The organism is Microbacterium terrisoli, from assembly GCF_030866805.1.
GTDB classification, from domain to species: Bacteria; Actinomycetota; Actinomycetes; order Actinomycetales; family Microbacteriaceae; genus Microbacterium; species Microbacterium terrisoli.
The window spans coordinates 1,718,523-1,776,193 of the sequence record NZ_CP133019.1 but is presented as its reverse complement, the minus strand read 5'-3'; the positions used below and the strand labels follow the sequence as shown (position 1 = coordinate 1,776,193).

The 57,671-nt window shown below is 69.8% G+C and carries 39 protein-coding genes, 3 tRNA genes and 1 other RNA gene (2 of these 43 cut by a window edge); 18 read left to right on the top strand and 25 right to left on the bottom strand.

Annotated features, from left to right (window positions below):
• Positions 1-908, top strand: the 3' portion of a protein-coding gene (gene sucB, locus QU603_RS07585; RefSeq protein WP_308493870.1) for a 2-oxoglutarate dehydrogenase, E2 component, dihydrolipoamide succinyltransferase. 892 nt of this gene lie to the left of the window's left edge; 908 of the gene's 1,800 nt are visible here — the last part of the coding sequence; its start codon lies beyond the left edge, outside the window; the stop codon is at positions 906-908.
• A gap of 27 nt (positions 909-935) precedes the next feature.
• On the opposite strand, the gene QU603_RS07580 is transcribed toward sucB, so the two are convergent.
• Positions 936-2,294 (bottom strand): hypothetical protein, encoded by a 1,359-nt coding sequence (locus QU603_RS07580; RefSeq protein WP_308493869.1) that lies wholly within the window; start codon positions 2,292-2,294, stop codon positions 936-938.
• 115 nt (positions 2,295-2,409) lie between these two features.
• On the opposite strand from QU603_RS07580, the gene QU603_RS07575 reads away from it, so the two are divergent.
• Positions 2,410-3,120 carry a DUF4191 family protein gene (locus QU603_RS07575; RefSeq protein WP_308493868.1) on the top strand — a complete coding sequence of 237 codons (711 nt, stop codon included), beginning with the start codon at positions 2,410-2,412 and terminating at the stop codon, positions 3,118-3,120.
• Between the two features lie 27 nt (positions 3,121-3,147).
• Here QU603_RS07575 and QU603_RS07570 read toward each other — a convergent pair whose 3' ends face one another.
• Positions 3,148-3,576: an RDD family protein gene (locus QU603_RS07570; protein ID WP_308493867.1), complete on the bottom strand. Its 429-nt coding sequence runs from the start codon at positions 3,574-3,576 to the stop codon at positions 3,148-3,150.
• Between the two features lie 121 nt (positions 3,577-3,697).
• Here QU603_RS07570 and glnA (QU603_RS07565) point away from each other — a divergent pair, with 121 nt between their 5' ends.
• Positions 3,698-5,122: a type I glutamate--ammonia ligase gene (gene glnA / locus QU603_RS07565; protein WP_308493866.1), complete on the top strand. Its 1,425-nt coding sequence runs from the start codon at positions 3,698-3,700 to the stop codon at positions 5,120-5,122.
• 64 nt (positions 5,123-5,186) lie between these two features.
• Here glnA (QU603_RS07565) and QU603_RS07560 read toward each other — a convergent pair whose 3' ends face one another.
• From QU603_RS07560 to QU603_RS07550, 3 genes are read right to left on the bottom strand one after another with little or no spacing between them, the layout of a single operon-like run.
• Positions 5,187-8,195: a bifunctional [glutamine synthetase] adenylyltransferase/[glutamine synthetase]-adenylyl-L-tyrosine phosphorylase gene (locus QU603_RS07560; protein ID WP_308493865.1), complete on the bottom strand. Its 3,009-nt coding sequence runs from the start codon at positions 8,193-8,195 to the stop codon at positions 5,187-5,189.
• Between the two features lie 7 nt (positions 8,196-8,202).
• Positions 8,203-9,540: a type I glutamate--ammonia ligase gene (gene glnA, locus QU603_RS07555; RefSeq protein ID WP_308493864.1), complete on the bottom strand. Its 1,338-nt coding sequence runs from the start codon at positions 9,538-9,540 to the stop codon at positions 8,203-8,205.
• Between the two features lie 26 nt (positions 9,541-9,566).
• Positions 9,567-9,788, bottom strand: coding sequence for an SPOR domain-containing protein (locus QU603_RS07550; protein ID WP_308493863.1), 222 nt, complete (start codon positions 9,786-9,788; stop codon positions 9,567-9,569).
• 116 nt (positions 9,789-9,904) lie between these two features.
• Between QU603_RS07550 and ppgK the strand changes: the two genes are divergently transcribed.
• On the top strand, positions 9,905-10,666 hold the full coding sequence (gene ppgK, locus QU603_RS07545) for a polyphosphate--glucose phosphotransferase (protein ID WP_308493862.1): 762 nt from the start codon (positions 9,905-9,907) through the stop codon (positions 10,664-10,666).
• A 112-nt stretch (positions 10,667-10,778) separates the two neighbouring features.
• On the opposite strand, the gene rnpB is transcribed toward ppgK, so the two are convergent.
• The 4 genes from rnpB to QU603_RS07525 form a co-directional block, all read right to left on the bottom strand.
• Positions 10,779-11,147, bottom strand: an RNA gene (rnpB, locus tag QU603_RS07540) — RNase P RNA component class A.
• 46 nt (positions 11,148-11,193) lie between these two features.
• Positions 11,194-12,954, bottom strand: coding sequence for a bifunctional 3'-5' exonuclease/DNA polymerase (locus QU603_RS07535; RefSeq protein WP_308493861.1), 1,761 nt, complete (start codon positions 12,952-12,954; stop codon positions 11,194-11,196).
• A 19-nt stretch (positions 12,955-12,973) separates the two neighbouring features.
• A complete protein-coding gene (locus QU603_RS07530; RefSeq protein WP_308493860.1) occupies positions 12,974-13,705 on the bottom strand; it encodes a zinc ribbon domain-containing protein in 732 nt (243 codons plus the stop codon).
• 1 nt (position 13,706) lies between these two features.
• A tRNA-Val gene (locus QU603_RS07525) sits at positions 13,707-13,779 on the bottom strand.
• Between the two features lie 92 nt (positions 13,780-13,871).
• Between QU603_RS07525 and QU603_RS07520 the strand changes: the two genes are divergently transcribed.
• The 5 genes from QU603_RS07520 to QU603_RS07500 all read left to right on the top strand — a co-directional run bounded on the left by QU603_RS07520 (position 13,872) and on the right by QU603_RS07500 (position 18,731).
• A complete protein-coding gene (locus tag QU603_RS07520) occupies positions 13,872-15,089 on the top strand; it encodes a PucR family transcriptional regulator (protein ID WP_308493859.1) in 1,218 nt (405 codons plus the stop codon).
• An 88-nt stretch (positions 15,090-15,177) separates the two neighbouring features.
• Positions 15,178-16,098 (top strand): ACP S-malonyltransferase, encoded by a 921-nt coding sequence (locus QU603_RS07515; RefSeq protein WP_308493975.1) that lies wholly within the window; start codon positions 15,178-15,180, stop codon positions 16,096-16,098.
• Positions 16,095-17,096 (top strand): beta-ketoacyl-ACP synthase III, encoded by a 1,002-nt coding sequence (locus QU603_RS07510; RefSeq protein ID WP_308493858.1) that lies wholly within the window; start codon positions 16,095-16,097, stop codon positions 17,094-17,096. Before QU603_RS07515 ends, QU603_RS07510 begins: the two co-directional genes overlap by 4 nt.
• 88 nt (positions 17,097-17,184) lie before the next feature.
• Complete coding sequence (locus QU603_RS07505; RefSeq protein WP_308493857.1) at positions 17,185-17,433, top strand: acyl carrier protein; 249 nt, start codon at positions 17,185-17,187, stop codon at positions 17,431-17,433.
• A 59-nt stretch (positions 17,434-17,492) separates the two neighbouring features.
• Entirely contained in the window at positions 17,493-18,731 is a 1,239-nt protein-coding gene (locus tag QU603_RS07500; RefSeq protein WP_308493856.1) for a beta-ketoacyl-[acyl-carrier-protein] synthase family protein, read from the top strand.
• 161 nt (positions 18,732-18,892) lie between these two features.
• Here the strand turns inward: QU603_RS07500 and QU603_RS07495 are convergent, their stop codons facing one another.
• Together QU603_RS07495 and QU603_RS07490 are read right to left on the bottom strand one after the other, a co-directional pair.
• Positions 18,893-19,396, bottom strand: a complete 504-nt coding sequence (locus QU603_RS07495; protein WP_308493855.1) for a DUF3145 domain-containing protein — start codon at positions 19,394-19,396, stop codon at positions 18,893-18,895.
• A gap of 210 nt (positions 19,397-19,606) precedes the next feature.
• Positions 19,607-20,380, bottom strand: a complete 774-nt coding sequence (locus tag QU603_RS07490; protein WP_308493854.1) for a hypothetical protein — start codon at positions 20,378-20,380, stop codon at positions 19,607-19,609.
• A gap of 220 nt (positions 20,381-20,600) precedes the next feature.
• On the opposite strand from QU603_RS07490, the gene QU603_RS07485 reads away from it, so the two are divergent.
• The gene (locus tag QU603_RS07485; RefSeq protein WP_308493853.1) at positions 20,601-22,607 is read left to right on the top strand and encodes a DUF262 domain-containing protein; all 2,007 of its coding nucleotides are present in this window, start codon (positions 20,601-20,603) and stop codon (positions 22,605-22,607) included.
• 2 nt (positions 22,608-22,609) lie between these two features.
• Positions 22,610-23,287, top strand: coding sequence for an NAD(P)H-hydrate epimerase (locus tag QU603_RS07480; RefSeq protein WP_308493852.1), 678 nt, complete (start codon positions 22,610-22,612; stop codon positions 23,285-23,287).
• A gap of 10 nt (positions 23,288-23,297) precedes the next feature.
• Here QU603_RS07480 and QU603_RS07475 read toward each other — a convergent pair whose 3' ends face one another.
• Complete coding sequence (locus tag QU603_RS07475) at positions 23,298-24,809, bottom strand: aldehyde dehydrogenase family protein (protein WP_308493851.1); 1,512 nt, start codon at positions 24,807-24,809, stop codon at positions 23,298-23,300.
• A gap of 235 nt (positions 24,810-25,044) precedes the next feature.
• On the opposite strand from QU603_RS07475, the gene QU603_RS07470 reads away from it, so the two are divergent.
• A complete protein-coding gene (locus QU603_RS07470) occupies positions 25,045-25,938 on the top strand; it encodes an ABC transporter substrate-binding protein (RefSeq protein ID WP_308493850.1) in 894 nt (297 codons plus the stop codon).
• A 56-nt stretch (positions 25,939-25,994) separates the two neighbouring features.
• Here QU603_RS07470 and QU603_RS07465 read toward each other — a convergent pair.
• Together QU603_RS07465 and QU603_RS07460 are read right to left on the bottom strand one after the other, a co-directional pair.
• Positions 25,995-26,068 (bottom strand) — tRNA-Ile (locus QU603_RS07465).
• 80 nt (positions 26,069-26,148) lie between these two features.
• Entirely contained in the window at positions 26,149-27,147 is a 999-nt protein-coding gene (locus tag QU603_RS07460; protein WP_308493849.1) for a DMT family transporter, read from the bottom strand.
• A gap of 42 nt (positions 27,148-27,189) precedes the next feature.
• On the opposite strand from QU603_RS07460, the gene def reads away from it, so the two are divergent.
• Positions 27,190-27,756, top strand: coding sequence for a peptide deformylase (gene def / locus QU603_RS07455; protein WP_308493848.1), 567 nt, complete (start codon positions 27,190-27,192; stop codon positions 27,754-27,756).
• Positions 27,757-27,762: 6 nt separating this feature from the next.
• Here the strand turns inward: def and QU603_RS07450 are convergent, their stop codons facing one another.
• Positions 27,763-28,305, bottom strand: a complete 543-nt coding sequence (locus QU603_RS07450) for a ribonuclease H family protein (RefSeq protein WP_308493974.1) — start codon at positions 28,303-28,305, stop codon at positions 27,763-27,765.
• A 154-nt stretch (positions 28,306-28,459) separates the two neighbouring features.
• Here QU603_RS07450 and QU603_RS07445 point away from each other — a divergent pair, with 154 nt between their 5' ends.
• Positions 28,460-28,936 carry a pyridoxamine 5'-phosphate oxidase family protein gene (locus QU603_RS07445; protein ID WP_308493847.1) on the top strand — a complete coding sequence of 159 codons (477 nt, stop codon included), beginning with the start codon at positions 28,460-28,462 and terminating at the stop codon, positions 28,934-28,936.
• 37 nt (positions 28,937-28,973) lie between these two features.
• Here QU603_RS07445 and QU603_RS07440 read toward each other — a convergent pair whose 3' ends face one another.
• The 7 genes from QU603_RS07440 to dusB form a co-directional block, all read right to left on the bottom strand.
• Complete coding sequence (locus QU603_RS07440) at positions 28,974-29,363, bottom strand: VOC family protein (RefSeq protein ID WP_308493846.1); 390 nt, start codon at positions 29,361-29,363, stop codon at positions 28,974-28,976.
• A gap of 50 nt (positions 29,364-29,413) precedes the next feature.
• Positions 29,414-30,391: a malate dehydrogenase gene (locus QU603_RS07435; protein WP_308493845.1), complete on the bottom strand. Its 978-nt coding sequence runs from the start codon at positions 30,389-30,391 to the stop codon at positions 29,414-29,416.
• Between the two features lie 84 nt (positions 30,392-30,475).
• Positions 30,476-30,548 (bottom strand) — tRNA-Asn (locus tag QU603_RS07430).
• 55 nt (positions 30,549-30,603) lie between these two features.
• Positions 30,604-31,395, bottom strand: coding sequence for an ATP-binding cassette domain-containing protein (locus tag QU603_RS07425; protein WP_308493844.1), 792 nt, complete (start codon positions 31,393-31,395; stop codon positions 30,604-30,606).
• A gap of 50 nt (positions 31,396-31,445) precedes the next feature.
• On the bottom strand, positions 31,446-33,320 hold the full coding sequence (gene dnaG / locus QU603_RS07420) for a DNA primase (RefSeq protein ID WP_308493843.1): 1,875 nt from the start codon (positions 33,318-33,320) through the stop codon (positions 31,446-31,448).
• Positions 33,320-34,705: a deoxyguanosinetriphosphate triphosphohydrolase gene (locus QU603_RS07415; protein WP_370655350.1), complete on the bottom strand. Its 1,386-nt coding sequence runs from the start codon at positions 34,703-34,705 to the stop codon at positions 33,320-33,322. Before QU603_RS07415 ends, dnaG begins: the two co-directional genes overlap by 1 nt.
• Positions 34,698-35,885, bottom strand: coding sequence for a tRNA dihydrouridine synthase DusB (gene dusB, locus QU603_RS07410; protein ID WP_308493841.1), 1,188 nt, complete (start codon positions 35,883-35,885; stop codon positions 34,698-34,700). The genes QU603_RS07415 and dusB overlap by 8 nt, the downstream gene beginning before the upstream one ends.
• 58 nt (positions 35,886-35,943) lie before the next feature.
• Between dusB and QU603_RS07405 the strand changes: the two genes are divergently transcribed.
• On the top strand, positions 35,944-36,453 hold the full coding sequence (locus QU603_RS07405; RefSeq protein ID WP_308493840.1) for a glutathione peroxidase: 510 nt from the start codon (positions 35,944-35,946) through the stop codon (positions 36,451-36,453).
• On the opposite strand, the gene QU603_RS07400 is transcribed toward QU603_RS07405, so the two are convergent.
• The 3 genes from QU603_RS07400 to recO are packed head-to-tail and all read right to left on the bottom strand — an operon-like array spanning position 36,444 to position 38,756.
• Positions 36,444-37,151 carry a DsbA family oxidoreductase gene (locus tag QU603_RS07400; RefSeq protein ID WP_308493839.1) on the bottom strand — a complete coding sequence of 236 codons (708 nt, stop codon included), beginning with the start codon at positions 37,149-37,151 and terminating at the stop codon, positions 36,444-36,446. The two genes, QU603_RS07405 and QU603_RS07400, sit on opposite strands and share 10 nt — an antisense overlap.
• Positions 37,152-37,197: 46 nt before the next feature.
• Positions 37,198-38,007 (bottom strand): isoprenyl transferase, encoded by an 810-nt coding sequence (locus QU603_RS07395; RefSeq protein ID WP_308493838.1) that lies wholly within the window; start codon positions 38,005-38,007, stop codon positions 37,198-37,200.
• Positions 38,004-38,756 (bottom strand): DNA repair protein RecO, encoded by a 753-nt coding sequence (gene recO / locus QU603_RS07390; protein ID WP_308493837.1) that lies wholly within the window; start codon positions 38,754-38,756, stop codon positions 38,004-38,006. Before recO ends, QU603_RS07395 begins: the two co-directional genes overlap by 4 nt.
• Positions 38,757-38,792: 36 nt before the next feature.
• Between recO and QU603_RS07385 the strand changes: the two genes are divergently transcribed.
• From QU603_RS07385 to QU603_RS07375, 3 genes are all read left to right on the top strand, one after another.
• Positions 38,793-39,488: a trimeric intracellular cation channel family protein gene (locus QU603_RS07385; protein WP_308493836.1), complete on the top strand. Its 696-nt coding sequence runs from the start codon at positions 38,793-38,795 to the stop codon at positions 39,486-39,488.
• 52 nt (positions 39,489-39,540) lie between these two features.
• A complete protein-coding gene (locus tag QU603_RS07380; protein ID WP_308493835.1) occupies positions 39,541-40,902 on the top strand; it encodes a right-handed parallel beta-helix repeat-containing protein in 1,362 nt (453 codons plus the stop codon).
• Between the two features lie 272 nt (positions 40,903-41,174).
• Positions 41,175-57,671: the start of a hypothetical protein gene (locus tag QU603_RS07375; RefSeq protein WP_308493834.1), read on the top strand. 20,019 nt of this gene lie beyond the right edge of the window; 16,497 of the gene's 36,516 nt are visible here — the first part of the coding sequence; it begins with the start codon at positions 41,175-41,177; its stop codon lies beyond the right edge, outside the window.

Genomic DNA, 57,671 nt, shown 5'->3' with positions numbered 1-57,671 from the left:
CCACCGACGACGAGGCGACGTATGTCACCCCGCTGGTGCGCCGTCTGGCCGCGCAGCAGGACGTCGACCTGTCAACCGTCCATGGAACAGGCGTCGGCGGACGCATCCGCAAGGAGGACGTGCTTCGCGCGGCCGAGGCGATGGCTGCCCCGTCTGCTGCTGCCGCAGCGGCTGCCCCTGTCGAGGTCTCGCCTCTGCGCGGCACCGCGCAGCCGATGACGCGTCTGCGCAAGGTGCTCGCCGAACGCGCGGTCGCCTCGATGCAGCAGACCGCCCAGCTGACGACGGTCGTCGAGGTCGATGTGACGGCTCTGGCCGCACTGCGCGACCACGTCAAGGACGACTTCCTGGCCAAGACCGGCAACAAGCTCTCCTTCCTGCCGTTCTTCGCTCTGGCGGCCGCCGAGGCTCTGCAGGCTTTCCCGATCGTGAACGCGACCGTCGAAGGCGATCAGATCGTCTACCCGGCATCCGAGAACCTGTCGATCGCGGTGGACACCGACCGCGGCCTGCTCACGCCGGTCGTCCACGATGCCGGCACGAAGAGCATCGCGCAGATCGCCCACGAGATCGCAGACCTGGCGGCCCGCACGCGCGAGAACAAGCTCAAGCCCGACGAGCTGGCCGGTGGGACGTTCACGCTGACCAATACCGGCTCGCGCGGTGCGCTGTTCGACACCCCGGTGGTCTTCCTGCCGCAGTCGGCGATCCTGGGCACCGGCATCGTCGTGAAGCGGCCGGGGATCGTGAAGGTCGACGGGGTAGACGCCATCGCCGTCCGCTCGTACGTCTACCTCGCACTGTCGTATGACCACCGCATCATCGACGGAGCCGACGCCGCGCGATTCCTCGCCGCAGTGAGCACGCGCCTGGAGGCGGCAGCGTTCGACGCGAACCTCGGCATCTGAACCGATCCGGCGCCGATACCGTCGGGCTCATGGCTGCTGAGCGACATTCTGGATGTCGCGCAGCAGCCATGAGTCGTCCCTGTGCACGATGACCACGAGCTGATCGGGCTCGACGCCCGACGTCGCATGGGCACGCAGGACTGCGACGTCCCCGAAGTCATCGAGCATCGTCAGGGTGCGCTGCGCAGCCGGCAGGCCGGCCGCCCCGCCCCGCCATACGGCATCCGGGTCTTCTTGCAGACGTCCGCGGCACGCGGCGTCGGCGCACCCCGTCCACCGACTCAACAGCGCAGGCGCGGCATCCGAGGCCTTGGCACTGCGCGCAGCATCCACCGCCCGCCCATCGCCGGATGTCGACGTGTGAGCTCTCGCCGACGGTGACCTGGAGGGATCCGTCACCGGCGTCGCATACGGGCCCGACGATGCCTGCTCCCCGGTTCCAGCCGCGGCCGGCGCTTCGGACCCCTGAGGCCAGAGAAGCCCCACACTGATCACAGCGGCGACCACCCCGGCCGCCCATAGCAGCGGGCGCCGGTGCGAGCGTACCGCGTCGGTCCTCGGGCGGTCGGCCCGCACGCGCCGCCATACGGCCATGCCGATGCGCGAGAGGATCTCACCGAGTTCCGAGTCGACGTGCGGCACCAGCGCAGCCCACGTGCGACCCGGGCGCGCATCCGAGGGTGGGAGGCCATCATCCCGAGTGACCGAGACCCGGCGCGCACGAGCCGGCGCGAGCACTGCGGTGGCCAGCGGCTCCGCTGCGGCCACGGCGAAAAGCAGCCGTTCGGCCTCGTCGAGTGCGTGCCCGAGGCCGGCGTCGCGGGTGACGAGCGCGGCCGACGCGGTCACCGCCGCACGCACGCCGCCGGCATCCGTGCGGCAGCCCTCCGCGATCAGGGTCAGCATCTCCTGCGCGGCCGTGCGCACATCAGCGCCCTCGCCGAGCACCAGGAGCGGACGACCGTCGTCCGAGAGCCACCACTCCCCCGTCGCGCACTCATCGGCGGCCATGGAGGTGAGCACCGCCACCGTGCCCCGGGCAACGCTCACGGCGAGGGTGACCGCCTCGCCGTCCGACAGCGGCGCCGACGCATCGTCGCGCTCCTGCAGGAACTCGCTGACTCGGCGCACGCACATCGGCATCACCAGCACGTGGCCGTCTTCGCTGCGGACCAGGTCGTCGGGGACCGCGAGATGCCCACCGGCATCGCTCAGGAGGCTCGGCGAGTCGGGCACCGCGTCGGCGGACACCAGCAGGCAGGGCGCCCCGTCGGCGCCTTGCGCCAGGACGGCAGGCCACGGGCTCTCGGGCGGCGTGACGGTGCGCACGGGACGCGGACCGGCCGGCAGCGTCACACGGTCCGGCGGCGAGATCACAGACACCATGCAGCCAGTGTGACCGAGTGCGATGCACCGGGAAGGCACGGCGCCGCAAACTGTGCACGACAGGCGACTCGTCCTCGGCTGGGGAGGAGCCGATGCAAAAGGTAGGCTGGAGGGCATGGCCGCACGCAGTCCCCAGCCCGAGAAGAAGCCCAACTTCTTCAAGCAGCTCACGTCTCTCTTCACGTTCACGAAGGACGTGTTCCCCTGGCTGCCCTGGGCGCTGATCGGCATTCTGATCGTCGGCATCTGGGTCGGCGTCCTGATCGGCTTCCTCCTGCCGCCGGTTGCGGTGTGGTCGGTCATCCTCTGGGGCTTCACCGGCCTGCTGTTCGGCGTGCTCGCCGGCTTGATGGTGATGACGCGTCTGTCCACGAGCGCGATGTACCAGAAGATCGACGGACGACCGGGAGCGACCGGTCACGTCCTGTCGACATCCCTCGGCCGCAGCTGGGCGGCCAGCGACACACCTGTGGGTGTGAACCCGAAGACACAGGAGGCCGTCTACCGGGCTGTGGGCCGCGGCGGCGTCGTCATCGTCGGAGAAGGCGCCCGCGGGCGCCTGACCCGTCTGGTCAATGAAGAGCGATCGAAGGTCAAGCGCGTGGCCAGCGGCGTGCCGGTGACGGTTCTGTACGTCGGGCACGGCGACGGTGACGTGGCGATCGCGGATCTGTCGAAGAAGATCAAGAAGCTGCCCAAGGCCATCAACCGCGCGACGCAGGCCGCGGTCATCAAGCGGATCGACTCGGTGTCGCAGTCCCTTGCCTCGCTGCCCATCCCCAAGGGCATCGACCCGTTGCGCGCGCGCGCACCGCGGCCGCGCTGACACGCCCGACCGCCGCCACGGTCGGTGTCAGGCCCGGATCAGTGCCGTTCCCGCGGCCTTGTCGTGCAACCCGCGCTGGTCTGAATCCCAGACGAGTGCGGGGATGATCAGGAACAGCAGCGCCGTGCGCACGATCGGCCGCCACAACCCGACCCAGCCGCCGGGCGTCCGCACCACGCGCATGCCGACCAGCCGGTGCCCCGGGCTGCCGCCGATGGTGGGGATGAACACGATCTGCACGATCGCGAAGATGATGTTGGCCGCCCACGGATCGGCCACCAGCAGCCCGGTGACGGGGTCGGTGCTGTGGAAGAACGCGTAGCCGACCACGGCCGCGGTCGCCACATCGATCGCCAGTGCTCCCAGGCGCCGACCCAAGCGGCCGATGCTTCCTGGCCCTGTGGCCGGAAGGCCCAAACGCTGGCCGGGATACTCTGAAGGGGTCGCGTCGGGCACATCACCAGCCTACGACGTCCGTGTAACATGCCGGAAACACGTGGGATACGACCGGGCAACGCGACATGGCTAGGTTCAAGAACGCCCCGAGGGCACCGATTTCCGTCGAACTGGAGAGTACATGTTCCGTGACCCCGCAGAAGTGCTGGCCTACATCAAGCAAGAGGACGTCAAGTTCCTCGACATCCGTTTCACGGATCTGCCGGGTGTCCAGCAGCACTTCAACATCCCGGCGTCGTCGGTCGATGAGGACTTCTTCAGCGTCGGGCAGATGTTCGACGGCTCATCGATCCGTGGCTTCGCCAGCATCCACGAATCCGACATGCAGCTCATCCCGGACGTGACGTCGGCCTACCTCGACCCGTTCCGCGACGCGAAGACGCTGATCATGATCTTCGACATCTACAACCCGCGCACCGGCGAGGTGTACGGCAAGGATCCCCGTCAGGTCGCGAAGAAGGCGGAGAAGTACCTCGCGTCCACCGGTGTCGCCGACACCGCGTTCTTCGCCCCCGAGGCCGAGTTCTACATCTTCGACGACGTCCGCTACGAGGTGAAGCAGAACACCAGCTTCTACTCCGTGGACTCCGAAGAGGGCGCCTGGAACACGGGGCGACACGAAGAAGGCGGCAACCTCGGCAACAAGACGCCGTTCAAGGGAGGCTACTTCCCGGTCAGCCCTGTCGACAAGCAGTCCGATCTGCGCGACGACATCAGCCTCAAGCTGATCGATGCCGGGCTCGTGCTCGAGCGCGCGCACCACGAGGTGGGCTCGGGCGGGCAGGCGGAGATCAACTACCGCTTCGACACGATGGTGCACGCCGCCGACGACATCCTGAAGTTCAAGTACATCGTCAAGAACACCGCTGAGCTGTGGGGCAAGACCGCGACCTTCATGCCCAAGCCCCTGTTCGGCGACAACGGCTCGGGCATGCACACCCACCAGTCGCTGTGGCAGGACGGCAAGCCGCTCTTCTACGACGAGAAGGGCTACGCGGGCCTGAGCGACGTCGCCCGCTGGTACATCGGCGGACTGCTCACGCACGCCGCGTCGGTGCTGGCCTTCACCAACCCGACGCTGAACAGCTACCACCGTCTGGTCAAGGGCTTCGAAGCCCCCGTGAACCTCGTCTACTCCGCCGGCAACCGGTCGGCCGCCATCCGCATCCCCCTCACGGGCACGAGCCCGAAGGCGAAGCGCATCGAGTTCCGCGCGCCGGATGCCTCGGGCAACCCGTACCTCGCCTTCGCCGCGCAGCTGATGGCGGGTCTGGACGGCATCAAGAACCGCATCGAGCCGCACGAGCCGATCGACAAGGACCTCTACGAGCTGCCCCCCGAGGAGGCCAAGGGCATTCCCCAGGTACCGAACTCGCTGCAGGACTCGCTGGACGCCCTCGCGGCCGACCATGAGTTCCTCACGGCGGGGGGCGTGTTCACCGAAGAGCTGATCCAGACGTGGATCGAGTACAAGGTCGAGAACGAGATCAAGCCGCTCTCGCAGCGGCCGCACCCCTTCGAGTACGAGCTGTACTACGGCGTGTGATCGATGGATGCTGAAGGCCCGGCGGGATCCGTCCCGTCGGGCCTTCGGCATCCCACCGCCGCGCTCAGCCGTAGAACAGCTTCTCGAACACGCGGCGCGCGCGGCGGGCAGCCCGCATCCAGCCCTCTTCGACCGCGGTCGCCGACCTCGGCGGCAGCTCCAGCAGCCGGCCGATGCCATCGAGCTGCCGACGATCGGCCGGCAGCACATCGGCGGTGCGGCCGCTGAGCAGCGTGTTGGCCGAGCGCAGCCGGCTCGCCAGCCGCCACGCCTCAGCAAGCCGCTGCGCACCGGCGCGCGGAATCAGGCCTGCGGCCGTGGCGGCATCGAGCCCGGTCAGGGTCGAGGTCGTCCGCAGGTCAGCGAATTCGTGCGCGTGCTCGAGCTGGAGCAGTTGCACGAGCCACTCCACGTCGCTGAGCCCGCCCGGACCGAGCTTGAGATGCCGGTCGGGACTGGCCCCTTGCGGCAGCCGCTCGGACTCGACGCGCGCCTTGATGCGCTTGATCTCGCGGATGGCATTGTCATCGATGTCCGCCGGGTAGCGCACGGCGTCGGCCATGGCCATGAAGTCCGCCAGGAGCTGCTCGTCGCCGGCGACTGGGCGTGCACGCAGCAGCGCCTGCGCCTCCCATGACACCGCCCAGCGCCGGTAGTACTCGCGATACGCTTCCAGCGAACGCACGATCGGGCCGTTGCGTCCCTCCGGCCGCAGGTCGGCGTCGAGGTCGAACGGGGCCCGCTGATCTTCCGCGTGCTCGCGCAGGCTCGCTACCAGGCGCATCGCCAGAGTCCGACCGCGTTCGGGATCCAGTCCCTCGGCGCGGTACACGAAAAGAACGTCGGCATCCGACCCGAAGCCGAGCTCCTGGCCGCCGAAGCGGCCCATTCCGATGATGGCGAACTCGAGAGCGGCATCCTCGTCGGGCACCGCATCCCGGTACACGGCGCGCAACAGCGCCTGCAGCGTGACATCGGTGATCGCCGTCAGCGCCCGCGCGAGCTCTTCGAGCGTGAGGGTCCCCAGCACCGTGCCCATCGCCGTCCGCAGCAGTTCGCGGCGTCGCAGCGCGCGCACGGCGCGCATCGCCGAGCCGATGCCGCGGTGCCGGGTCTGGATCGCCGCAGCTTCCTGCGCCAGCGCCTCCGCCCCGCGCGGACGCAGCTGTGCGGCGTCGTCGAGCCACGCGACCGACTCGGGTATCCATTCCATGAGAGCGCCGATGTAACGCGAGCCCGACAGCACCCTGGTGAGGTTCTCTGCGGCGGCGGAAGAATCGCGCAGCATGCGCAGGAACCACGGGGTCTCGCCCAGGCGGTCGGCGATCCGACGGAAGGCGAGCAGCCCCTCATCGGGGTCCACCCCGTCGGCGAACCACTGCAGCAGAATCGGCATCAGGTGCCGCTGGATGGTGGCCTTCCGGCTGATGCCCGCCGTCAGCGCCGCGATATGCCGCAGGGCCCCGGCCGGGTCGGTGAACCCGATCGCAGCCAGCCGATCATGTGCCTGCACAGCCGAGAGGCTGCGCCCCTCCTCGGGCAGCGCCGCCACAGCCGACAGCAGCGGCCGGTAGAACAGTCGCACATGGATGTCGCGCACCTCGCGCTTGACCTGCTCCCAGACCTCCCACACGCCGTCGGCGCTGGGAGCGAGCCCGCTCGCCCGTGCCAGCACACGGCGCTCTTCGACCGCCTGAGGCATCAGGTGCGTCCGTCGCAGTCCGCGCAGCTGCACGCGATGCTCGAGCACCCGCAGCACGCGGTAATCGTGATCGAAGGCGGCAGCATCGGTGCGGCCGATGTAGCCCTCCTCCACGAGGGCCGACAGCGCCGCCAGGGTGCCACGCTGTCGGATCGCCGGGTCGGTCAGACCGTGCACGAGCTGGAGCAGCTGCACCGTGAACTCCACGTCGCGGATGCCACCGGGACCGAGTTTGAGCTGATAGGCGACTTCGTCGTCGGGAATGTTGTCGGTGACCCGCTCGCGCATCTGCTGAACGCTGTCGACGAAGCTCTCACGCGACGCGCTCTGGAACGCCCGCTCCCGTACGGCGGCGACGTACTCGGCGCCCAGCGCCGGGTCGCCGGCGATCTCTCGGGCCTTCAGCAACGCCTGGAACTCCCAGCTGTGCGCCCAGCGGTCGTAATACGTCAGGTGGGACTCGAGCGTGCGCACCAGCGCGCCCTGTTTGCCCTCGGGGCGCAGATTGGGATCGACATCCCACAGCGGCGGCTCGATCTCCATTCCCGAGATGCCGCGCATGGTCTGCACAGCCAGGCGCGTGGCGATGTCGATGGCCCGCCCCTCGCTGGGCGCCCCGACGGCGCCCGTGGCGGTCTCACCGATCCCGGCGACGAAGATCACGTCGACGTCGCTGACATAGTTCAGCTCCCGCGCGCCGCACTTGCCCATACCGATGATCGCAAGACGGGTCGCGGCGACCTCTTCGCGAGAGAACAGACCGACCGCGCCGCCGCGTGCCACTCGTGTGCGGGCCACCGCGAGGGATGCCTCCATCGCCGCCGAGGCGGCGTCGGCCAGCGCCACCGACACGTCGGCGACCGCCTCGACCGGGTCAGAGCTCTGCAGGTCGAACGCCGCGATGCGCGCCAGCATCCGCCGGTAGCGCACCCTCAGCGCCGACCACGCGGCGTCGTCGCCGACCGCAGCGAAGCCGTCGCGTGCGGCCACGGCATCCAACAGCTGCCCGCGCAGCTCGTCGGCGGTGGGCAGAGCGTCTCGCGGCGTGGCCAGATCGGCGAGTTCCTCAGGATGCCGCAGATAGAAGTCCGCGAAGCCGTACGACGCCCCCAGCACCGCCCAGACCGTCACCAGCCCCGCCGCGGTGCCCAAGGCGGCGCGTACCGGGGAGGCATCGCGCCGGGCGACGCGAAGCAGCCCGTCCAGTGCCGCATCCGGGTCAGCGGCGATCGCCGCGGCCGTGACCTGCGCCTCCCGATCAGCGCCTGTCAGCTCGACCAGCTCGCTCAGGCACTGGTCGGCCTCGGCGAGCCGCGTGAAGCCGACGCGCGCGAGCGCGGTCAGGCCCGATGCGCGATCTGCCGAGGCCACGCCGGCCTCAGAGCATCTCGAGGTTGCGTGCCAGCTCGAACGGCGTCACCTGGGAGCGGTAGTCCTCCCACTCGCGTCGCTTGTTCAGCAGCACGTAGTTGAAGACCTGCTCGCCCAGCGTCTCGGCGACCAGCTCCGAGTCCTCCATGTACTCCAGCGCATGATCCAGACTCGCCGGCAGGGGCGCGTAGCCCAGTGCCCGTCGCTCGGCGTCGCTGAGCGACCACACGTTGTCTTCGGCTTCGATCGGCAGCTCGTAGCCCTCTTCGATCCCCTTCATCCCGGCCGCGAGCAGGAGCGCGTACGCGAGATACGGATTGGCCGCCGAGTCCAGCGCGCGGTACTCCACCCGCGACGACTGTCCCTTGGTGGGCTTGTACATCGGCACGCGCACGAGCGCGGAGCGATTGTTGTGACCCCAGCAGATGAAGCTCGGCGCCTCGTCTCCGCCCCACAGCCGCTTGTACGAATTGACGAACTGGTTCGTCACGGCGGCGATCTCGTTCGCGTGGCGCAGAAGCCCGGCGATGAACTGCCGACCCACCTGCGAGAGCTGGTATTGCGCGCCCTCCTCGTAGAACGCATTCGCGTCGCCCTCGAACAATGACATATGCGTGTGCATGCCGCTGCCGGGCCGGCCGCTGAGCGGTTTGGGCATGAACGTCGCGTACACGCCCTGCTCGATGGCGACCTCTTTGACCACGGTGCGGAAGGTCTGGATGTTGTCGGCCGTCGTCAGCGCGTCGGCGTAGCGCAGATCGATCTCGTTCTGACCGGGTCCGCCCTCATGGTGGCTGAACTCGACCGAGATGCCCAGGTCTTCGAGCATGCGCACCGACCTGCGACGAAAGTCGTGCGCGGTGCCCCCCGGCACGTTGTCGAAATAGCCGGCCGAGTCCACGGGGATCGGCCCCTCCGGCCCGAGCCGGGACGATTTGAGCAGGTAGAACTCGATCTCGGGATGCGTGTAGAACGTGAAGCCCGCGTCGCTGGCCTTGGCCAGGGTTCGCTTGAGCACCTGCCGCGGGTCTGCCACGGCGGGCTGGCCGTCGGGCGTGGTGATGTCGCAGAACATCCGCGCGGTCGGGTCGATCTCTCCGCGCCAGGGCAGGATCTGGAACGTCGTGGGATCAGGGTTGGCCAGCAGGTCGGATTCGTACGACCGCGTCAGCCCTTCGATCGCGGAGCCGTCGAAGCCGATGCCCTCGTTGAACGCTCCTTCGACCTCCGCAGGCGCGATCGCCACCGATTTGAGCGTGCCGGTCACGTCGGTGAACCACAGCCGCACGAACTTGACGCCACGCTCTTCGATCGTGCGCAGCACGAAGTCGCGTTGCTTGTCCATCGTCATCTCCTCTGCCCGCGCGGGCGTCAGCCTTCGAAGCCGTCCACGGCATCATCGATGCCCCAAGAATCCTCGCGCCGCTCTTCTTCGGCCCATGCGCGTGCGCGCTCCTGGATGATCTCCGGCGCCCGCTCGGCCTCTGCGGCGGTATCGAAGGGACCGACACGTTCGGGCGCGGGCGAGAGCATGCCGTGCTCGACCTCGCGCGTCTTGGTGTTGTACCAGTACTTGTCGTCGCCGTCGGACATGATTCCTCCCGGGATCGCCTCCACCGTGCCCGACACCGGGCTGCAGGTCGATCCTACTGACCCCGCACAGGGAAACACGGTGCGAATGATGCAGGTGCGCTGGATAGGCTGAATGCATGGCAGTCAAGACCACTCACGCCGTGGGCGTGGACATCGGCGGAACCGGTATCAAAGGCGGCATCGTCGACCTCGAACAGGGCACTCTGATCAGCGACCGCATCAAGGTGGACACCCCTGCGGGTGCGCGCCCGAAGGATGTGCTGGCAGCTGTCAAGCAGGTTCTCGAGACCCTCGGCGTGACCGAGGACAAGATGCCGCTGGGCGTCGCGTTCCCCGCGATCATCAAGAACGGGCGCACGCTGTCGGCGGCCAATGTGTCCAACGAATGGGTCGGGTTCGAGGCTGAGAAGTTCTTCGAGGTGGGCCTGGGCCGCGACATCCACTTCGCCAACGACGCCGACGTCGCCGGCGTCGCCGAGGTCCGGTACGGCGCCGCGAAGGGCAAGCAGGGGCTCGTGCTGCTGACCACTCTGGGCACCGGGATCGGCACCGCGATGATCCACAACGGCATGCTGATCCCGAACAGCGAGCTGGGACACCTGCAGCGCGCACGGCACAAGAAGGATGCCGAGGCCTGGACCGCGTATTCGGCGATGGAGCGCGACAAGCTCACGTGGAAGAAGTGGGCCAAGCGCCTGCAGTGGTACTACAACTACCTCGAATTCCTCTTCAGCCCTGACCTGTTCGTGATCGGCGGCGGAGTGTCCAAGCACGCGGACGAGTTCGTGCCGCTGCTGGACCTGCAGACCCCCATCGTTCCGGCCGTGCACCGCAACAACGCCGGCATCATCGGAGCCGCCGCGCTCGCGGGCGACTGACGACCGCGGCGCCGCTGCCCCCGTCGAACACATGTGTGATCACCGAGCGCACACCGGTTTGGCGTCAAATCGGTGTGCGCTCGACAAGATCACATGATTTCGACGAGCGAGGCGAATGGGCCGGCCTGTACGCCGGGTTCTGTCCGGAGGAATTGCACCTCGTGGATGGCCATCTCTCTCGGCGACACGTTGCCGTGCCGCTCCAGCGGCCTACCCGGGGACTCGGCGAGCCGCGTCAACATCCCCTGTATGGCCTTGCTCCGGGCGAGGTTTGCCGTGCGAGCCGCGTCACCGCGACCCCGGTGGTCTCTTACACCGCCCTTTCACCCTTACCGGGGCGAGCCCCGGCGGTCTGCTCTCTGTGGCACTGTCTCGCGGATCACTCCGGGTGGCCGTTAACCACCGCCCTGCCCTGTGGAGCCCGGACGTTCCTCGGCGCGACACGGCGAACCGTGCGCGACGCGACCATCCAGCCGACCCATTCGCGACGCCGAGTCTATCCGGTCGCGCCCGGCGCTGGCTGACGATCAGCCCTTCTCGCCGGTGGGCGAGATGTGCAGGTCGAGCGGGAAGTCGATCGGAAAGTCGCCGAAGAGCAGGGATGCCGCGGCCGCGGCCGCCTCGCGGACGATCTCGGCGACCTTCTCGGCCACGCTGTGCGGCGTGTGCACGATCAGCTCGTCGTGCAGGAAGAACGCGAGATGCGGGGCGTGCGAGAACGCAGGCCCGGATCGGGGCGCGGCATCTCGCTCGGGTACCGGCGGCAGCGCGGCCAGCCGCAATCGCACCTCGGCCAGCCACGCCAGCGCCCACTCGGCAGCGGTGCCCTGCACGACGAAATTGCGGGTGAAGCGGCCGCGGTCCCCCGCGATGCGGCGGGCGCGGTCGCGCTCTGCGACCCCGGCGTTCTCGTCGGCCGCGAGCGATTGCACACCACGCCACCCGGCCGACGCCTCCGGCGAGCTGCGTCCGAGCCAGGTCGAGACCACGCCGCCCTGCTCACCGGTGCGGGCCGCGGCATCCACCAGCGCCATCGCGTGCGGGTACGCGCGCCGCAGTCGCGGGACCAGTCGCCCGCTGTCGCCGGTGGTGGCGCCGTACATCGCCCCCAGCATCGCGACTTTCGCCTCTGCCCTGGTCGAGACGGTGCCGCGTTCGACGATCCCGCTGTACAAGTCCTGGCCGCGCGCGGCCGCCGCCAACGCGAGATCGCGGCTCATCGCCGCAAGCACGCGCGGCTCCAGCTGCGCCACGTCGGCCACGACGAAGGTCCATCCCGGATCGGCACTCACCGCCGCACGCAGGCGACGCGGGATCTGCAGGGCTCCCCCGCCCGACGACGCCCAGCGACCGGTGACCACGCCCCCGGGGATGTACACGGGTCGAAAGCGGCCGTCGTGCACCCACTCCTCCAGCCACGCCCACCCGTTCGCCGTCAGCAGCCGCATCAGCGCCTTGTAGCGCAGCAGCGGTTCGACCACCGGATGCTCGTACTCGCGCAGCTCCCACTTGCCCGTGCTGCGCGCGGGAACCCCGATGCGATGCAGGCTGCGCAGCAGCTTGGGCGGTGAGTCCAGCGACGCCTTCTCGTCGCCCAGCAGGCTCCGCACCGTGGCTGCCGCCTCAGCGATCCGCGACGGCACCCCTCCCCCCGCGGGTCGCGCGCCGAGCACGTCGGTGAGGATCGCCTCGTGCGCTGCGGCATCCCACGGCAGCCCTGCCGCGGTCATCTCGGCCGCCACGAGCGCCCCGGCCGACTCCGCCGCGCACAGCAGGTCGAGCCGGCGCGGGTCGGTGGAGCCCGCGGTGGCCGCCCACTGCCGGCGCAGCTCCGCCAGAGCGGCATCCGCACCGCCCGGCAGCCCTGGCCGCCCGGGGGGCGCCTCGTCGAGATCGAACAGCGTCGCCGGCGCCGCGCCGGCGACCGCCGCCGGAGGCGCATCCCACTCCTGTGCCGCGCGCAGGTCGCGGGCAGCTGCGTCCGCGTCGGATCCGTTCGGCACGAGGGCGCTGTCGCGCAGGATCGCATGACACAGCCGCAGGTCGCGGCACCGGCCCACCCGGATGCCGGCGGCCAGCAGCATCGGATAGACGCGCGCGGTGTCGGCCCAGACCCATCGGATCGCACCCGTGGCCCCCGCGTCGCTCTCACGCCGTTGCACGTGAGCGGCAAGCTCCACCCGGGGCACGGACTGCCTGGCGCGCACGGCGTGTTCCGGGTCGAGGGTGATGATCGTCGCCGTGTCGCCGTCGAGTCCGACGACGGCCCAGACAGGCGGTGCGTTCACCGCCCGCTCGGGGCGCGCATCACAGCCCGGACTCCTCCGTGCGCACGAGGATGCAGCCGCATTCGGGGCAGGTGACGACCTGATCGGCCGGTGCCTGGCGCACGGCTGCCAGATCGGTGCCGGAGAGCACCATGCGGCATCCTTCGCAGGTCTGCCGGCGCAGCAGCGCCGCGCCGATGCCGCGCGCGGCGAGCCGCTCGTACATCGCCAGCAGGTCGGCGGGCACGTCGGATGCCAGCGCCGCACGGTCGCGCCGGGCCGCATCCAGCCGGGCCGTCGCACCGGCGACCTCGGCCTTGCCTTCGGCGCTCAGCTGCGCGCCCTCGGCGTTGATCTCGCCGATCAAGGACTCCTGCGCGGCGACGTCCGTGTCGGCCTGCTCGAGCTTCTCCATCAGCTCGAGCTGTGTGTCTTCGAGGTCTGCCTTCCGGCGCGCGAGTGAGGCCAGTTCGCTCTCCAGCCCCTGGGCATCCTTGGGACTGGACACCGTCTGCAGCCGGTCGAGGTCGCGCTCGCGTCTCGCGTCGACCACGGCGACATCCGCTTCGACCCGACCGAGCTCGGCGCGAAGGTCGTCACGCGTGCCCTGACGGGCAGTGAGCTCGGGGGTGAGCTCTTGACGCCGGGCTATCAGCTCCCGCACGCGCGCCGCCTGGGACGGGTTCGTGCGAGCATGCTCGGCTTGGCGGATGCGGGCGTCGAGATCGGCCAGATCGAGCAGGCGGATCTGATGTGCAGGCTGAGCGTTCACGTGGGCCCTGCCGGGTTCGAACCGACGACATCCACGGTGTAAACGTGGCGCTCTACCGACTGAGCTAAAGGCCCGCGCCGCAAGTCTACGAGAGATGCGCCGACCTGATGGCCGATAGGCTGGAGCGCGGTGTGTCCGCGCACCCGCCGCACGAAGAAAGGTCGCGATGATCAGCGAGAAGGCGCCCACGGGCAAGGCCGAGACGCTCGTCTGGCTGCGACGGATCTCGGGCGATCTCGCAACGGCCACGATCAACCGGCTTGAGCAGACCCTCCCGTGGTACGCAGAAATGCCTCCGGCGCGCCGCTCGGCGGTCGGGCTGGTGGCCCAGGCCGGCATCACCTCGTTCATCCATTGGTACGAGGACCCGAACTCCACGCCGTGGATCGCGTCCGACATCTTCGCCGCCGCACCGCGCGAGCTGCTGCGCAGCGTCAGCCTCACCCAGACCCTGCAGCTGATCCGAGTCACCGTCGAAGTGACCGAAGAGAAGGTCACCGGGCGCGGTGAGCACCTGCGCGAGGCGATCCTGCTCTACTCGCGCGAGGTCGCCTTCGCCGCCGCCGACGTCTATGCCCGGGCCGCCGAGGCACGCGGCCTGTGGGACGCGCGTCTGGAAGCCCTGGTGGTGGATTCGATCCTGACCGGCGAGACCGACGAAGAGCTGCCCAGCCGCATCGCCGCCCTGGGCTGGCACGGGCACGGCGAGGTGGCGGTGCTCGTGGGGACCACTCCGCCGCAGTTCGACGTGGACCAGCTGCGACGGACGGCGCGCAAGCTCGGCGTCGACGTGCTGATCGGCGTGCAGGGCTCCCGACTCGTCCTGGTGCTCGGCCGCGCGCACGCGCCCGGACGTGCGGACGAGACGGCGGACCAGCTGCCGTTCGTGCAGATCGTGCAGCACCTCGAGCCGGGTTTCGGCAGCGGCCATCTGGTGCTCGGGCCCACGGTGCCCGCCCTCGTGGACGCCGGGCAGAGCGCACGCGCAGCACTTGCCGGCTTCGCCGTCGCACGGTCGTGGCGGCATGCACCGCGCCCCGTCGAGGCCGACGACCTGCTCCCCGAACGTGCGCTGGCCGGCGACCCTCTGGCCAAGCAGACTCTCGTCGAGAAGGTCTACCGGCCGCTGCAGGCGCACAGCACGGACCTTGTGACGACCCTGTGGAGCTATCTCGACAACGGCCGTTCGCTGGAGGCGACGGCGCGCGAGCTGTTCGTCCACCCCAACACCGTCCGCTACCGCCTCAAGCGCGTCTCTGAAGTCATCGGATGGGATGCCACGGGGCCACGCGAGGCGCTCATCCTGCAGACCGCCCTCATCCTCGGCGCGATCGGAACGGACGCGACACGCCGACGGAACCCCTCCGCGCGCCGTCCGCGTTGACCGAAGCTGTGCTACGCACACAAACGATTCGCGGATTCTTGTGTCGTCTCCGCCAGTTGGACGTCCTCGGGTTTGGCAGGATGGGATGGTGATCATCGCCGTCTTCCCCGGCCAGGGCTCGCAGACCCCCGGCTTCCTGGCCCCGTGGCTCGAGTCCGAGGTCGCCCGAGAGCGCCTGCAGGCCTTCTCCGATAAAGCACAGGTCGACCTCGTCGCCGCCGGCACCTCGTGGGACGCCGATCGCATCCGCGACACGAAGATCGCCCAGCCCCTCATCGTGGCGGCGAGCCTGCTCTCGTACGCCGCACTGATCGAGCGCGCGGGCACCCGACCGCAGGGCGTCGCCGGACATTCCGTCGGCGAACTCGCAGCGCTCGCCGCCGCCGAGGTGATCTCCAGCGATGAGGCGCTGCGACTGGTGGGCATCCGCGGACGGGCGATGGCGGATGCCGCGGCCGTGGCGCAGACCGGCATGAGCGCGATCGTCGGCGGTGACGAGCAGGACGTGCTCAGCGCCCTCGAGAAGCATTCGCTGACCCCGGCGAACTTCAACGGCGGCGGGCAGATCGTCGCTGCGGGCGCCCTGGGCGATCTGGCCGAACTCGCCGCCTCACCGCCGCGCGGCACTCGGATCATCCCGCTGAAAGTGGCAGGCGCATTCCACACCGGCTATATGGCTTCCGCCGTCGACACCCTGCGCACCGCGGCCGCCACGGTCGAGACATCCGACCCCACCGTGACCCTGTGGTCCAACCACGACGGATCCACCCTCACCCACGGACGCGCCGCGATCGACCGGATGGTCGCGCAGATCGCCTCGCCCGTACGCTGGGACCTCTGCATGGCGTCCTTCGCCGAGAACGGGGTGACCGGCATCATCGAACTGGCGCCGGCCGGCACTCTCATCGGGCTCGCCAAGCGCGCCCTGCGTGGAGTGCCCAGCGTGGCAGTGAAAACCCCCGACGACCTCGAGGCCGCCGCCAACCTGTTGACCGGAGACGCCGCATGAGTATCACGCTGAACCAGCCCACCGGGCCCGCGCACACCCGCATCTATGCGTACGGCGCAGCCCGCGGCGAGAACGTCATCCCCAACGACGACCTCATCGGACCCATCAATTCCAGCGACGAGTGGATCCGCCAGCGCACCGGAATCATCACGCGTGTGCGCGCGAACCACGACACGACCGCGATCGATCTGGCCACAGACGCGGCGCGTGAAGCCGTGGAGCGCTCAGGGGTGGCCGCCGACAAGATCGACGCGGTCATCATCGCCACGATCAGCAACCCCAAGCAGACCCCGTCGGTGTCGGCGATCGTCGCCGACCGCATCGGGGCCACGCCCGCCGCCGCGTACGACCTGAATGCCGCATGCGCAGGCTTCGCGTACGGTGTCGCGCAGGCCGATGCCCTGATCCGGGGCGGAGTTGCACACTACGCCGTCGTCGTCGGTGCCGAGAAGCTCAGCGACATCGTCGATCCGACCGACCGCAGCATCTCGTTCCTGCTCGGCGACGGGGCAGGGGCCGCCGTCGTCGGTCCCAGCGACTTTCCCGGAATCGCACCCACCGTCTGGGGATCCGACGGCTCGCGGGCCGGACTGGTCGGCATGAACAGCACACTGACCGAGTTCCGCGACGGCAAGGTGCCCTGGCCCACTCTGCGGCAGGAGGGCCCGAGCGTGTTCCGCTGGGCCGTCTGGGAGATGCTCAAGGTCGCCCGCAATGCGCTGGAGGTCGCCGGGGTCAGCGCCGACGACCTGACCGCGTTCATCCCGCACCAGGCGAACATGCGCATCGTCGACCAGTTCGCCAAGCTGCTCAAGCTGCCCGACACGGTCATCATCGCGAACGACATCGAGACCACCGGCAACACGTCTGCGGCATCCATCCCGCTCGCCGCGCACCGTCTTCTGCAAGAGCACCCCGAGGCATCGGGTGGGCTCGCGCTGCAGATCGGGTTCGGTGCGGGTCTGGTGTACGGCGCCCAGGTCGTCGTCCTCCCCTGATCGGCAGACGCCCGACTCTAGAATTGTCCACGGCCCTCGCACAAGGCCGGTGGGCCCGGAAGTGAACACCGCAACAAAGGAGCACGAAATGGCATTCACGAACGAAGAGGTCCTCGCCGGCCTTGCCGAGCTGGTCACGGACGAGACCGGCATCTCGGCCGACGAGGTCGCCCTGGAGAAGTCGTTCACCGACGACCTCGACATCGACTCGATCTCGATGATGACCATCGTCGTCAACGCCGAGGAGAAGTTCGGCGTGACCATCCCCGACGACGAGGTCAAGAACCTCAAGACCGTCGGCGACGCGGTCACCTTCATCTCGTCGAACCAGGCGTGACGCCTTCCGGTGGGGGCACAACGCCCCCACCGCCCAACCCACCTACCGAGGAATCCCACATGAGCACGTCCCGCATCGTCGTCACCGGCATCGGCGCCTCGTCCCCCCTGGGGGGCACCGCGCCCGAGAGCTGGTCCGCCCTGCTGAACGGAGTCAGCGGCACCCGCACCCTCGAGCACGAATGGGTCGAGAAGTACAACCTGCCGGTCACATTCGCCGCCGAGGGCGCCGTCCGACCCGACACCGTGCTGGCACGCCCGATGGCCAAGCGCCTGGACCCCTCCTCCCAATTCGCGATGGTCGCCGCGATGGAGGCCTGGGCGGATGCCGGCGCACCCGAGGTCGACCCCGACCGACTCGGCGTCGACTTCGCGACCGGCATCGGCGGCCTGTGGACGCTGCTGGATGCCTGGGACACTCTGCGCGAGAAGGGGCCGCGTCGGGTCATGCCCATGACGGTTCCGATGCTGATGCCGAACGCTGCCGCCGGCAATCTCTCGCTCCACTTCGGTGCCCGCGCCTTCGCACGCACCGTCGCCAGCGCCTGCGCATCCAGCACGGAGTCGATCGTCAACGCGTTCGAACACCTGCGGGCGGGACTGGCCGACGTCGTGATCGCCGGCGGCACCGAGTCGGCGATCCACCCGCTCACGATGGCGGCGTTCGCCTCGATGCAGGCTCTCTCGCGCCGCAACGACGACCCCGCCCACGCCTCCCGCCCGGCCAGCATCGACCGCGACGGCTTCGTCATGGGTGAGGGCGCCGCGGTACTGGTGCTCGAGACCGAAGAGCACGCGAAGGCACGCGGGGCGAAGATCTACGCGGTCGTGGTGGGCGGCGGCGTCACCGCGGATTCGTATCACATCACCGCGAACGACCCCGACGGTCACGGGGCCGCCCGCGCGGTGCGTCTGGCGCTGGAAGTGGCCGATGCCTCACCCGACGACGTGACGCACATCAACGCGCACGCGACCTCGACTCCGGTCGGCGACCCGAACGAGTACAGCGCACTCAAGCAGGTCTTCGGTGACCGGATCGACGAGATCCCGGTCTCGGCGACCAAGGCGTCCACCGGCCACCTGCTCGGCGGCACCGGCGCCCTCGAGGCGGTCTTCACGATCCTCGCGCTGCGCGAGCGGCAGGCGCCGCCCACGATCAACCTGACCACACAGGACCCCGAGGTGCCGTTCCGTCTGTCGGGGTCGACGATCCCGCTCGGCGACGGCGACCAGCTGGCCATCAGCAACTCGTTCGGATTCGGCGGACACAACGCGGTGGTGGCCTTCACCACGGCATGACCCTCTGATGCACGAAAGACGCCCCGCTGGAAGCCTCAGCGGGGCGTCTTTCGTGTATCGGGCGGGATTCGCGGTCTCAGTCTCCGGGATGAGGTCCGTCGGGACAGTGGCCTCCGATGACCGGTAGTGGCGCCTGCGCCGCCCGAGGTCTCTCACATGTGTCAGCCCACCTTGTGCAGCCAGACGACGGGGGCATCATCCGAGGCGTGACGGAACGGCTCGAGCTCCTCGTCCCATGCGGCCCCCAGCGCGACCTGGAGTTCGCGCTCGAGCTCGAAGACATCGCCGGCTGCGACATCCATCGCGTAGCGCAGCCGGTCCTCGCCGATGACCACGTTGCCCGCGGCATCGGTCTGCGCATAGTGGATGCCGAGGCCCGGCGTGTGCATCCAGCGACCGCCGTCGTTGCGCGCCGAGGGGTCCTCGGTGACCTCGAAGCGCAAATGCTCCCAGCCGCGCATGGCGGTGGCCAAGGCCGCACCGGTGCCGGCGGGACCTTCCCAATAGAACTCGGCACGCCGCGCACCGGCGAGCACCGGCTGGTCGGTCCACTCGAAGCTCGTCGCACGCCCGAGTGCGCGTCCCACCGCCCACTCGAGGTGAGGGCACAACGCGCGTGGCGCGGAGTGGATGAGTATCACTCCACGCGCCTGTGTCGTCGCCATGGTCTCTCCGTTTCGTCAGGTACGTCTTCCCCTACGACCTGACCGGATTGCGCCCCGGCGGCGTGCTGTTCGGTTGTCTGCGGCCATTATCGCCGGTGCGCGGCGCAATCACAACCCTGTCATTCGCGTGTCGGCGGGCTGCGGCGCCCCGCACACGACGAGGGGGCTCCCGACCCGATGTCGAGAGCCCCCTCCTGCGGTCTCAGCGGATCACGCCTCGCTCATGGCGCGCACCTCGGCCTGGCCCTTGGCGGCGTAGTACGCGGCACGGGCGGCGTCCTTGCGCGCCTGCTCCACATAGCCGGCGTCAAGGATCGCCTGGTCGACTTCGACGCTGTCGACGTGGTTGCGGCCGTTGTACTTCTCGATGTAGGCATCCAGTTCGGGACCACTGGTCCACGACGTGATCAGGTTGTAGCGGGGCTCACTGCCCAGGTGCGTGGTGGCGTGCCACAGGCGCTGCGTGTCGATGATCAGCTGCGCACCGGCCGGCAGCGCGATGCGCACCTCGCCTTGAGGGTCGGTGCGGTTCTCGCGCAGGACGAAGAAGCTGTCCTTGTCGTCGGTGAGGTTGAAGAAGCCGCGAACGACCCAACCGGTGCCATCCGGGTTCAGCCGGTTGTTGTCGTCCTGGTGCAGGTTGTACAGGCAGTCGCCGTAGGGGGTCGGCTGCAACTCGATGACGCGGCAGCGGCCGACGTTGGCACCCGGCTCCTGCGCACGGCGCGTGAGGTTCGGCGCCTTGGCCACCTGCGCATCGATCCACACGCCGTCCTTGTCGGTGCGCGGCGGCTTGTGGTTCCAGAAGCCGTTGCACTCGATTTCGCCCTTGGCGCTGGCCAGCGGTGCGAACCGTGTGTCACCCGACGACTTCCAATCGACGTACTCGATGTCGAGCCACTCCTGGGGATCCAGCGCCTGGTCGTAGCTGTCGAGGACGACGTATCCGGTCTCTTCGAGAGCCGCCGACTTGATGTAACCCATGATGAGAATCATGCCTTTCGTAGGGGGCCAGCACGTTTTAACAGGCCCGACTTAGGCAAGCCTACCTCCGGGGTCTGAGCCCGCCCAGGGCGCGTCGCCGTGAATAAGCGGCCGCCCCATCGTGCCGCCGTGGCGGCCCGTGAGAGCCCGAATAGAGTAGAGCGGGCGCGTGCACGCGCCGCCGCCTGACCGGAAGAGTGATGACAGCACGATGACAGCAATGGGCAGTGCCACGAACGTCGACGCCACCGCCGTGAACACCATCGCGTGGCTTTCGCAGCCGCAGACCACGATCGTGGTGCCGGTGTATCAGCGGCAGTACCGCTGGGACATCGGCGGGTGCGAGCAGCTGCTGGCCGACGTGCGGGCAGCCGCCGACAGCGACACGCGGGCGATGCACTTCATCGGGTCGATCCTGTCTGCAGCCGCACCCCGTTCGGACGCGGCCGATCTGGTGCTGATCGACGGACAGCAGCGCGTGACGACCCTCATGCTGCTGATCGCAGCCCTGCACCACACGGTGCGCGAGAGTGACCCTGCGCTGGCCGACGATCTGGCACGCGTCCTCGTGCGCACCGATGACCCGTCGCGCACCAAACTGCGCCCGCACCGCGAATGGGCCGACGTCTTCGAAGACGTCGTGCTCGACTGGCGCCCTTCGGACCGCGACCGCACGGAGTCCCGGTTCGATGACAACTACGCGTTCTTCCGCAGCCAGGTCGGCCCAGAAGACGTGCAGCGTGTGTGGCGCGGCATCCAGAAGCTGGAGCACGTGTCGATCACTCTGCGCGCCGGTGCGAATGCGCAGCAGATCTTCGAGAGCCTGAATTCGACCGGCGAGCCGCTGCGCGACCACGAGCTGATCCACAACTACATCCTGATGGGCCTCTCGCACGCGCAGCAGACACAGGTCGAAGACGAGTTCTGGCTGCCCATCGAGCGCGCCACCGGCGAGCAGATCGCCGGCTTCTGGCGCCACTACCTCATCATGACCACCGGCCGCGAGATGACAGTGGCCGGTGAGCGCGGCGTCTACGACGCCTTCCGCGCCCAGGTGCCGCGGGTCGATTTCGCCACGCTGAAGGAGCGGGCCGCCGAGTGGCTCGAGTATGCCGAGGCCTACCGGGTGCTGCTGGACCCGTCACAGGAGCAGGATGTCGAGATCTCGCGGCAGCTCACATATGTGAACACGTTCGGCCGGGGCATGTATCCGCTCGTGCTGCGTGCCTACCGGCAGTGGTCACATGGCGAGCTCAGCCGCACCGGGCTGATCGCGGTGCTCGAGCACGTGCAGGCGCTGCTGCTGCGCCGCGAGATCGTCGGCATCCCCAACGAGCGGCTCGTGGCCCGGCTGTGCCGCGCGGGCGAGGCCGGGGCACAGGATCTGCTGCACGCCCTGTCGCGCATCACCCCCTCGGATGAACGAATCCGTGTCGCGCTGCGGTACGGCGACCTTCCGCACGCCGCGTATGTGCTGGGCAGGCTGGCCGGTGCCCAGAGCCCGGTCGGTCTGGAGGTCGAGCAGGTCTTTCCGCTTGCCCCGTCGGACGAGTGGACCGGCGGCGGCACGCGCACCTGGAAGGACCTCACCGACGACGAGCAGAACAGCTTCCGGGCCCTCGCGCAGACCCTCGGCAACCTCACGCTGCTCGAGCAGCCGCTCGCTGAGCAGGCGTTCGCGGCATCTTTCCCCGACAAGCGCGAGGCGTACGCCCGCAGCACCATCTCGCTGACCCGTGATCTCGCCGAAACCGAGGTGTGGAGCACGGCGGCCATCGCCGCCCGCACCGCCGCGCTGACCGACGCGCTGCTGCAGATCTGGCAGCGGCCGCTGACGACGCTGATCGACGACGACGGCCTCACCCCCGTGCTCGATGCCAAGCGGCGGCGCGGGTGGCCGCGCGGCTGGGAGCGCGAGTTCGCCTATGTCGAATACCGCGGCGAGCACTGGGAGGTGTACGACGTGAAATACCTCTTCAATCGCATCTTCCGGCGCTTGTGGGCCGACTCCCGCGCCGACGTCGTCGCCTACAGCGCGCGTCACGGCGGGCCGATCTTTTCGGCCAAGGCCTGGAACGGCCAGTGGGACGACCTCGACGACGCCAACTTCCTCTACATGGGATGGGACTCGAAGTACATGCTCACCGCCGTGCAGGGAGTGCTCGACGAGGCAGGCCTTGCCCCTGAAGTGTTCATCAAGTACTCGTACATCGGGGCGGCGATGTAGCCATGCGCCTGGGCTACACGGCACAGCAGGTACGCGACGCCGAGGCGCCGCACTTGGCCGCCGGCGAGCCTCTCATGGCGCGAGCGGCGGCGGCAGTGGCCGCAGCGGTGCGCGATCTCCTCGCCGTCCGCGGCGGCGTCCCCGGCCGGGTCCTGCTGCTGGTGGGGTCGGGCAACAACGGCGGCGACGCCCTGTTCGCCGGGGCGGAGCTGGCCGGGGGCGGATGCCGCGTCACGGTCGCCGAGCTCGGCTCGCGCACCCACGAGGCCGGGCTCGCCGCAGCCCTGGACGCCGGGTCGCGAACCGTGTCTGCGTCTGACATCGTCGCCACCGCAGGCGACACCGACGTCATCGTGGACGGCATCCTAGGGACCGGCGCCGTCGAGAGCCCCGCGCTGCGCGGTGTCGCCCGCGATATCGTGGCCGAACTTCTGCCGCTGCTCGGTCGACCCGACGCCCCCGCTGTCGTCGCGGTCGACATCCCCAGCGGCATCCACCCCGACGACGGCTCGGTGCCCGAGCCGGCAGTGCTGCCCGCCGATGTCACCGTGACCTTCGGCGGCTACAAGGCCGGCCTGCTGCAGGGACCCGGCGCCCGATTTGCGGGCGACGTGCGGCTGGCTGCCATCGGCATCGAGGATGACCTGGCCGCCGTGGAACCAGCCGTCCGCGTACCCTGACCGCGCCCGTTCAGGACGCACCGCCCGCTTCTGCCGCCGGCAGCGGATCGACCGCGATGGTCACCGACTTCACGCGAGTGTAGGACTCGAGCGCTTCCGCACCGTTCTCACGCCCCCACCCGGAGGCTTTGACGCCCCCGAAGGGAACGGCCGCGTCAAGCATCGCCCATCCGTTGACCCAGATGATGCCGGCGTGAAGCGCATTGGCAACACGATGCGCACGGCTGATGTCGGTCGTCTGAACGCCGGCGGCCAGACCGTAGTCCGTGCTGTTGGCCAGTGCTACCGCTTCTGACTCCGTGTCGAACGGCTGCACCGTCAAGACGGGGCCGAACACCTCCTCCTGGATGGCGCCGGCATCATTGTCCAGCCCGGCGATGACGGTGGGTGCGTAGTAGAAGCCGCCGTCGAGATCGATGCGTTCACCGCCGGCGGCAATGGTTCCGCCCGCGGCGACGGCATCGCCCACCATCGCTTCGACGCGCTCGAGCTGTGCTGCGCTGACCAGCGGCCCGATCACCGTTCCGTCCTCGCCGGGGCGGCCGAGCGGCACGTGGGTGACGGCATCGGCAAGGATGCCGACGACGGTGTCGTAGATCGGGCGCTCGACCAGCAACCGCGGTGCAGACATGCAGAACTGCCCCGTGTTGAAGACGAAGCTGTTGATCACAGTGCCGATCACCTTGTCGAGGTCGGCGTCGGCGAAAACGATGTTCGCGGCATTGCCGCCCAACTCAGCCGCCACCGGTTTGAGGAGCCGCCCTGCGAGCGACGCCACCTCGCGCCCGACCTTCGTGGACCCGGTGAACGCGATCATGTCGACGTCGGGGTGGCGTACCAGCGCCTCGCCGAGGTCGGACCCAGCACCGGTGATGAGGTTGTAGACCCCATCGGGCACCCCGGCCTCGGCGAGGATCTCGGACATCAGGATCGCACTCAACGTCGTCAGCGGAGATGGCTTGTGGACCATCGTGTTGCCCACGGCGAGTGCCGGCGCGATCTTGGAGCTGGACAGGATCAGCGGGAAGTTGAAGGGACTGATCGCCCCGACGACACCTCGTGGTTCGCGACGCGTGTAGGCGAACGCCGGCAGCGGCGTGTCGCGCACGGAGCCGTCGACGTGCGGCGCAAGCGTGGCATAGTACTCGAACAGGTCAGCCGAGTTCGGAACGTCGATCATGCGCGTGAACAGAATCGGCTTGCCCACATCGAGGCTCTCGGCCTGCGCAAGCTCTTCCAACCGTTCCCGCATGAGGGATGCGACCCGCAGCAGCACCCGCGAGCGTTCCCGGCCGGACAGCCCCGACCAGCGGCCGGCGTCGAACGCCGCACGCGCAGCGGCCACCGCGGCGTCGACATCGCTCGTCGACGCGGCCGCGACCTCGCCGACGCGTCGCCCGGTCGATGGGTCGATCACCTCGAGACGTCCGCCCTCTGCTGGTGCGACCCAGCGACCCCCGATGAACAACTCCGTGCGGAACGCCCGTGCAGCCGTGGCGATCTCGGCATCGGTACTCGACATTTTCTCTCCTTCGAGAAGCGGCGCGGGCAGCACGACCGTCCGACGTGTCGGCCGCGGTGGTTGTGGGCAGTCTAGCCAGTGGGATGCGTGGCAGGGTCAGGTTGCGCAAGCCCGGCCTCTCCCCCGTGCGCGTGACAACGGGCCGAGAAACCGGAGCCTCACCGGCAAGCGCGATGTACCGTGGGCATGACGGGGCCGGCACCCGGCACCACAGAGCTGTGAAAGAAGTTCCATCATGGGCAAGTTCATCATTCAGCCGCACGGCCGGCTGCAGGAATGGGTCGCCGAGGAGCACGGCTATTTCACCGATGAAGGCCTCGACTACGAATTCGCCGAGGAGTGGTTCGCCGGTGCCTCACGCACCACATCGACGGTGAAGGCCGCCGACAGCGCCCCCACGGAGTTCAAGAGCGGCGCGCTCGAAGACATGGAGAAGGGTCGCGCCTGCGACGTCTCGGCCGCCTGCCACTGGGCGGTCAATGATGCGGCCAGCCATCAGTCCAACGGCAAGCTGTGGGGATCGGCGTACTCGGTGTCTCCGGCGGGGATCTTCGTGGCGCCCGACTCTGCCCTGCACTCCCCCGAAGACCTGGCCGGCGTGCCGGTCGCGGTCGGGTATCACTCGGGGAGCCACTACTCGGCAATCCAGGCTCTGGCCGGCTTCCTGGAGCGCGACCAGATCGCCACGACCTTCGCCGGGTTCCCGTACGACCGGGTGCGGCTGATGATGCGCGGCGAGGTGGAGGCTGCGAACGTGTTCGGGCCGCAGTACTACCTGCTCGAGCAGCTCGGCTTCCGCAAGCTCGTCGACACCACCTTCATGATGGGCTTCTTCGTCTCCGACGCGGCCGACCACGACGACACGCAGGCGTACTTCCGCGCGCTGGAGCGCGCGCAGCGCGACATCGACCTGGAACAGGAACGGTACCGCAAGTACTGGCTCAAGGAGATGCCCGAAGACCTCGCACAGATCGCCGACGTACGTCGGTTCGGCCCCGGCGAGCGCATCGTCTTCCAGACCTACACGCGGGAGATGTACGACGCCACTCAACGCTGGATGAAGAGCTGGAATCTTCTGGACCTGGACCTGACTGAGGACAGCGGGTACGCGAGATCCGTGCTGCTGTGAGCAGGCCGCCCGGTCCCCGTCGCCCGACCGCGCCGGCGCCGGGGAGGATCTCTCGGTGGGGCGGGTGGGACTTGAACCCACGATCGTCGGGTTATGAGCCCGCTGCCTTCACCAGCTTGGCCACCGCCCCCTGCACATTCCTGCGCGTTAGAGCCTATCGTGGCGTTAGAGCCTATCGTGACAGCGCAACGATACTGCGACCGGGCGCAGTCAGGCCTTCGGCTTGCCGTCCGATGTTCCGTGACTGCCCCGGCGGATCGGCAGCTCCTGGCTGTCGCTGATCACCTGCGGGTGGTTGCGAGCGAGCGAGAACACGCCGTAGACCGCGATGGCACCCGCCACCCCGAACCCGAGGAAGGCCCACACGTTCGCCGTCGCGGCCTCTTTCAGCACGGTCAGGCCGATCAGCACCGCGACCATCGGGTCGACGACGGTCAGCCCCGCCACCACGAGGTCGGGCGGACCGACCGAGTACGCCGTCTGCACGAAGTACGCGCCCAGCGCCACAGCAGCCAAGAGCCCTACGACGCACAGCACCGTCAACCAGTCGAACATCGACGCCTGGATCCTGCTGATCACGATCTTCGCGAGCGTCGCGACGAACCCGTACAGCACGCCCGAGGAGATGATGTAGAACAGCGGATGCGCGCGCCTGCGGACGAGCACCCATGTCACCGCGAGCCCCGTGAGCACGACCACGAGCATGCCGACGACGATGAGCAGTTCGAGATCGGTGACCGGGGTCTCGGTCGCAACGAATGCGGCGATCGTGACGAAGATGAAGATGCCGCCCACGCACGCGATGATCGCGCGCACCGACTGTTTGGTCGGTTTGTGTCCGCTCACCCGCGCGTGCAGCAGCGTCGTGATCACGAGCGAGACCGCCCCCAGGGGCTGCACGAGGATCAGCGGTGCGAACACCAGCGCCGTCAGCTGGCAGACGATCGCAAGGCCCAGCATGAGCGTTCCGACCACCCATGATGGGCGGCGCAGCAGCGCCAACAGCTGCTTGCCGGTCAGGCCGGAACTGCCGCTGCTGGGAGTGAGCCGTTCGACCTTCGTGACACCACGGTGCTGATACTGCGCGCCGAGCGAGAGGAACACGGCGCCCAGCAGCGCCAACGGAATCCCGATCAGGATCGCCGGATCGCGGAAGACGCCGACCAACTGGTCGGTCACGTCGTTCAGCGGCAGGTCCGTCGCGATCACCCTTCGACATTACCGGCGGTGCGTCGTCGGTAGGCTGAAGACGTGGCCATTCTGCCGATCCGCATCATGGGCGACCCCGTGTTGCACTCCCCTGCCGCCGAAGTGGACGAGATCACCGACGAGGTCCGCCAGCTCGTCCGCGACATGTACGAGACGATGGATGCCGCTCCCGGTGTGGGGCTGGCCGCCCCGCAGGTGGGGGTTTCGCTTCGACTGTACGTGTACACGTACCAGGACGACGACGGCCGTCCCTGGCGCGGTGTGGTCATCAACCCGGTGCTGTGGATGAAGCCCACCGAGCCCGGCTCCCCCGACCCGGATGAGGAGTCGGAAGGGTGCCTGTCATTCCCCGGCGAGCGCTTCCCGCTGCGGCGGTCGGAAGAAGTGCTCGTCACCGGCATCGACCTCGATGGCTCACCGGTGCGCATCCAGGTGGAGGGCTGGCGTGCCCGCATCATGCAGCACGAGTTCGACCATCTCGATGGCGTGCTGTACATCGACCGACTCAGCGACAGCGACTGGAAGACGACGCAGAAGATCGCCCGCAAGCGCGGCTGGGGACGGCCGGGCGTGTCGTGGACGCCCGGAGTGGACGACCTCGACGCCTGAGGACGCTCAGCGCTTGCGCGGCTTGTCCTGAGCCGACCTCGGCGGGTTGACCGTGACATCGAGCCGTTCCTGGCCGTCCAGCGACGACCAGCGCGCTGCTGTCCCCTTGGCCGCGTGCGACGACCCGCGAACGGCCCGCTCGTCTGCCCAGCTGTTCAGGCGGTGTCCGGCGTGCCCGCGCACGTGTTCGAGCACGACGTCAGGCAGCCCGTGCGCGCGCCGGTCGTCGCGCTCGACGATGAGATCCTTGAGGATGTCGACATTCTTGGTGGGCGCGCCGGTGCTGGTCTTCCAGCCTCGCCGGGCATGGGCATCCATCCACGACGAGTAGGTGTCGATCGCATATTTCGAGTCGGCCTGCACCGTGAGGTTCTCGACGTCGCGATGATCGCGGATCGCGTTGAGCAGGGCCAGCAGCTCGCCGATGTTGTTCGTCCCCTGCGGCAGCGCCCCTGCGGCCCAGTGGCCGTCCTCGCCCACCCATGCCCAACCGGTGGGACCGGGATTGCCCGAGCACGCGCCGTCCGTCGCAACCGTGTAGCTCTCGATGGTCGTCCCCCTGCCTGCATCCGCCTGTGACTGCCACAGGTCCGACTCACCAGCCTATCCAGACGTGCGCGATCCGCCGGGCAGGCCCGATGGCCTCTCGGCCGTGGCAGGCTGGAACCGTCGCAGATGTCACGCGAGACGGACGGAAACGCTCATGAGCCACCACGACCGACCCGGTGAGGAGCACGCCGCCGACACGTCGCACCGTGTCGAACAGCTCCAGACCGACGAGTGCTGGCGCCTGCTGCAGGGCGCCTCGCTCGCTCGGCTGGCCCTGCTCGACGCAGACGGCGCGCCGGAGATCTACCCGATCAACATCCAAGTCGTCCACGGCGCCGTCCTGATCCGATCGTCGTACGATGCGAAAGCCCGTGCACTGGCGGCGCATCCGAGGTTCGCGCTGGAGACCGACGGCGGCACCCTTCGCGTGCGTTGGAGTGTCATCGCCCACGGGACTGCAGAGGTGACGGCGAATGACATCGATGACGCGCCGGCGGCCGGCGGCGGCTCATGGTACCCGGGCGAGAAGTCGCACGTGATCCGGCTGACGGTTGAAGATCTCACAGGCAAGCGATTCCTCGTCCCAGTCACCGCCCGCACCGAAGGCGCCGATCAGGCACCGTCATCGTGACGCGGTGTCCTGCACACGGGTGACCCGCGCGGCCGCCTCAAGCCTGCAGGACCGACAGCGTATTGCCCGCGGGGTCGCGGAACCATGCGATGTCGGGGCCGCGGCCGCCGGCCCGCGCGATTCCCTTCTCGTCGGTGCCGAAATCGGGATCCTGATAGATCTTGGTCACCACGCCGCGGGCGTTCAGCTCGTCGACCGCGGCGTCGATGTCGTCGACCGGGAAGTTCAGGATCGTGAAGCTTGCCGGGCCATGGTCGGGCTTCGTGTAGACGAGCACGCGGGCACCGTCGCCGAGCACCAACTCGAGGAATCCCATGGCGTTCTCGTTCACCGTCAGCCCGAGCGTGTCGCCGTAGAAGGCCTTGGCCGCCGCCGCGTCATCGACGCTGAAGCCGCTGAAGGCCTTGTCAGGAGTGAATGCGTCCATGCAACCAGCATCCGCCATCATGGCCCGCCCGTCCAGCAGCCGAATGTGCTTCAGATGAGGCCGAGTGCTGCCACGGCGTCGCGTTCGGCGGACAGTTCTGCCACGGACCGGTCGATCCGGCCTCGCGAGAAGGCATCGATGTCGAGCGCGTCGACGATCCGCCAATGACCGCCGTCTGCTGTCGCCGGGAAGGATGAGACGAGCCCCTCGGGGATGCCGTAACTGCCGTCGGACGGCAGGGCCACCGACGTCCAGTCGCCCGCCGCTGTGCCCTGCGTCCAGTCGCGCAGGTGGTCGATCGCCGCGCTGGCCGCCGAAGCGGCCGACGACGCACCGCGCGCTTCGATGATGGCGGCCCCTCGTCCGGCGACGCCGGGGATGAAGTCCTGCTCGATCCACGTCCGCTCGAGTGCGACGGGTGCTCCGCGAACGAGCACATGGGATACGTCGGGGTACTGCGTCGACGAGTGATTGCCCCAGATCGCGAGCCGGGTCACGTCTGACACCTCCACGCCGAGGTGGGCGGCCATGCGGCTGCGTGCGCGATTGTGGTCCAGACGCGTCATGGCTGTGAAGCGCTCGGGCGGTACACTCGGCGCGTGCTTCATCGCGATCAGCGCATTCGTGTTCGCCGGGTTGCCCACGACGAGCACGCGGATGTCGTCGGCCGCGCCGGCCTCGATCGCCGAGCCCTGGGGGCCGAAGATCCTGCCGTTCGCCTCCAGTAGGTCGCTTCGTTCCATCCCGGGCTTGCGCGGGCGGGATCCGACGAGCAGGGCGATGTTGGCACCTTCGAACGCCGGCGTCGGATCGTCGGTGACGTCGATGCCCGTCAGAAGTGGGAACGCACAGTCGTCGAGTTCCATCGCCGTGCCTGCCGCAGCCTTCACCGCCGCCGGGATCTCGAGCAGGCGCAGGCGGATCGGCGTATCGGGACCGAGCATGTCACCGGCGGCGATCCGGAACACCAATGCGTAGCCGATCTGGCCGGCCGCGCCGGTGACTGTGATGGTGACGGGTGACCTCATGAGCGCGCCCTCCTCTGAGCCGACAGGACCCAGTCTGCACCGAGAGCAAGAAAAAGCCCCGAGGGTGGAGCCTCGGGGCTTTCGCTCCCCCACTTGGACTCGAACCAAGAACCTATCGGTTAACAGCCGATTGCTCTGCCAATTGAGCTATGGAGGAATGCACTCCGCGTTGCCGCGACAGCCTGACTATCGTAGCAAACTTCCGAGCGCGTTCACGACGCCAGGAGCCTCCGGTCGGCCCCGGCGCCGGGCGACCAGACGATGGCGTCCAGGCTGCGCCCGGCGGCCACGACGTGCCCAGATCGCAGCACGATGACGTCGGCGCCCAGTGCGGACACGGCATCTTTGTCGTTGCCGACAAGCAGCGTCGACATGCCGTAACCCGTCCGGCGACGCTGCACCGCACCCAGTACCGCACCGCGCGCTTCGACGTCGAGGTTGGCCACCAGATCGTCGGCGATGAGCACCTTGGGATCGAGCATGAGCGCCCTGGCCAGCGCCACGCGCTGACGCATGCCGGCACTGAGCTCGTAGGGAAATTTCGTCGCCGTGCCCAGGGGAAGCTTCAGCTCGTCGAGCAGGTGCGCGGTGCGCATCGCGAGTGCGCGCTTGTTCACACGGCGGTCACGGCTCGTGACGGGAGACCCGACGATCTCGTCCACCGTGAGTCGATTCGCGAGGCTCGCCCCCGACCCCTGGGCGAGGTAGCCCACGTGGTAGGTCAGCGCGCGATGGGCGCGCCCGGCGCGCCGAACAGGAATGCCCTCGACCCACGCTCCGCCGCCGATGACGGCAAGTCCGGCCTCGTCAGAGCCCGCGAGGACTGCCGCAAGGCTCGACTTGCCCGATCCGGTGGGTCCGAGAACCGCGAGAGTGCGTGCGTGCTCGAGCGTGAAATCAACACCGTCAACGACCCGGTTGGCAGCGCCGCCCCATGCGCCCGTGCGGGTCACCGACAGGTCGGTGCAGCGGATGGCGACCTCGGTGTCGCGGCGTCGGGACATGCCCTCATCTTGCCGTGTGCCCACCTCATCCGCCACCGCACACGGCGGCATCACTGGGAATCGGCCGCCAGGCGCTGTCGTTCGGCGTCGAGTTCGCGCAGTTCCAGTCTCACCGCACGCCCCTGCTCGCTTTCGGCGGGCACCCGTTGGATCGCGCCCAGAAGCTCGCGTTTGCGCGAGTCGATGGACCGCGTGACCAGGCGGCGGGCCAGATCCTGCGCCGAGACCGTGGCGTGGTCGTCGTCGCGGGCGGGGAACGGCCCGGTGAGCAGCTCGGCGGCCAGAGAGCGATAGGGCTCGCGCACCGCCGAGACGGCGTCGGCGGCCCACCCCGTGCGGCTGAGGTCCTCCACGGCTGCCACGCTCTGGCGGACCGCATCGAGGCCTGCATGCCGCATCGGCAGCTCGAGCGCGCGACGCCGCAGCTCGGGGTCGATACGGTGCCCGTACTGCAAGAAGCCCATCATCGCATCACGTTCGAGTGCGACCTCGGCCGACCGCGGCAGCGTGGCCAGAGTGACCCGCAGTTCGGGCTCGGGGGTGGATGCCGCAGCCTGCGCCGCGACCGCGCGCGGGGCGGCGGCATCCTTCTCGCTTCGCTGCTCGGCCCGCGCCGCCGACGTCACCGCGCCGTGCACCTCGCCGGTGTCCATGCCCAGCCGCCGGGCCAGGACCCGCTCGTATTCCCGGCGGAGTATGGGGTCGCGCAGTTCGGCCACGATCGGGGCGGCGGCGCGCAGACCGCCGATGCGCCCTTCCACCGTCGCCAGGTCGAAGCCTGCGATGCGCTGATCGATGACGAACTCGAACATCGGCGCCTTGGCGTCCATGAGCGCTCGCACGGCGCCGTCGCCGCGCTGCAGACGAAGATCGCACGGGTCGAGATTGTCGGGCGCGACCGCCACGAAGCTCTGCGCCTTGATGCCGCGTGTCGAGGCGAAGGCGCGCACCGCCGCCTTCTGACCGGCAGCGTCGGGGTCGAACGTGAAGACGACCTCGGCCGCGGCATCGTCTCCGATCACGCGGCGCAGGATTCCCATGTGGTCGGCGCCGAACGCCGTGCCGCACGTGGCAACCGCCGTGGTCACGCCGGCCAAGTGGCAGGCCATGACGTCGGTGTAGCCCTCGACCACGACGACGCGGCGAGGGTCGCCACGGGCGATGTCTCGTTTGGCGAGGTCGAGCCCGTAGAGCACATGCGTCTTCTTGTAGAGCGCGGTCTCGGGCGTGTTCAGGTACTTCGGGCCGTTGTCATCCTCGAACAGACGTCGGGCGCCGAAGCCGAGGGTCTGCCCGGTGATGTCGCGGATCGGCCAGACGACACGACCGCGGAACCGGTCGTACACTCCGCGCTGGCCCTGCGAGACCAGTCCCGCGTTGATGAGCTCTTCGCGGGTGAAGCCCTGCTTCGTCAGCTCGTCCATCAGGCCCGACCAGCCCTTCGGGGCGAACCCGACTCCGAAGTGGGCGGCGGCACCCGCGTCGAATCCGCGCTCGCCGAGAAAGCGTCGGCCGGCGTCGGCGGCCGGCGTCATCAGCTGCAGGCGGAACCACTCCGCCGCCGCCGCATTCGCCGCGAACAGACGGGTGCGGCCCGACATCTCGGGGGCGGGCCCGCCCTCTTCGTAGTGCAGCGTGAAGCCGATGCGGGCGGCCAGCCGCTCGACGGCCTCGGTGAAGGTCAGATGGTCCATCTGCCGCAGGAACGTGTAGACGTCACCGGACTCGCCGCACCCGAAGCAGTGATAGAAGCCGACCTGCGGGCGCACATTGAAGCTCGGGCTGCGCTCGTCGTGGAACGGACACAGTCCCTTCATCGACCCGATGCCGGCCGGTTTGAGCGCCACCCGCTCGCCGATCACGTCGGCGATGTTCACGCGGGCCTTGACCTCATCGATGTCGGCCTGCGCGATCCGGCCGGCCATCAGCGGCCCTCCACCGGGTCGAGGTGCCCGGGCGCCTGGATGCGCTGCGCCCGCTCGACGACCGGCTTGGATGCGGGGCTCCAGACCCCCAGGGATGCCGCATCCACCTCGCCGATCAGCCGCCCGTGCCACGCGATGGCCTGCTGGTCGGTCAGGCTCGCGACCTGGTCGACGACCACGCGCCGGGCTGCGGCATCCGACTCCGCCGCGGCGAAATCGCCGGCATACACCGACGAGAGCTCGTCGGGACGTTCACACAGCGCGTCGGCGAGCCGCTTGAGCACGCGGCGCTGCTCCTTGTAGAGCGCCTTGCGGCCTTCGATTGTGACCACGAAGGCTCCAATGATGCCTTTGAGCACCGCCATCTCGGCTTCGACCACGCGTGGTACGACCACGTGAGCCCGGTAGCGGGTCAGCACCGTTCCGGGGTAGGCGGCGCGCGTGGCGGCCGTCGCCGCCCGCGCGAACCGGCCGATCAGATCGCTGGTCAGGTTCTTCAGCCGCGCGAGGGCGGGACGGGTGCCGTCGAACGATGTCAGCCATTCGCCCAGCCCCGTGAGCCGGTACAGCGCGTCTTCGAGCTCGTCGCGGCGGAAGTCATAGCCCACCCAGGCCTGAATCGCGTCCAACAGACCCTCGTGCTCCCCCGGCGCCGTCAGCCGCGCGGGGTCGAGGTAGCCGTTGACGATCGCGTCCTCGAAGTCGTGCACCGAGTAGGCGATGTCGTCCGAGAGGTCCATCGCCTCGGCCTCGATGCAGCGCACCCGGCCGGGGGCGTCGGCGCGCATCCAGGTGAAGACGTCCTCGTCATCGCTGTACACGCCGAACTTCATGCGCCCGCCGGCGTCGGGCATCGGGCGGTCGGCCGTCCAGGGGTACTTGCACGTCGCATCCAGACTCGCCCGGGTGAGGTTCAGCCCGTAGCTCGTCCCATCGGGGCCGAGCACCTTCGGCTCCAGGCGGGTGACGATCCTCAGCGTCTGTGCATTGCCCTCGAACCCGCCGATCTGTTCGGCCCACTCGTTCATCGCCCGTTCGCCGTTGTGGCCGAAGGGAGGATGACCGAGGTCGTGGTTCAGGCACGCCGTGTCCACGACGTCCGGCGACAGCAGCAGCGCCGTGGCCAGCTCCCGTCCGACCTGTGCGACCTCGAGCGAGTGCGTCAGCCGATTGCGGGCGAAGTCCGCCGGCGAGGCAGGGCTCAGCACCTGGGTCTTCGCGGCGAGCCGCCGCAGTGCTGCCGAGTGCAGAACGCGCGCCCGATCGCGGGCGAAGTCGTCGCGCTGCGAGCGATGCCGCTCCCCGAAGAACCGTGCGGCATCCGCGTCGTCGTATCCGCTCGGCCGGCCCGGGGCGACCCCGACCGCGGACCCGCCCTCAACCACCACTCGTGTCGGCCTCCGACTCGGTCAGCGTCGACGCGTATGTGCCGATCTCGCGGGAATTCAGCCATCCCTCCGGCAGCACCGTGCGTTTGGGCGTGCCCGCACGTCCGCGCTGGCCTTCGGCCGGCTCGCCGGGGTACGGCGCGTCCAGGTCCATCTCGCCCAGCAGATCATCGATCTCTGCGAGAGAGGATGCCGTGGCCAGCCGTGCCCGCAGCTCGCCGCCGACCGGGTACCCCTTGAAATACCAGGCCACATGCTTGCGGATGTCGCGGCAGCCGCGGTCCTCGTCGTCGAAGAACTCCACGAGAAGCTCCGCGTGCCGGCGGAACGCCCGGGCGACGAATGCGAGGCTCGCGTCCACCGGCGCAGCCGATGCCGCCCCGGGCCGGCCGAGCGCACGGGCCAGATCGCCGAACAGCCATGGGCGGCCGAGGCATCCACGCCCCACAACGACACCGTCGCAGCCGGTCTCGACCATCATGCGTCGGGCATCGTCTGCCGACCACACGTCGCCGTTGCCGAGCACCGGAATGCTCGTGACGGTCTCTTTGAGCGTTGCGATGGCCGACCAGTCGGCGTGCCCGGAGTAGAACTGCGACGCCGTGCGCGCGTGCAGCGCGATGGCCGACACTCCTGCGTCTTCGGCGACGCGCGCAGCCTCGAGGTAGGTCAGGTGGTCATCATCGATGCCCTTGCGCATCTTGACGGTGACGGGGATGGGTCCGGCGGCGCGCACCGCCCTGGTGACGATGTCGCGGAACAGGTCGAGCTTCCACGGCAGCGCAGAGCCGCCGCCCTTGCGGGTGACCTTGGGAACCGGGCAGCCGAAGTTCATGTCGATGTGGTCGGCCCGGTCTTCGGCCACGAGCATCGTCACGGCGTCGGCGACGGTGGCCGGGTCCACACCGTACAGCTGGATGGAGCGCAGCGACTCGGACTCGTGGTGCGTGATCAGCCGCATCGTGGTGGCGTTGCGTTCGACCAGTGCCCGGGTCGTGATCATCTCGCTGACGTACAGCCCGGCGCCGTACTCGCGGCACAGGCGGCGGAACGCGGTGTTCGTGATGCCCGCCATGGGCGCCAGCACCACCGGCGCATCCAGCTCGATCGGGCCGATGCGCAGGGTCTGCGCGGGCACATGCACGGGGGCATGGGCGGGGGCGGTCAGAACACTCACCCGTCTATTCTCCCAGAAGCGCGGCCTGCGCAGACGGCACAGACGTAGCCTGGGGAATGTGAGCGATCAGAGTCCCCAGAACCTGCGCGAGATCCCTTTCAGCACCGCCGACGGCAGGGCCGCCTCGTTGAGCGACTTCGACGGCAAACTGCTGCTCGTGGTCAACGTCGCCTCCAAGTGCGGTCTGACCCCGCAGTACGAGCAGCTCGAGCAGCTGCAGCGCACGTACGGCGACCGCGGGTTCACCGTGCTCGGCTTTCCCTGCAACCAGTTCATGGGCCAGGAACCGGGCACGATGGAAGACATCCTCACCTTCTGCTCGAACACCTACGGCGTGACCTTCCCGGTCTTCGAGAAGATCAAGGTCAACGGGCCGCACGCTGCTCCCCTGTACAAGGCGCTGAAGAAGGCGAAGGATCCCGAGGGCAAGCACGGCCCGATCCGGTGGAACTTCGAGAAGTTCGTGCTGACGCCCGACGGCGAGGTGCACCGCTATCGTCCGCAGACCCGGCCGGACGACCCGGCCATCGTGCAGGTGATCGAGGCGAACCTGCCGCCTCAGGACTGAGCAGCCGCTGCGCGGTCCTGATCAGTGCTGTGCTCAGCAGCGCGGTGCTCGCCCCAGACCTGCTGGGTGATCTGCGTGAACGCCTCCGGCGGCTGCGCGCCGCTGACGCCGTATTTGCCGTCGATCACGAAGAACGGCACGCCGTTGATCCCGTATGACGCGGCCTGGGCTTGGTCGGCACGCACGTCGGCGAGGTAGCGGTGCGACTCCAGCGCGTCGCGGGCGGCTGCGGCATCCAACCCCGCCTCGCCGGCCAGCGCGACCAGATCGTCGACGCGACCGACATGACGACCCTCGGTGAAGTACGCCGACATGAGGCGCTCGGCCATCTCGTGCTGGCGCCCCTCGGCCTTGGCGAAGTGCAGCAGCTCGTGCGCCTTGACGGTGTTCGTGTGCTGCAGGATGTCGAAGCGGTACTCCAGCCCCGCCTGCGCCGCCACTCCGGTCACGCGGTCGAGCATGCCGCGCACGTTCTCACGGGACATGCCCTTGTGGCCGGTGAGATAGTCCAGTTCGTCGCCCTCGAAGTCGACCGGCGTGTCAGGCGAGAGCTCGAATGAATGGAACACCACCTGCACGTCGGGGGCGTCGTCGGCAGCGGATGCCTCAGCCAGCCCCTTCTCGAGATTGCGCTTGCCGATGTAGCACCAGGGGCAGGCGATGTCGGACCAGACGTCGATGGTGATGGGTTCAGTCACGCCGTGTACAACCCCCGTGCGGTCGGCTTCTATTCCGGCGTGGATGTCACAGGTCGGTGTCGGGTGTGTCCACCGCGCCGCCGAAGCGCCGGTCCCGACCGAGGTACAGGTCGATCGCGTGCCACAGGTCGGCGCGGGTGAAGTCGGGCCACAGCGTGTCGAGGAACACGAACTCGGCGTACGCCGACTGCCACAGGAGGAAGTTCGATGTGCGCTTCTCACCCGACGATCGGACGAACAGGTCGACGTCGGGCATGTCGGGCACATACAGCCGCCGCCGGATCAGCTTCTCGGTGACCGCCGAGGCGCGCAGCCGTCCGGCCGCCACATCGTCGGCGATCGAGCGCATGGCGTCGACGAGTTCGACGCGCCCGCCGTAGTTCACGCACATCGTCAGCGTGAGCACGTCGTTGTCGCGGGTGAGCTGCTCGGCGTACTGCAGTTCTCTGATCACCGATCCCCACAGTCGCGGCTTGCGTCCCGCCCACCGGATGCGCACACCCCACTCGTTCAGCTGATCGCGCCGGCGGTGCAGCACCTCGCGGTTGAACCCCATCAGAAACCGCACCTCGTCGGGAGAGCGTGCCCAGTTCTCTGTCGAGAACGCGTACACCGACAGGTGCTTCACGCCCGCCTGCACGGCGCCGGCCACGACATCCAGAAGGGACGCCTCGCCCGCCCGGTGCCCTTCGATGCGCGTGAGCCCCCGGCGATTGGCCCAGCGTCCGTTGCCGTCCATCACGATCGCCACGTGCTGCGGCACGGACCGGGCTGGCCAGTCCGGCGGGTAGAGGCCTGTCCAATCCAGCGGACGATAGGCGACGGCGTCCTTGTGCGTGTAGGGCTTGGGCGTCACAGGCGCGCTTCCTCCGGCCACACCGGCTCGTTCAGAACGTGCTGAAGCGCACGGATGCCGCGTTCCAGATGCCACTGCGCGTAGGCGGCGACCAGACCGGATGCCGCAGCGGTCGAGCCCGGCGAGGCGGCATCCACCACATCCCACTCCCCCGCGATCAGCGCCTGCAGCAGGTGCGTCGTGGTCAGGTCCACGCGCACGGCGCCCGCCGGCGCGCAGTTGCGGCACACGACACCGCCCAGCTGCGCCACGAAGGAGTCGTGCGGCCCGGGCAGTCCGCAGCGCGCGCAGTCGACGAGTCCGGGCGCCCAGCCCGACATCGACATCGCGCGCAGAAGATAGGAGTCCAGGATGCTGCGCGAAGCGTGGTCGCCGCGTGAGAGCGCGCGCAGCCCGCCCACCAGCAGCAGGTACTGCTGCGGGGTGGCTTCTGCCTCGTTGAGCCGGTCGGCGGTCTCGACCATGGCACTCGCGGCCGTGTACCGGTCGTAGTGCACGGCGATCTCGGCCCCGTAGGCGCCCAGCGAGTCGGCCTGCTGGACGATGTCGAGATTGCGTCCACGGTAGAACTGCGCGTCGGCGACCATGAAGGGCTCGAGTCGCGCGCCGAAACGGGACGACGTGCGCCGCACCCCCTTCGCCACCGCACGGATCTTGCCGTTGCGGCGACTCAGGCACGTGAGGATACGGTCCGCCTCACCCAGCTTGTGGGTACGCAGGACGACGACCTCGTCACGATAGGTGGGCACTCGTTCATTATCGCGGCTGGCGAGGACAATAGAGGGGTGACCGACCCGATCTTCGTCATCCCTCTGTGGGCCGACCTCACCGCTGTCGCGCTCGGCGGCGTGCAGGGGGCCATGTTCGCCGCAGGATTCCGCGGTCAGCGGCGTCTGGACTTTCTCGGCGTCGCGCTGATCGGTATCATGATCGGCATGGGCGGGGGCCTCATCCGCGACCTCCTGTTGAACACCACCCCGGTGACGCTGCAGAACAATTGGTATCTGGTGACGGCGACCGCCGCGGCCCTTCTGGGTATGCTCCTGGCCGCTCCGCTGGCAAAGCTCAGCGGCGTGATCGTCGGGCTGGATGCCCTCGTGATCGCGCTGTTCGGGGCGTTCGGAACCAGCAAGGCACTGGCCCTGGGACTTCCACTGGTGCCCGCCGTGTTCGTCGGCGTGGTCGCCGCCGTGGGCGGCGGCGCCCTGCGCGACGTCTTGATGGGGCTTCCGGTGGCCATCATGCACGTCGGGTCGCTGTACGCGGTCGCCGCCGCGGCCGGATGCGTCGTCCTGGCCGGCATGCATGCATTCGGCGTGCCCACCGTGGTGGCCGCGATCGTCGGCATCGCGGTGACGAGCGTGATCCGACTGCTGGCCGTGATCTTCGACGTCTCACTGCCCGAGCAGCGCATGCTGCACCGGCGCAAGGTCGCGGTCGAGACCAGCGCGATCGCGGTCATCAAGCCCGACGAGGCGTAGACCCCTGCGCGCGCCCTATCGCTTCGCGCGCGAGGGCGGGTAGGCTCCGCTCGTGGACCGTCGTCGCACCACCGCAGCGCACGTTCGTGGGCGCGCGAGCGCGCGGCGCGCGAGCGCGCGGCGCGCGAGCGTCGCGGCCGCGGCGATCATGGCCGCCGTCGTGACCGCCCCGCTTCTGGCGGCCTGCACGGTGAACGCGGCGGGTGCACCGACGCCCACGGCGACCACGCGTGAGCCCTGCACAGCGGCGGTCGAGACGCTCGTCGACGCCGTACGCACGACCGTCGCCGGCTATGAAGTGCCGCTCACCGCCGCGGCGTCGCCGGGGCCGACGCCGGTGCCGTCGCAGGTGACCGGCGGCGGATCGCCCGACGATCAGCGCGCGCTGCAGGACGCCGTGGCCGCGGCGCGCACGACCCGGCAACAGCACGGGTGCGCGTCGTTCGACCGCGACCTCACCAGGGGCCTGGACACCATCACGCCGCAGGGCGCGGTGGCCGACGCGGTGTGGCGGCGACTGTCGGCGACGTTGCTGGGCACCGTCGAACAGAGCACGGGCGACACAGTCATCGCCGCCGGCACCGACCTGCGTGACGCCGTCGCGCACGCCGCGGCCGGCTCGGTGATCGCTCTGCCGGCCGGCGTGCTCACGCTGACCGCGACTCTCGTGCTGCTGGACGCGGTGACACTGCGCGGTGCCGGACGCGACGCCACCGTCATCCATTCGGAGGCGCCGAATGTGGGGGTGCTCGTGGCGGGTTCGGCGGCGGTGCGCCTTACGGACCTCTCGCTGGCGATGACGGGAAGCCAGGCCGCGTCGGGCATCGTCGCCGGCACCGGCACGACGCTCGCTCTCACGCGTACGCGCATCTCGGGAGCGAAGGCGGATCAAGCCGGAGACGGCGGCGCCGGTGTGTATCTGTCCGGCGCGCGCACCGCCACAGCGGGAGCAGACACGACCTTCGAGGCGACCGATGCAGTCTTCGCCACCAATCAGTGGGCCGGCGTGGCGGTCGCGGGATCCCACCGCGTGAGCATCCAGGCCTCACGATTCGAGCGCAACGGAAAGGCCGGGCTGCTGTTCCTGGACGCCGCGGGAGGATCCGTGGTCAGCAGCACATTCACCTCCGACGGGATCGGGATCGCCGTATCGGACACCGCGGCGCCCACGTTGAAGTCGAACACAGTGACGGGAGGCTCGGTGGGCGTGCAGACCGACAGTCATGCCGCGCCCGTCATCGACGGACTGCGGGTGAGCGCCGCAGACAAGGCTTCGCTCATCATCGGCGGCGACTCCCGGGGCTGGATCGGTGGTGTCTCATGCTCACATTCCCCCTACGGAATGATCATCTCCGCGAGGGCGGCGCCGACTCTCGGTTCGAACACCTGTCCATTGCAGCGCGGCGGCTCCTGACGCTCGTCGCACGCAGTCCGTTCTCCACTACGCGCGTGACGTGCTCAACTGATCTTTTCGAGCTTGCTCTGTACAGGGGCGGTCAGCGATGCCATACTGTGCCGATCGGAGACGTGCAGCGCTCTGGCCTGCACGGCCCGAGAGAGGGTCCCATCCGTCGGATGGACCTATCGGGGAAGTTTCTATCGGGGATGTGCTGGGCTCGCTGAGGGAGCACTGTGCTGTCGGTCAAGTCTGCACGGCGGAGTCGGTCACGGATCGATTCTGACGGTGTGCGCACGAATGCCGTGCGCGACCGTTCGCCGAGACGGCGACTCGTCGCGAAGGCGCTGGTTTCCAGCGTCGTATCGGCGGCGCTCGTGATCTCGGGCGTCGGTGCTGCCGTGGCGGCACCCGCCTCCGCACAATCGGCCCCCAACGCCTCCACCCCGACGACCGCGCAAACCGCGCCCGGTCGCTCCCCTGCTGCCGAGCCCGCGTCCTCGCTTCGCTCGGCACTGGTCGTCGCTGTGCCGACGCTGTCTCGCCGGGACGCTCGAGCAGCCATCGATGCGGCGCTGGCCGCACGCGACCGGCAGCTGCGCGCACAGCGGGCACAAACCGACACGGCGGTCCACGCGGTGCAGCAGGAGCGGGCCGCACAACGACAGCACGCCGTCCACGTCGCCGCCGAGCGGGCGGCACAGGCACAGGCGACGGCGAACGCGAAGCTGCAGGAGGCCCTTGCCGCACTTGCGAAGGCGCTGTCGACGTCGAAGTGCACGACGGTGGGCGGCACGAATGGAACGAAGGCGTCGATCTCGTGCCCGATGGAGCACGGCGACGCGACCATCTCCGGCGACGACTCCGTCGGAGTGCACACGCCGTCGCCGGACCCGTCACCGAGCGCATCGCCCAGCGCATCGCCCGATCCGAGCACGTCGCCCGACGCCACTGCACCTCCGGCGTCGGACCCGTCGCCCGCGCCGACGGACGCGCCCCAGTCGCTGACCGCGTCCTCACTCCCGACCGACCCGGTCTCCAGCGACCAGTTCCTCACCGGCGACGCGCTCGCCGCGGCCGTCACGCAGGCAGAGAACGAGTGGGCGGCGGTCGGAGCGGATGTCTCGGGAATCGACGTCGTGATCGGGTCGCTGCCCGGCGCCACGCTCGGCCAGACGACGGGACGCTCGATCGTCATCGATGAGGATGCCGCCGGCTGGGGCTGGGCACGCATGAGCCTGATCACCACAGTGCGACACGAGATCGGCCACGCGTTGGGTGCCACCCACACCGACAGCGGCGTCATGAGCGAACTGCTCGCCCCGGGTGAGACCCACCCGGTGGACGCGTCGGTGCTGCCGGCCACGGTCAGTGCGTCTACACCCGCGCCCGCGGATACCACCTCGCAACCCACTCCTTCGACCTCCGCAGCACCCGCGCCGTCCGATTCGGCCGGCCCGGACCCCGCATCGACGACCACGACCGACTCCGATGCAACGACCCCGGCGGGCTCCACTGCGGCCGGCTCAGCTCCGACGTCCGATCCCACGACCACCGTCACGTCCACCAGCACGTCCACGGGCACGATCTCAGACGCCCCTGCAGCCTCCGACGCCGCGGCCTCCGACACTCCGAACGACCCGGTCACCGGATGGTCGGTCGCAGGCACGGTGGCCACGCTGGTCCTCTCCGCCGCGCAGGCGGAGACGGGCGCGCTTGCACTCGTCGAGGGCCGCATCGCATTCACGCCGCAGACCGGCCCCGCGCTCACGATCGACGTGCGCGGTCTCACCGCGGTGGTCGTGCGCAGCGCAACCGCACCGGCGTCGTTCACGATCGACCTGAGCGGCCTCACCGGCATCGACCTGACCCTCGACGACATCGCCGACGCGGTGGACATCACCGGGCTGGCCGACGCCGTGCTCACCGGCGACGAGGCCCGATTGCACCTGGACACCGCCCTCACGCGGCTCACTTTCCTGGCACCACGGGTCTCGGCGATCATCCGCAGCACGGGCTCGGTGACCCTGGCGGGCAGCATGCTGCTGCCGGGAAGCGACCTCACGATCGGTGCCGCCTCGATCATCGTGCGCGCCGGGACGGTGCTCGACACCACCGGACCCGTGCGCGACGGAGACATCACGCTGCTCGCCGCCGACCTCACCGACCCGGCGACGTCGGCTGCAGCATCCATCAGCATCGTCGGGGCGACCCTCAGAGGTGGCGCGGTCACGCTCGACGCGCAAGCAGCACGCCACAGTGGGCCCTCCGTCACATCCACCGCCACCGTCGCCCTCGACGACGCGACCGTCGTCGCGTCCGGCGATGTCCTGCTGCGCAGCTCGTCCACCACAGACACGTCCACCTCCGGCCCGTCCGCCGTGGCGCGCAGCGCATCGACTGCTCTGACCACGGTCGGCGGCAACAGCTCGATCACGACGCCCGGAGCCGTGCGCCTCGAAGCCCGCAATGCGACGACCATGACGGCGATCGGGACGGGCGGTGACGACCCCGGCATCGCCGACGCGGACCTCGTGCGCATCACCCGGGCCGTCCTCGACGGCGACCAGCAGATCTCGGCGGCGCAGCTGGCCCTGCTCGCGACGGCGACCGGCTCGCTCAGAGTCGTCGCCTCGGGCTCGGCGGGCGTCGTCGGCGCGATCCCGGCGCTGGCCGCTCCTGTTCTCGCAGCAGCGCCGCACGCGTCCGCGATCGCGGTCGGCCGTGCCCTCCTCGACACCTCGGCGCAGCTGGCGCCGTCTGCCCGCGTCACGCTGACGGGCGCGCATGCCGTCATCGACGCCCGCTCGCGCTTCGACGCCACCGCGTCGGCCACCGGAGGCGTGTCGGCGCTCGTCGTCAATGACACCGCCGACAGCGCCCTGGCCGCCGACAGCGCGCTCGTCGGCGCGTCCGACCTGACCGTGCGCTCCCAGACCCAGCACTCCGCTGTCGCCGACGGCGGCACCGGCTGGGCGCTCGTGTCTTCGACCGCCCGCGCGGTGGCCGCAGTCGGCACCGGCGCACCGCTCGTCCTGTCGGGCAGCCTCACACTGACGGCCGACCAGGATGCCGTGGCCCGCGCCACCGGCACCGGTGCGGCACTCGTGCTCGGCGCGCACGACACCGCCGTGCGGCTGGACCGCGCGGCCGTCGTCTCAGGTTCGACGGTGCTGCACGCCGACGGGCGGTCGGTGAGCATCGCCAGTGCGAGCCCGGGGTCAGCGAGCCAGGCGGTCTCTCCGGCTCTGCCCACCGGCACCATCGTCGCACTGAGCGGAGCCGGGTCGGCGGCGGCCGGCCTGCCGCTGGCCATGCCCGTCGTGCGGGCGTTCGCAGCGGCCGCGGTCGCGGCGACGGTCCGGGCCACTATCGGGGTGGATCCGGCATCCGGGTCCCACCCGCTGCGCTCCGGCGGCGTCGTCCAGGTGACCGCGATCACCAGCGGCGCCAGTTCAGCCTCGGGCGGCACCTCGGGCGCGGTCGCGGCATACGTGCTCCCCCCGCTCGTGCGCACCGGCACCGTCGTGGTCGACAGCCCGATCATCGCCGGCGGCGACGTCGCATTGCACGCCGGACGCGGCCCTCCCGACCCGGCCGCCTCCGACATGTCCTCCGACCGATCCTCGGCCCGCGTCGCCCTCGACGCCCCCATCACCCTCCTCGACCCGACCGCCTCACTCACGGTCTCGAACCCCCTGCAGATGTCGGCGTTCCCGCCGCCTGCAGATGCGGTGTTCGTCTCGGCCACTCTGGGCGGCACAGTCTCGCGGGACGGCGCAACCCTCGTGTTCGCACCCGGCTCCCTTCCCGCCGACGCGTGGGTGACCATCACCCCGCGCCACGACCCGGTCGACGGCATCCTGTCGGCATCCGCGATCTACGACCTGCGGGCATACGACGCCGTCACAGGTGCGGCGATCACCACGTTCCACATCGCCCCGGTCCTGACGATCGCCGTCAGCCAGCCCGGCGCCCGGGTCTGGTACGTCGCACCCGACGGCAGCGTGCAGGCCGTCGACACCATCGCCGGCCACAGCACGGTCACCGCGGCACTGCCGCACTTCTCCGACTACGTCGCCGGCTCTCCTCTGGCCGGCATCGTCGGGCTCATCGTCGCGCAGCTGCAGTCGTACCTCGCCGGCGGCTACACGCACAGCCTCGGAGACCTCGCCTTGGGCACCGTCGTCACGCTCCAGGGGCTCACTCTCACGATCTCGTCGCTGTCCGGGGGCGCGACGTACACGGGCAGCGCGAGCGTGTCGGGCACATTCCAGCTCGCATTCACCGTCGGCGGCGTCTCGGTCGCGGCATCCGCCCCCGTCAGCGTCACGTACACCCTCACCCAGGCGGCAAGCCTGGACGCGGGGACCCTGTCCGTCTCGGTGGGTACCGCCGACACCGGATTCGACCTCACGGTCACCTCGGGCACCACGACCGTCGCGAGCATGCACGTGAGCACCGCGGTGCTCAGCCAGTCCGGCACGGATCTCACCCTCGATGCAACCGGCGTCTCGGCAGCGTTCGGCACACTCGCCGGAATCGGCGCCGGCACTCTGCACGTCCAGTCGTACACCGACACCGGCGACCTGCACGTGGCCCTCACCGGGGCCACCCTGACGATCGCGGACGGTGCGGCGACCCTGGACGACGTATCGGTGACGTACGACGGCGCGAACGGGCTCGCGCTGAGCGCGAACGTCACCCTGACAGTCGCCGGCATGACCCTCACGGGCTCGGCCGCCGCGGCCTCGACCGGCACCGGCACCGGCACCGTCGTCACGGTGAGCGGCCTGGCCGCCACCCTCGCCGCCGGCGACGCTCAGACCGTGAGCCTGACCGGCGGCAGCGGCACCCTGACCTTCGACTCGGGCGGCGTCAGCGGCTCGGCCAGCGCGACAGTCGTGGCCACAGGCCTGCTCACGGCCACCCTGGCCGGTCGGCTCGACATCGACACCGCTGCCGGCACCGCGGCCATCGCCGTGGCCGGACGCGGTCTGAGCATCGACCTGGGCGGGGGCCTGGCCGTCTCGAACGCCGTCGTCGGCCTGTACGCGCAGTCCGACGGGTCGGCCACGCGGCTCGCCGTCGACGCCTCAGGCGCGGTGACGCTGAGCGGGTGGGCAGATGTCGCCCTGTCGGGCGCGTTCCGCGCGCGGATCAACGGGTTCACCGACGCGGTGGATCAGACGATCTCGCTCGCCGACGGCTCCGGTGACGTCACGGTCGCCTTCGACGCCGGCCAGGGCGGGTCGCTGACCGGCACGGGCGTGACCGTGACGGTGCTCGGCCAGCAGATGACAGCCGACCTCGCCCTCACGCGCACCGGCACCGGTTTCACCGCATCGGTGGCGAACCTCACGCTTGCATTGGGCGGCGACGGCGCCGCGGTGCGATTCACGAACGGGTCGGGCACCCTGACCCTCGACGGCACGACGGCCGAGGCCACTCTCACCGGTACCGCGCACATCGCGGTGCCGGGCCTCGCCTTCGACTCGGACCTCCTGTCGCTGCAGCTGAAGACCGGCGACGGCGCCCACGTGCAGGTCTCGGGCACCGGCGTCACCCTCGCGCTGGCCGGGCAATCGATCACGTTCGAAACGATCGACCTCGCGCGCAGCGTCACCGACGGCATCACCCAGACCACCCTGGCCGTCACCGGCGGCTCCTTCGCGATGACGGCCGGCTCGACCGTCCTGCTGACCGTCCAAGACATCTCCGGTGCGCTGACGATCGGCGCGAGCGGGGTCTCGGGAACCCTGACTGCGGGTCTGGCCGATCTGCCCGCGGTGCTGGCCGTCACGACGGTCTCGGTGGCGCTGAACACCGCAGCGGCGGCGGTCGGCGCACTTCCGGCGGGACCCTATCTGCGCATCGCGGCGACCCGAGCGACGATCACCGTGGGCGGGCAGTCGCTTCAGGCCGATCTGACCTTCGAGCAGGGGGTGAATGCCGCCGGCGCGGTCATCGTCCGTGCGGGGATCGCGCAGGCGTCCCTGGCCGTGGGGACCTCCGGCGCCCCGCTGGTGACCGTGACCGGCGGATCGGGCGCGCTCGTGCTCTCGGCAGGCGGCGAGGGCGCGGGTATCGCCGCCGTCGTGACCGGAACGGTCGCCGTCACCGTCCCGGGCCTGGCGCTGACCGGCGCGCTCCAAGTCCGGGTGAACACCACCGGAGAAGATGTCGACACCACCGTCGTCGTGGGCGGTGCGCCCATCGCGCTGGTCCTGCCGGCCGACAGCGGAGCATACCTGCAGCTGACCGGAGCGGATGTCACCCTGGCCGTGGCCGGCCAGGGCCTGTCGGGCACCGTGACCTTCACGCAGACCTCCGGCACCACCACCGTCACGGTCGCCGACGGCACCGTCGACTTCGGCGATGGCCTGGCGACCCTCAGCGGCGTCACGGCGTCGCTGACGGTCGCCGCGGGCGGGGTCTGGGGCACCATCAGCGGCACCGCAGACGTGCACCTGCCGGGAGTCGTGATCGACGCCACCACCCTGACCCTGCAGCTGAACACCGACGCCGCCGCGCACGACCTGCTCGCCGCCGGCGCCGTGCGTCTCGGCGCGGTCGGACTGGACCTCACCGTCGCCGGGATCACCCTGCACGGCGACGCCTGGCTGACCCGCTCCGTCGCCGACGGCGCTGTCTCGTACAGTCTGTCCATCACCGGCGGCACCGGCGATCTCGGCACCACCGTAAGCGTGAGCAGTCTGACGGGCACGCTGCTGATCGGACCGGCAGGTGTCGCCGGACGCCTCGCCGCCACGGTCACGATCACTCCGCCGACCGGTCTGACCATCGTCTCGACGAGCGTCTCGGTCGTGGTGAACACCGGCTCCGGCCCCGTCACAACGTCCACCGAGACGCTGCCGGCCGGGCCGTACCTGAGGGTGGACCTCGTGGGTGCGACCGCGACGATCAGCGGCGGCGGCACCATCGCCGGCTCGTTCTCGCTGCAGCGCTCCCCCGGGTCCGATGGCACGACGGAGACCGTGATCGCGCTCTCGGGCGTCACCGTCACCCTCAACGGCGCGCCCCAACCCGCCCTGTACGACGGCACCGGAGCACTGCTGCTGCGCGCGGACGGCATCGCCGGGTTCCTGTCGGGAACCGCATCGGCGGGCGGCGACGCGGTCTCGATCGGCGGATCCGTGCTGCTGCAGGTGAACACCACGCCCGACGACATCGACACAGTGGTCACGGTCGCGGGAGTCGCGATCCCCTTCACCATCGCCAAACCCGCTTCCGGCACCATCACTTTCCGCGTCTCGGCGTCTGACCTGACCCTCACCATCGGCGACTTCGTCACGATCGAAGGCGACCTCGCCTTCGCCGACACGACGATCGGCGGGCAGGCCGCGAAGACGGTGGCCGCCAGCGGCCTGACGATCTTCCTCGGGCGCGGCCCGGCCTATCTCGACGGCGGCGCGCTCAACCCGTTGGCGGTGGGCGTGCTGCTGACGGATGCCACGATCGGCCTGGTGCAGATCGGCGGCACGTGGGCGCTGACGGCGACCGGCACGGTCAGCATCATCGGAGTTCCGGGCGTGAGCCTCACCGGCAGCACCAGCGTGCGTGTGAACACGACCGGTCTCGCGCTGAACGAGACCATCGAGATCCCCGGCAGCACCGACCCGGGCGTCCTCGTCCAGTTCACCGGCACCGACGACGTCACAGAGTTCGTCGTCAGCGCGGCACAGCTCGCATTCGGCGGTCTCGCCCTGGGCGGCACCTTCTCGTTCGGCCGCAACGCAGGCGACATCACGGCGAGCGTCGCCGACGGCAGCCTCTCGCTGGGCGGCGCCGTGCAGCTCTCGTCGATCACCGGCGATCTGGTCGTGCGCGCCGACGGCATCGCCGGCGTCCTCGCCCTGACGGTCTCGATCGCGGCCCTCGGGCTGCACGACGTCACGGCCGGGCTGGCCGTGAACACCTCCTCCGCGGCGACCACGGTCGGCACGACGGATCTTCCCGCCGGTCCCTCCCTGCGAGTGACCATCGGCAGCGGCCCGATCACCCTGCTCGGGCAGACCCTGCAAGCCCAGGTCGCCGTCGAGCGCACCACCACCGGCGGCATTGCGACGACCGTCGTCGCGCTGGCGGGCGTGTCGCTCTTCCTCGGCGACGACGACGGCACGACCAGCGACGTCACCGACGACATCGGGGTGCGCCTGAGCGACGGCTCCGGCATCCTGATCCTGTCGCCAGCCGGAATCGCGGGACGCGTGACCGGCGCGATCTCGGTGCAGCTCGGCGGCTCCGCCCAGCTCGAGGGCACCCTGACACTCGCCGTGAACACCACGACCGCAGCGGCGCGCGCGACCGTGCTCGTCGGCACCACCACGCAGTCACTCGACGTCGCAGCCGGACCGTACCTGCGCTTCGAGGGCACGGGCCTGACCCTCTCCGTGCTCGACCAGCGCATCAGCGCGGACGTCGCGATCGAACGCGTGACACCGCTGGCCGGCGACGGCACCCCCGTCACCGACCGCAGCGTTCTGCGCATCGCCGCGTCGCACGTCTCGCTCGCGTTCGGCGGAGGGCTGCTGCGCGTCACGGACGGGTCGGCGCTGATCCTGCTGACTTCCGGCGGAGGCGACTCGTCGCTGGCCGGGCGCGTCACCGGCACGGTGTCGCTGTCGGTGCCCGGCATCGCCCTGGCCGCCGGCATCGCCGTCGAGTTCAACACGGGCTCGGGCGCCGTCGATGACACCTTCACCATCGGCGGGCAGACATTCTCGCTAGCCCTTGCGCCAGGTGGGGCGAACGGCTACGTGCGCGCGACGGGCACCGGGGTGTCGGCGACGATCGCCGGTCAGGCCGTCACGGCCGACCTCGACATCCTCTCGGCCGACGACGCGCTGACCCTGACGCTGCAGAACCTGCGGCTCGCACTCGGCGGCGCGATCCCGATCGCGACCATCGTTCAGCCGCCCTCGGGCGCCGATGCCACCGCCACACTCACGCTCACCTCTGCCGGCGCGTACGGTGCGATCGCCGCAGAGGTGACGCTGGCACTTCCCAGCGTCGCGGTCAGCGGCATCGTGCACGTCGCCTTCAACACCACGGCCGACGCGCAGACGGTCGCCGGGATCACCGACCCGCTGCCGGCCGGGCTGCTGCGCGTGATCGGCGAAGGCCTGGAGATCTCGATCGCCGGCCAGAAACTGGACGCCGACATCGCCGTCGAGAAGGTCACCACGACCGACGGTGAGACTGCCGTACGCGTCGCGGTCTCGAACGCTTCGATGACGCTCGGACCGTTCACCGCCGACACCGGCACCGGCATGCTCGTCATCTCGTCGGCAGGGCTCGCGGGCTCTGTGGACCTGCACGCGAGCGTCGCCGACGGCAATCTGCCGTTCTCGCTCGGCGCGACCGTGGCACTGCAGGTGAACACCACCGCGACCGCCGTCGACGAGACGCTCGTCGTGGGTGCGGGCACCGTGCGCCTCACCGTGCCCGCCGGTCCGTTCGTGCGCCTGTCGGCCGCAGGAATCACCCTCACCGTCCTCGGGCAGACCCTGCAGGCCGACCTCACGATCGAGCAGACGGCATCGTACGGCGCCGACGGCGTCGCGGGCGGCGATGACGACTCCACCCTCACCCGCATCGCCCTGGCGAACGTGGCCGTGGCGCTGAGCGCGGGCGGTGCACGCGTGGGCATCGACGACGGACAGGCCCTGTTCGTCGTCACCGCGGCAGGCGGCCTCGCCGGGCGAGTGACCGGCACCGCGTCGGTGACCGGCGTACCCGGACTCACCGTCACCGGAACGTTCGAGCTCGATGTGAACACCACTGCGGGCGCCGTGTCGGAGGCCATCGTCGTGGGCGGCCAGACCGTCACGGTCGATCTGCCCGCAGGCGGCGACGACGGATACCTGCGCATCGCCGGCACCGGCGTGCACCTCACCCTCGCCGGGCAGACGATCGCCGGCGACATCGAGATCGTGCAGGATGCCGGCATCCTCACCCTCAGCGTCTCCGACGGCGTGCTCAACGTCGGCTCCCCCACGCTGGTGAGCGCGACAGAGATCACCGGGACCCTGCAGCTGAGTGACGCGGGGGTCGCCGGTTCGATGGGGGCCACGCTGACGGTGGCGATCCCGACGCTGACGGTCACCGGCGCGGTCGCCGTGCAGGTGAACACGGGCACCGTCGCCGTCGTCGTCGACGGCACCTCGCTCGACCCGGGACTGACCGTCACCGTCACCACCGCGACGATCACCGTCGCCGGGCAGTCGCTCGGCGCCGGGCGCGTCGTCATCGCCCGAACCCCCGACGGGAACGTCGCGCTGTCGGTGACCGACGTCACACTCAGCCTCGGCGGCTTCGTGAACGTCACCGCCACGCAGCATTGGTCGGGGACGCTGCTGGTGACCGCTGCCGGCGTCGCGGCCGTCTTCAGCGGCAGCACGCAGGGTGTCTTCTCGCTGCCGGGCCTGACCCTCAGCGGGGACGTCGACATCGCCGTCAGCACGCTGGCCACCGCTGTGCGTCGCGCGGAGGTCGGGATCGACCTGCCGGCCGGGCCGTTCCTGCACGTGTCCGTCACCGGTGGCGTGCTGGCCGTCAGCGGCGGCCCGTCGTTCTCGGGCAGCTTCGTGATCGCGCAGGATGCAGCCGGCGCGACGAGCATCGCCTTCAGTGGAGTATCGGTGTCGCTGACCGCATCGGTGGGCGGCCAAGGGCTGAACATCAGCGACGGCACCGGGGCGTTTCTGCTCGGCGAAACCGGCATCGCGGGGCTGTTCTCGGGGACGCTCGCGGGTGGAGCGGGCGGAGTGGATGCTTCGGGAACGGTCGCCGTCCGGTACAACGGCACCACTCAGCCCCTCACGCAGACCTTCACCGTGAACGGCGTCCCGGTGCCGCTCGCGTTCGGTCCAGACGAGGTCGCCGACGCCGCCGGCCACCCGTTCGTCGCCGTCGCCGTGTCGGGAACGCTCAAACTCGGCGACTTCGTCGAGATCAGCGGGATGATCTCCTTCACCGGCGGCGAGGTGTCGGTGTCGGGCCTGACGATCTTCGTCGGCCAGGGGCCGGGCTTCGCGGGCACCGACGCCGACGGCACCGCCGTGCGCAATCCCTTCGCCGTCGGGCTCTACCTCACCGGCGTGACCGGCCTGATCACGGGGTCCTCGACCGACCACGACCGCGCGGCCGCCCTGACGGGTGTCGTCGAGCTCGTCGGCATCCCGGGCGTGACCCTCACCGGCAGCGTCAGCGTGCTGTACAACGAGTCGACGACCGAGCAGACGCTGGGCAGCGGCGACGACGCCGTCACCGTGGCCGAGGGCTCGACCACCACACCGATGATCCTCGTGGTCGGCGATCTGACCCTCGCCGTCGCCGGCCAGCAGCTGACCGGGACGTTCGGCTTCCAGACGCTCGCCGGCGGCGGTCTGCGTGTCTCGTTCGGGCAGGCCGCGCGCGACGGCGGCTCGCCGCTGACGCTCAGCCTCGGCGGCGGTGTCGTCGTGGCATCCATCGCTTCCGGCGAGCTCGACCTCACCCCCAGCGGCGTGGCCACGGTGCTCACTGCGACCCTCGCACTGCATGCCGGCACGGGATTCTCCCTGACCGGCGCCGGCGCCGATCCTGCCTCCGTGCAGCTGCAGCTGAACACCGGCACGGCGGCCAAGACAGTGCAGGGTGTCACGCTGCCCGCCCAGTCGGTGCGCCTGCAGCTGGGCACCCTGGCCTCCCCCGCGCAGCTCGGTGTCGCCGATCAGACCCTGTCGGGCATGTTCGTGTTCTCGCAGGTCCTGGGCGATCTCGCCCCCGGGGCGCCCGCAGGCACGCCCCGACCGAGCACGGCGGTGATCGTCGCCACGGCGCTGAGCCTCACGCTCGGCAGCAGCAGCGCGGGGGTCGGCCTGACCGGCGGGCAGGCCGTCCTGCTCGTGCGCGACTCGGGGCTGGCCGGGCGGATCACGGGCACCGTCGCGATCCACGTGCCCGGAAACGCCGTCCAGTTCTCCGGCATGTTCACCGTGGCGCTCAACTCCGGCGCGGCCGTCGACGAGAGCTTCACCGTCGACGGGACCACTGTCGTGCTCGCCCTCGATGCCGGTCCGCTCGTTCAGGTCGTGGGCCAGAACGTGATCCTCGTCGCCGGAGGCCAGCGCCTGTCGGCCGACGTCACGTTCACGCAGGCCGGCGGCACCACCACGATCGCGGTCGACAACGGCCGCCTCGCGATCGGCGACGGCACCACCGCCTTCGTGACCCTCGCCGGTGGTACCGGGTCGTTCATGATCGACAGCAGCGGCTTCACCGGCGATATCGCAGGGACCGTCACTGTGGCCGTGCCCGGCGTGCAGTTCACCGGCGACTTCACCGTGGGAGTGGCCGGCGGCGCCTTCACCGTCACGGGTGAGGACATCACCGTCGCCGTCGGCGGAATCTCGCTCACCGACGGAACGATCGGCTTCAGCCAGACCGGCACCGGTGCGGGCCGGATCGTCAGCGTCTCGGTGTCGGCGCAGCTCGACCTGGGTGCGCCCATCGGCGTGCTGGGCCTGACCGGCGCGCTGCAGGTCACCGCGGCAGGGCTTGCCGGAGTGCTCACGGTGGGCACCACGAACCCGGACGGCATCTCGCTCGGCGGCGGTGTCGTCATCGCCGCCGACGACCTCACCTTCCAGATCAACCGCTCGGCGCAGGCGGTCGTCCTGTCCGATGCTGCGCAGACCCGGCTCGAGGCGGGACCGTACGTGCGCCTGACCGGCACGGGCGTGACGGTGACGATCGGCGCGGTCAGCCTCACCGCCGACCTGCTGTTCGAACAGGCTGCCTCGAGCACCGGAGTCACCCGTACGGTCATCGCCGTCAGCGGCGGGCAGGTCGCACTGGGCGATGACGACCCCATCCTGACCGGTGTGGAAGGGGTGGTGATCCTCACCGCCGATGGCATGGCGATGCGCCTGGCCGGGACCGTCGACCTCCGCGGGCTGCTGCCCCCGGGCGCCACGATCGCAGGCTCGTTCGCTGTGGCGATGAACCAGTCGACGAGCCGGGTGGCCGAATCGGTGACGGTCGGCGGCCGCACGGTGTCGCTCGACCTGCCGGGATCGCTGGGGATCTCCGTGAGCGCCACCGGAGCCACGCTCACCCTCGCCGGGCAGACCCTCACCGGCGACGTGGGATTCGTGCGCGGCACGGGCGCCGGCGCGGTCACCACGATCACCCTGGCGAACGTCGGTCTGCGCATCGGCGATGGCACATCCGACATCCTGACGCTGACCGGTGGATCGGGCCTGCTGACCCTCGCGTCGACGGGCCTGTACGGCACCGTGGAAGGGGCCGTCGCCCTGACGGTGCCCGGGGTCGCGGCATCGGCCGACATGACGCTGAACATCGACACGCGCCCGCCCACCGCAGCGTTCGCGCTGAAGGTCGCCGACCTCGCCCTCACGGTCGCGGGGCAGACCCTGACGGGCGACTTCACTTTCACGCAGTCCGGCACCGGCACCGCCCGGGTGATCACGGTCGCCGCCACCGCGGTGCACCTGTTCCTCGGCGACGCGGAATCCGGGGTGGGCCTGGACCTCACGGGCGGCCACGGCGTGTTCCTGCTGAGCTCGACAGGCATGGCCATGGACATCGCCGCAACCGTGAACCTCACGGGGACGGGCTCGCTGCCGATCTCGCTGGGCACGGGCCTGGTCATCGGCCTGCAGGTCAACACAGCCCCCACTGCCATCGACACCACCGTGGGCACGACCACCATCAGGCTGCCGGCAGGCAGGTTCGTGCGGGTGCAGATCTCCGGCGGCATCACCGTGCTCGGGCAGACGCTGTCGGGCTCGTTCTCCTTCGAGCAGGCGCAGTCCGCCGGCCCGGACGGCACGTTCGGCACGACCGACGACCTGGGGATCCTGCGGATCGCCGCCAGCGACGTCGGGCTGTTCGTCGGCGACGACGGCGGGACCCCGGACGACACCACCGACGACATCGGCCTGCGCCTGTCGCGCGGCTCGGCCCTGCTGGTCATCAGCCCCGAGGGCGTGGCCGGGCAGATCTCGGCGACCGCCGCGATCGGCCTCGGCCTGGGCAGCCCGATCACCGCCACGGTGGCTGTCACGATCAGCGACCTGCGGCGCACCGTGAACGGCAAGGTCGTATCGGTGCCGGTGTCGGAGCAATTCACCGTGGGCGGGGCGACCACGACCCTGACGCTGCCGGCCGGTCCGTTCTTCACGGTCGCCGCCACGGGGCTGACCCTGGCGATCGGCGGGCAGTCGCTTGCGGCCGACGTCTCGTTCACGAAGATGACAGCCGCAGGCGCCGACGGGGCGATCGGAACCTCCGACGACGTCACCACCTCGCAGATCCGGTTCGCGAACGTGTCGCTGCGCATCGGCACCGCCGACCGCGACATCGTGGTGCTCAGCGGCGGCACCGGCGCCTTCGACATCGTCGGCGCGACCTCCACCGCGCACGGCGGCATCGCCGGCAGCGTCCAGGGCACGATCCAGGTGCTGATCCCCGGGGTGACCTTCATCGGCACGCTGCACGTGCAGGTGAACACGCTCGAGGCGGACTACACCCCCGAGGGCACCACGACGGCTCTGACCCCGGGGGTGAGCGTGGGTGGCACCGGAATCTCTCTCGTGCTGGCCGGCCAGAAGCTCACCGGCGGCTTCGCGTTCACCAAGAAGGCCGACGGCACAGTCGTCATCACCCTCACCGACGTCGGTCTGGCTCTGGGCGACGGCACGACCACCTACGTCACCGTCTCGGTTGCCTCCGGTGAGATCCTCGTCGGCCGGGCGGGTGTGACCGCCGCGCTCACCGCCGGCGTGTCGGTGGCCGCCGCCTCGCCCCTTGCCGGTGTGTTCGCGCTCGACGTGACGGCGATCGTGCAGCTGAACACCTCGACCGCTGCGGCCACGATCGGCTCCGTCACGATCCCGGCGAACAGCCTGCGCGTTCAGGTGGGCACCGTCGCAGACCCCGCGACCGTGACCGTGCTCGGTCAGTCGATCGCGGGAGTCGTGCTGTTCGAGCAGCTGAAGACGGCGGCGGGCGTCAACGTCATCCGGCTCGCCTTCACCTCGGTCGACGTGTTCCTCGGCGACCCGGGCGCCAACGGACACCCCGACACCGTGACCGACACACCCGATGACGTCGGGGTGCGGCTGCGGGACGGTGCCGGTGCGTTCATCGTCACATCGACCGGCATCGCCGGACAGATCTCCGGCACCGTGAGCCTTCCCGGCCTGCCGATCGGGATCACCGCCGCGCTGTCGCTGCAGGTGAACACGTTGAGGGATGCCGCGGGCAACGGCGTCGCCGTCGACCAGACGTTCTCGTTCAGCGGCACCGACACGCCGCAGCGGCTGGTCCTGCCGAAGGGGCCGTACCTGCGCATCGCCGCCGACGACATCTCGGTGACCATCGGCGGGACGGCCGGGATCGCGCTGACCGCCGACTTCGCCTTCGAACGGTTCGGCACCGGGACCACGGCCGTCTCGCGGATCGCCCTGGCCGACGCGACGCTGACGGATTCGACCGGCGTCAGCGGCTCCAGTCCGGGCCTGGTCAGCGCCTCCGGCTTCTTGGTGGTCTTCTCGCCCGGGGCGACGACCGCGATCGGGCCGATCGTCACGACCGCCAGCGGCGGGATCGCCGGCGTGATCACAGGACGTGCCCAGATCAACGCCGGCTCGTTCACCGGCGGTGCATCCGTCGGTCTCTCGGTCAACACCACCGGTGCGATCGTGCACCAGACGATGACGGTCGGCGGGCAGCAGGTGTCGCTGGACCTGGCAGCGACACCGGTGTACTCGTTCATCGTGCAGGACCTGAGCTTCGACTTCGGCGGCATCGTCGAGATCCGCGCCGGCCAGTTCGCGATCGGCGGCGACGGCTCGTTCACCGGCTCCGGGCTCGACCTGTTCATCGGCGCGGGACCCTCCAAGCTCGCCGACGGCACCGACAACCCCGACGCCATCGGCGTGCTGCTGAAGAACGCCGCAGTGGCGTTCCAGAAGTCGGCCTCCGGCACCGGCTGGGCTCTGTCGGCCTCGGGCACCCTGGCGCTGCTGGGTCTGGACGGCCTCGGCATCTCGGGAACAGTGTCGCTGACAGTGAACACATCGGCGACGTCGATCACCCTGCCGGGCATCACGAGCCCGGTCGCCGGCGGCGTGTTCGATCTCGCGGCGACCGGGGTGACCATCACCGCCGGCGACGCCGTCAGGATCACCGGGTCGCTGCGCATCAGTCGCCTGGCCGACGGCTCGCTCGACATATCGGTGCCCACGGCGAGCGTGCTCGTCAAGGTCGGCGGCCGCGCCGTCGCGTACCTCACCGGCTCGGCGACATTCGGCATCGCCCCGGGGACCGGGTTCCGGCTCGGCTCATTCCGGGTCACCGACTTCAGCCTGTTCCCGGCCACCGACCCGGTGCCGCCGACGGCGACGGCGCTTCCCGCACAGTTGACCGGTGACATCGTCGCCCCCGGCCCCGGATCGGTCGTCACCGCTGCTGGGCTGACCTCGCTCCAGGTCACCTACACCCCGACCGACGGCACGGTTCAGGCCGCCACCGTCGGCGTCGACGACATCGTCGTCACCGTGTCGGGTCTGAACCCGATGTCGGTCCTGAGCGTCACCGCCGTCAGTGGCAAGCCGAACACCTGGAGCTATACCCTCTCGACCTCGCAGACACTGCCGGTGGCCGCCCTTGTCACGGTGCGGTTCGTGGATGGCGCGGTCAAGGCCACGGCCTCCGACTCCACCCCCTACGGCCTCACCGGCAGCAGCCGCCAG

What these genes read in the sequence shown, in the direction of transcription:
- QU603_RS07575 (WP_308493868.1), top strand. Translation starts at nt 2,410, where the DNA reads ATGGCCGCACGCAGTCCCCAGCCCGAGAAGAAGCCCAACTTCTTCAAG.
- ppgK (WP_308493862.1), top strand. Translation starts at nt 9,905, where the DNA reads ATGGCAGTCAAGACCACTCACGCCGTGGGCGTGGACATCGGCGGAACC.
- QU603_RS07440 (WP_308493846.1), bottom strand. Translation starts at nt 29,363, where the DNA reads ATGGACGCATTCACTCCTGACAAGGCCTTCAGCGGCTTCAGCGTCGAT.
- QU603_RS07425 (WP_308493844.1), bottom strand. Translation starts at nt 31,395, where the DNA reads ATGTCCCGACGCCGCGACACCGAGGTCGCCATCCGCTGCACCGACCTG.
- glnA (WP_308493866.1), top strand. Translation starts at nt 3,698, where the DNA reads ATGTTCCGTGACCCCGCAGAAGTGCTGGCCTACATCAAGCAAGAGGAC.
- QU603_RS07520 (WP_308493859.1), top strand. Translation starts at nt 13,872, where the DNA reads ATGATCAGCGAGAAGGCGCCCACGGGCAAGGCCGAGACGCTCGTCTGG.
- QU603_RS07485 (WP_308493853.1), top strand. Translation starts at nt 20,601, where the DNA reads ATGGGCAGTGCCACGAACGTCGACGCCACCGCCGTGAACACCATCGCG.
- QU603_RS07445 (WP_308493847.1), top strand. Translation starts at nt 28,460, where the DNA reads ATGAGCCACCACGACCGACCCGGTGAGGAGCACGCCGCCGACACGTCG.
- QU603_RS07435 (WP_308493845.1), bottom strand. Translation starts at nt 30,391, where the DNA reads ATGAGGTCACCCGTCACCATCACAGTCACCGGCGCGGCCGGCCAGATC.
- QU603_RS07490 (WP_308493854.1), bottom strand. Translation starts at nt 20,380, where the DNA reads ATGGGTTACATCAAGTCGGCGGCTCTCGAAGAGACCGGATACGTCGTC.
- QU603_RS07480 (WP_308493852.1), top strand. Translation starts at nt 22,610, where the DNA reads ATGCGCCTGGGCTACACGGCACAGCAGGTACGCGACGCCGAGGCGCCG.
- QU603_RS07580 (WP_308493869.1), bottom strand. Translation starts at nt 2,294, where the DNA reads ATGGTGTCTGTGATCTCGCCGCCGGACCGTGTGACGCTGCCGGCCGGT.
- QU603_RS07505 (WP_308493857.1), top strand. Translation starts at nt 17,185, where the DNA reads ATGGCATTCACGAACGAAGAGGTCCTCGCCGGCCTTGCCGAGCTGGTC.
- QU603_RS07475 (WP_308493851.1), bottom strand. Translation starts at nt 24,809, where the DNA reads ATGTCGAGTACCGATGCCGAGATCGCCACGGCTGCACGGGCGTTCCGC.
- QU603_RS07500 (WP_308493856.1), top strand. Translation starts at nt 17,493, where the DNA reads ATGAGCACGTCCCGCATCGTCGTCACCGGCATCGGCGCCTCGTCCCCC.
- dnaG (WP_308493843.1), bottom strand. Translation starts at nt 33,320, where the DNA reads ATGGCCGGCCGGATCGCGCAGGCCGACATCGATGAGGTCAAGGCCCGC.
- QU603_RS07470 (WP_308493850.1), top strand. Translation starts at nt 25,045, where the DNA reads ATGGGCAAGTTCATCATTCAGCCGCACGGCCGGCTGCAGGAATGGGTC.
- QU603_RS07550 (WP_308493863.1), bottom strand. Translation starts at nt 9,788, where the DNA reads ATGTCCGACGGCGACGACAAGTACTGGTACAACACCAAGACGCGCGAG.
- QU603_RS07495 (WP_308493855.1), bottom strand. Translation starts at nt 19,396, where the DNA reads ATGGCGACGACACAGGCGCGTGGAGTGATACTCATCCACTCCGCGCCA.
- QU603_RS07510 (WP_308493858.1), top strand. Translation starts at nt 16,095, where the DNA reads ATGAGTATCACGCTGAACCAGCCCACCGGGCCCGCGCACACCCGCATC.
- glnA (WP_308493864.1), bottom strand. Translation starts at nt 9,540, where the DNA reads ATGGACAAGCAACGCGACTTCGTGCTGCGCACGATCGAAGAGCGTGGC.